The 57,424-nt window shown below is 61.9% G+C and carries 51 protein-coding genes and 1 tRNA gene (1 of these 52 cut by a window edge); 21 read left to right on the forward strand and 31 right to left on the reverse strand.

Annotated features, from left to right (window positions below; genetic code table 11):
• Positions 1–76 precede the first annotated feature (76 nt).
• From ACB031_RS21090 to ACB031_RS21105, 4 genes are all read right to left on the reverse strand, one after another.
• Positions 77–1,357, reverse strand: coding sequence for a sigma 54-interacting transcriptional regulator (locus ACB031_RS21090; RefSeq protein WP_371140188.1), 1,281 nt, complete (start codon positions 1,355–1,357; stop codon positions 77–79).
• The gene (locus tag ACB031_RS21095) at positions 1,354–1,869 is read right to left on the reverse strand and encodes a hypothetical protein (RefSeq protein ID WP_017764803.1); all 516 of its coding nucleotides are present in this window, start codon (positions 1,867–1,869) and stop codon (positions 1,354–1,356) included. The genes ACB031_RS21090 and ACB031_RS21095 overlap by 4 nt, the downstream gene beginning before the upstream one ends.
• Before the next feature lie 8 nt (positions 1,870–1,877).
• Positions 1,878–3,278 (reverse strand): sensor histidine kinase, encoded by a 1,401-nt coding sequence (locus tag ACB031_RS21100; RefSeq protein WP_371140189.1) that lies wholly within the window; start codon positions 3,276–3,278, stop codon positions 1,878–1,880.
• Between the two features lie 97 nt (positions 3,279–3,375).
• Positions 3,376–3,468, reverse strand: coding sequence for a YnhF family membrane protein (locus tag ACB031_RS21105; RefSeq protein WP_005306410.1), 93 nt, complete (start codon positions 3,466–3,468; stop codon positions 3,376–3,378).
• 129 nt (positions 3,469–3,597) lie between these two features.
• Here ACB031_RS21105 and ACB031_RS21110 point away from each other — a divergent pair, with 129 nt between their 5' ends.
• The gene (locus ACB031_RS21110; protein WP_017787108.1) at positions 3,598–4,101 is read left to right on the forward strand and encodes a 2-amino-4-hydroxy-6-hydroxymethyldihydropteridine diphosphokinase; all 504 of its coding nucleotides are present in this window, start codon (positions 3,598–3,600) and stop codon (positions 4,099–4,101) included.
• A gap of 3 nt (positions 4,102–4,104) precedes the next feature.
• Here the strand turns inward: ACB031_RS21110 and ACB031_RS21115 are convergent, their stop codons facing one another.
• Positions 4,105–4,809, reverse strand: coding sequence for an SDR family oxidoreductase (locus ACB031_RS21115; protein ID WP_371140190.1), 705 nt, complete (start codon positions 4,807–4,809; stop codon positions 4,105–4,107).
• A gap of 116 nt (positions 4,810–4,925) precedes the next feature.
• On the opposite strand from ACB031_RS21115, the gene ACB031_RS21120 reads away from it, so the two are divergent.
• Positions 4,926–5,330, forward strand: coding sequence for a CBS domain-containing protein (locus tag ACB031_RS21120; RefSeq protein WP_139431046.1), 405 nt, complete (start codon positions 4,926–4,928; stop codon positions 5,328–5,330).
• Here the strand turns inward: ACB031_RS21120 and ACB031_RS21125 are convergent.
• Complete coding sequence (locus ACB031_RS21125; RefSeq protein ID WP_139724371.1) at positions 5,327–5,863, reverse strand: DUF2301 domain-containing membrane protein; 537 nt, start codon at positions 5,861–5,863, stop codon at positions 5,327–5,329. The genes ACB031_RS21120 and ACB031_RS21125 overlap by 4 nt on opposite strands.
• 86 nt (positions 5,864–5,949) lie before the next feature.
• Here ACB031_RS21125 and ACB031_RS21130 point away from each other — a divergent pair, with 86 nt between their 5' ends.
• Positions 5,950–6,714 carry an ABC transporter substrate-binding protein gene (locus ACB031_RS21130; protein ID WP_054543667.1) on the forward strand — a complete coding sequence of 255 codons (765 nt, stop codon included), beginning with the start codon at positions 5,950–5,952 and terminating at the stop codon, positions 6,712–6,714.
• 102 nt (positions 6,715–6,816) lie between these two features.
• Here ACB031_RS21130 and asnC read toward each other — a convergent pair whose 3' ends face one another.
• Positions 6,817–7,278 (reverse strand): transcriptional regulator AsnC, encoded by a 462-nt coding sequence (gene asnC, locus ACB031_RS21135; protein WP_005306422.1) that lies wholly within the window; start codon positions 7,276–7,278, stop codon positions 6,817–6,819.
• A 153-nt stretch (positions 7,279–7,431) separates the two neighbouring features.
• Between asnC and asnA the strand changes: the two genes are divergently transcribed.
• A complete protein-coding gene (gene asnA / locus ACB031_RS21140) occupies positions 7,432–8,424 on the forward strand; it encodes an aspartate--ammonia ligase (protein WP_139431048.1) in 993 nt (330 codons plus the stop codon).
• 222 nt (positions 8,425–8,646) lie between these two features.
• Here the strand turns inward: asnA and ACB031_RS21145 are convergent, their stop codons facing one another.
• The 4 genes from ACB031_RS21145 to rluD all read right to left on the reverse strand — a co-directional run bounded on the left by ACB031_RS21145 (position 8,647) and on the right by rluD (position 14,117).
• A complete protein-coding gene (locus tag ACB031_RS21145) occupies positions 8,647–9,471 on the reverse strand; it encodes an MBL fold metallo-hydrolase (RefSeq protein ID WP_371140191.1) in 825 nt (274 codons plus the stop codon).
• A 58-nt stretch (positions 9,472–9,529) separates the two neighbouring features.
• Complete coding sequence (clpB, locus tag ACB031_RS21150; protein ID WP_010635822.1) at positions 9,530–12,103, reverse strand: ATP-dependent chaperone ClpB; 2,574 nt, start codon at positions 12,101–12,103, stop codon at positions 9,530–9,532.
• 173 nt (positions 12,104–12,276) lie between these two features.
• A complete protein-coding gene (gene pgeF, locus ACB031_RS21155; protein WP_371140192.1) occupies positions 12,277–13,014 on the reverse strand; it encodes a peptidoglycan editing factor PgeF in 738 nt (245 codons plus the stop codon).
• A 122-nt stretch (positions 13,015–13,136) separates the two neighbouring features.
• Positions 13,137–14,117 (reverse strand): 23S rRNA pseudouridine(1911/1915/1917) synthase RluD, encoded by a 981-nt coding sequence (rluD, locus tag ACB031_RS21160; protein WP_010635820.1) that lies wholly within the window; start codon positions 14,115–14,117, stop codon positions 13,137–13,139.
• 117 nt (positions 14,118–14,234) lie between these two features.
• Here rluD and ACB031_RS21165 point away from each other — a divergent pair, with 117 nt between their 5' ends.
• Positions 14,235–14,990 carry an outer membrane protein assembly factor BamD gene (locus ACB031_RS21165; protein WP_005306434.1) on the forward strand — a complete coding sequence of 252 codons (756 nt, stop codon included), beginning with the start codon at positions 14,235–14,237 and terminating at the stop codon, positions 14,988–14,990.
• Positions 14,991–15,132: 142 nt separating this feature from the next.
• Here ACB031_RS21165 and ACB031_RS21170 read toward each other — a convergent pair whose 3' ends face one another.
• The 7 genes from ACB031_RS21170 to yqhD form a co-directional block, all read right to left on the reverse strand.
• Positions 15,133–16,461, reverse strand: a complete 1,329-nt coding sequence (locus tag ACB031_RS21170; RefSeq protein ID WP_371140193.1) for a CoA-disulfide reductase — start codon at positions 16,459–16,461, stop codon at positions 15,133–15,135.
• A 78-nt stretch (positions 16,462–16,539) separates the two neighbouring features.
• Positions 16,540–17,940, reverse strand: a complete 1,401-nt coding sequence (locus ACB031_RS21175; protein WP_371140194.1) for an L-cystine transporter — start codon at positions 17,938–17,940, stop codon at positions 16,540–16,542.
• A 166-nt stretch (positions 17,941–18,106) separates the two neighbouring features.
• A complete protein-coding gene (locus ACB031_RS21180) occupies positions 18,107–19,414 on the reverse strand; it encodes a serine dehydratase subunit alpha family protein (RefSeq protein WP_042050136.1) in 1,308 nt (435 codons plus the stop codon).
• Positions 19,415–19,729: 315 nt separating this feature from the next.
• Positions 19,730–20,482, reverse strand: coding sequence for an ABC transporter substrate-binding protein (locus ACB031_RS21185; protein WP_017781197.1), 753 nt, complete (start codon positions 20,480–20,482; stop codon positions 19,730–19,732).
• Positions 20,483–20,578: 96 nt separating this feature from the next.
• Positions 20,579–22,063, reverse strand: a complete 1,485-nt coding sequence (gene pntB / locus ACB031_RS21190) for a Re/Si-specific NAD(P)(+) transhydrogenase subunit beta (protein WP_005306445.1) — start codon at positions 22,061–22,063, stop codon at positions 20,579–20,581.
• Between the two features lie 11 nt (positions 22,064–22,074).
• The gene (gene pntA, locus ACB031_RS21195; protein WP_010635814.1) at positions 22,075–23,601 is read right to left on the reverse strand and encodes a Re/Si-specific NAD(P)(+) transhydrogenase subunit alpha; all 1,527 of its coding nucleotides are present in this window, start codon (positions 23,599–23,601) and stop codon (positions 22,075–22,077) included.
• 507 nt (positions 23,602–24,108) lie between these two features.
• Positions 24,109–25,272 (reverse strand): alcohol dehydrogenase, encoded by a 1,164-nt coding sequence (gene yqhD / locus ACB031_RS21200; RefSeq protein WP_017764817.1) that lies wholly within the window; start codon positions 25,270–25,272, stop codon positions 24,109–24,111.
• 145 nt (positions 25,273–25,417) lie between these two features.
• Between yqhD and ACB031_RS21205 the strand changes: the two genes are divergently transcribed.
• Both ACB031_RS21205 and ACB031_RS21210 read left to right on the forward strand, forming a co-directional pair.
• A complete protein-coding gene (locus ACB031_RS21205) occupies positions 25,418–26,320 on the forward strand; it encodes an AraC family transcriptional regulator (protein WP_042050108.1) in 903 nt (300 codons plus the stop codon).
• 17 nt (positions 26,321–26,337) lie between these two features.
• Entirely contained in the window at positions 26,338–26,865 is a 528-nt protein-coding gene (locus tag ACB031_RS21210) for a lipocalin family protein (protein ID WP_368231940.1), read from the forward strand.
• 49 nt (positions 26,866–26,914) lie between these two features.
• Here the strand turns inward: ACB031_RS21210 and ACB031_RS21215 are convergent, their stop codons facing one another.
• Positions 26,915–28,807 (reverse strand): methyl-accepting chemotaxis protein, encoded by a 1,893-nt coding sequence (locus tag ACB031_RS21215; RefSeq protein ID WP_371140195.1) that lies wholly within the window; start codon positions 28,805–28,807, stop codon positions 26,915–26,917.
• A gap of 242 nt (positions 28,808–29,049) precedes the next feature.
• Here ACB031_RS21215 and ACB031_RS21220 point away from each other — a divergent pair, with 242 nt between their 5' ends.
• The gene (locus ACB031_RS21220; RefSeq protein WP_371140196.1) at positions 29,050–29,568 is read left to right on the forward strand and encodes a class IV adenylate cyclase; all 519 of its coding nucleotides are present in this window, start codon (positions 29,050–29,052) and stop codon (positions 29,566–29,568) included.
• Positions 29,569–29,617: 49 nt separating this feature from the next.
• Here ACB031_RS21220 and ACB031_RS21225 read toward each other — a convergent pair whose 3' ends face one another.
• A complete protein-coding gene (locus ACB031_RS21225) occupies positions 29,618–30,988 on the reverse strand; it encodes a phosphatidylserine decarboxylase family protein (RefSeq protein ID WP_017781202.1) in 1,371 nt (456 codons plus the stop codon).
• A 283-nt stretch (positions 30,989–31,271) separates the two neighbouring features.
• Positions 31,272–31,348 (reverse strand) — tRNA-Trp (locus tag ACB031_RS21230).
• Positions 31,349–31,557: 209 nt separating this feature from the next.
• On the opposite strand from ACB031_RS21230, the gene ACB031_RS21235 reads away from it, so the two are divergent.
• From ACB031_RS21235 to ACB031_RS21255, 5 genes are all read left to right on the forward strand, one after another.
• Positions 31,558–32,100, forward strand: a complete 543-nt coding sequence (locus ACB031_RS21235) for a hypothetical protein (RefSeq protein WP_005306461.1) — start codon at positions 31,558–31,560, stop codon at positions 32,098–32,100.
• 99 nt (positions 32,101–32,199) lie between these two features.
• Positions 32,200–32,394: a hypothetical protein gene (locus tag ACB031_RS21240; RefSeq protein ID WP_139431056.1), complete on the forward strand. Its 195-nt coding sequence runs from the start codon at positions 32,200–32,202 to the stop codon at positions 32,392–32,394.
• Positions 32,375–33,295 carry an aspartate carbamoyltransferase gene (pyrB, locus tag ACB031_RS21245; protein WP_005306463.1) on the forward strand — a complete coding sequence of 307 codons (921 nt, stop codon included), beginning with the start codon at positions 32,375–32,377 and terminating at the stop codon, positions 33,293–33,295. Before ACB031_RS21240 ends, pyrB begins: the two co-directional genes overlap by 20 nt.
• A gap of 16 nt (positions 33,296–33,311) precedes the next feature.
• Positions 33,312–33,776 carry an aspartate carbamoyltransferase regulatory subunit gene (gene pyrI, locus ACB031_RS21250; protein WP_005306465.1) on the forward strand — a complete coding sequence of 155 codons (465 nt, stop codon included), beginning with the start codon at positions 33,312–33,314 and terminating at the stop codon, positions 33,774–33,776.
• Between the two features lie 218 nt (positions 33,777–33,994).
• Positions 33,995–34,486: an arginine repressor gene (locus tag ACB031_RS21255; protein ID WP_005306467.1), complete on the forward strand. Its 492-nt coding sequence runs from the start codon at positions 33,995–33,997 to the stop codon at positions 34,484–34,486.
• Between the two features lie 156 nt (positions 34,487–34,642).
• Here ACB031_RS21255 and ACB031_RS21260 read toward each other — a convergent pair whose 3' ends face one another.
• The 4 genes from ACB031_RS21260 to arcA all read right to left on the reverse strand — a co-directional run bounded on the left by ACB031_RS21260 (position 34,643) and on the right by arcA (position 39,466).
• The gene (locus ACB031_RS21260; protein WP_005306469.1) at positions 34,643–36,049 is read right to left on the reverse strand and encodes a YfcC family protein; all 1,407 of its coding nucleotides are present in this window, start codon (positions 36,047–36,049) and stop codon (positions 34,643–34,645) included.
• 123 nt (positions 36,050–36,172) lie between these two features.
• Entirely contained in the window at positions 36,173–37,177 is a 1,005-nt protein-coding gene (gene argF, locus ACB031_RS21265) for an ornithine carbamoyltransferase (protein ID WP_005306471.1), read from the reverse strand.
• A gap of 79 nt (positions 37,178–37,256) precedes the next feature.
• Positions 37,257–38,183, reverse strand: coding sequence for a carbamate kinase (gene arcC, locus ACB031_RS21270; RefSeq protein ID WP_010635806.1), 927 nt, complete (start codon positions 38,181–38,183; stop codon positions 37,257–37,259).
• A 62-nt stretch (positions 38,184–38,245) separates the two neighbouring features.
• On the reverse strand, positions 38,246–39,466 hold the full coding sequence (gene arcA, locus ACB031_RS21275) for an arginine deiminase (RefSeq protein WP_017764826.1): 1,221 nt from the start codon (positions 39,464–39,466) through the stop codon (positions 38,246–38,248).
• A 746-nt stretch (positions 39,467–40,212) separates the two neighbouring features.
• On the opposite strand from arcA, the gene ACB031_RS21280 reads away from it, so the two are divergent.
• The 3 genes from ACB031_RS21280 (at position 40,213) to ACB031_RS21290 (ending at position 41,505) form a co-directional block, all read left to right on the forward strand.
• The gene (locus ACB031_RS21280) at positions 40,213–40,389 is read left to right on the forward strand and encodes a hypothetical protein (RefSeq protein WP_010635804.1); all 177 of its coding nucleotides are present in this window, start codon (positions 40,213–40,215) and stop codon (positions 40,387–40,389) included.
• A 98-nt stretch (positions 40,390–40,487) separates the two neighbouring features.
• Positions 40,488–41,135 (forward strand): AAA family ATPase, encoded by a 648-nt coding sequence (locus ACB031_RS21285; RefSeq protein WP_005306480.1) that lies wholly within the window; start codon positions 40,488–40,490, stop codon positions 41,133–41,135.
• Between the two features lies 1 nt (position 41,136).
• Positions 41,137–41,505 carry a hypothetical protein gene (locus ACB031_RS21290; RefSeq protein WP_005306483.1) on the forward strand — a complete coding sequence of 123 codons (369 nt, stop codon included), beginning with the start codon at positions 41,137–41,139 and terminating at the stop codon, positions 41,503–41,505.
• Between the two features lie 601 nt (positions 41,506–42,106).
• On the opposite strand, the gene ACB031_RS21295 is transcribed toward ACB031_RS21290, so the two are convergent.
• The 6 genes from ACB031_RS21295 to ACB031_RS21320 all read right to left on the reverse strand — a co-directional run bounded on the left by ACB031_RS21295 (position 42,107) and on the right by ACB031_RS21320 (position 52,013).
• The gene (locus ACB031_RS21295) at positions 42,107–43,840 is read right to left on the reverse strand and encodes a methyl-accepting chemotaxis protein (RefSeq protein ID WP_371140197.1); all 1,734 of its coding nucleotides are present in this window, start codon (positions 43,838–43,840) and stop codon (positions 42,107–42,109) included.
• A 51-nt stretch (positions 43,841–43,891) separates the two neighbouring features.
• Complete coding sequence (gene mglC / locus ACB031_RS21300) at positions 43,892–44,902, reverse strand: galactose/methyl galactoside ABC transporter permease MglC (protein ID WP_005306488.1); 1,011 nt, start codon at positions 44,900–44,902, stop codon at positions 43,892–43,894.
• Between the two features lie 16 nt (positions 44,903–44,918).
• Positions 44,919–46,439 (reverse strand): galactose/methyl galactoside ABC transporter ATP-binding protein MglA, encoded by a 1,521-nt coding sequence (mglA, locus tag ACB031_RS21305; protein WP_017781206.1) that lies wholly within the window; start codon positions 46,437–46,439, stop codon positions 44,919–44,921.
• Between the two features lie 52 nt (positions 46,440–46,491).
• On the reverse strand, positions 46,492–47,478 hold the full coding sequence (gene mglB, locus ACB031_RS21310; RefSeq protein WP_017781207.1) for a galactose/glucose ABC transporter substrate-binding protein MglB: 987 nt from the start codon (positions 47,476–47,478) through the stop codon (positions 46,492–46,494).
• A gap of 234 nt (positions 47,479–47,712) precedes the next feature.
• Complete coding sequence (locus ACB031_RS21315; RefSeq protein ID WP_371140198.1) at positions 47,713–50,790, reverse strand: beta-galactosidase; 3,078 nt, start codon at positions 50,788–50,790, stop codon at positions 47,713–47,715.
• A 218-nt stretch (positions 50,791–51,008) separates the two neighbouring features.
• Positions 51,009–52,013, reverse strand: coding sequence for a substrate-binding domain-containing protein (locus ACB031_RS21320; protein WP_371140199.1), 1,005 nt, complete (start codon positions 52,011–52,013; stop codon positions 51,009–51,011).
• A gap of 205 nt (positions 52,014–52,218) precedes the next feature.
• Here ACB031_RS21320 and galE point away from each other — a divergent pair, with 205 nt between their 5' ends.
• The 5 genes from galE to ACB031_RS21345 form a co-directional block, all read left to right on the forward strand.
• Complete coding sequence (gene galE / locus ACB031_RS21325; RefSeq protein ID WP_019839383.1) at positions 52,219–53,232, forward strand: UDP-glucose 4-epimerase GalE; 1,014 nt, start codon at positions 52,219–52,221, stop codon at positions 53,230–53,232.
• 107 nt (positions 53,233–53,339) lie between these two features.
• Positions 53,340–54,386: a UDP-glucose--hexose-1-phosphate uridylyltransferase gene (locus ACB031_RS21330; RefSeq protein ID WP_252603191.1), complete on the forward strand. Its 1,047-nt coding sequence runs from the start codon at positions 53,340–53,342 to the stop codon at positions 54,384–54,386.
• Positions 54,383–55,531, forward strand: a complete 1,149-nt coding sequence (gene galK, locus ACB031_RS21335) for a galactokinase (protein ID WP_268027911.1) — start codon at positions 54,383–54,385, stop codon at positions 55,529–55,531. The genes ACB031_RS21330 and galK overlap by 4 nt, the downstream gene beginning before the upstream one ends.
• A 64-nt stretch (positions 55,532–55,595) precedes the next feature.
• Positions 55,596–56,588 (forward strand): galactose-1-epimerase, encoded by a 993-nt coding sequence (gene galM, locus ACB031_RS21340; RefSeq protein ID WP_371140200.1) that lies wholly within the window; start codon positions 55,596–55,598, stop codon positions 56,586–56,588.
• 98 nt (positions 56,589–56,686) lie between these two features.
• On the forward strand, positions 56,687–57,424 hold the 5' portion of the coding sequence (locus ACB031_RS21345; protein WP_371140201.1) for an aldo/keto reductase. 273 nt of this gene lie beyond the right edge of the window; the window shows 738 of its 1,011 coding nt (coding positions 1–738); its start codon is at positions 56,687–56,689; the stop codon falls past the right edge of the window.

Here is a 57,424-nt window from a genome sequence, read left to right on the forward strand (position 1 = left end):
TGCCCCCCCTATCTTTTACGTTTTTTTTATCACCTTCGGGGGGGCCCCTCCACCCCCCCCCCCGCCCCTCTGTCATTTATCCCTTCGACTTGAAGTTCGCCGCTTCTATACCGTGCCGGTTCAACAGCTTGTAGAAGTCGGTGCGGTTTCTGCCCGCCATGCTGGCCGCCAGGGTGACATTGCCCTCGGTGGTGCGCAGCAGCCGGATCAGATACTCCTTCTCGAACTCGGCCCGCGCCTCGTTGAACGAGGGGATGCCACCACTGCCGCCACTCAGGGCAGACTCCACCATGGCGGCGCCGATCACCGGGCTGCAGCAGAGGCTGGCCAGCTGCTCCACCACGCTGTAGAGCTGGCGTACGTTGCCGGGCCAGGCCGCCGCCGCCAGCAGCGCCAGCGCCTCCGGCGAGAAGCCGAGGGCGGCGCACTCGCCGTGACGGCTGCGATACTCGTCCAGCGCCTGCCTGGCCAGCAAGGGAATATCCTCGCTGCGGGCACTGAGGGGTGGCATTGTGATGTTGGCCACGTTGAGCCGATAGAAGAGATCCTCCCGAAAGCGCCCCTCCTCCATCGCAGCCACCAGATCCTGATGGCTGGAGCTGATGACCCGCACCTCAGGCGTGCCCTGGCCGTACTCCTGCAATACCTGCAGCAGCTTGGCCTGAAGCGACTCAGACAGACCCCCTATCTCGTCGAGAAACAGGGTAGCCCCCTTGGCCTGCTCAAACAGGCCGGACTGGCCATCCTCGCCGAACAGCTGCAGATCCAGCGCCGCCCAGGGCAGCGCGGCACAGTTGATCACATACAGCGGCTGATCACGCCGACTGCTGGCCTGGTGCAGCGCCTGAGTCATCACCCCCTTGCCGGAACCGGAAGGGCCCATGATCAGCACCGGCACCTCCATGGTGGCGATGCTGCTGGCCTGGATCAGCAACTGCTCCATCTGCGGGTTGCGGGTCAGGATCAGCGACTGCCACTCCTGGCGCTGCTTTGGGCGCGTCAGGCTCAGCGCATGCTCTATGGTGGCGAACAGCTCGTCCTTGTCGATGGGCTTGGTCAGAAAACTGAATACCCCGGAGCGGGTCGCCTGAATGGCGTCCGGGATGGTGCCGTGGGCGGTCATGATGATGACCGGCAGCCCCAGCCACTGGGACTGGATCCGCTCGAACAGCGCCAGCCCGTCCATGCCGGCCATGCGCAAGTCGCTCAGCACCAGATCGGCCCGTTGCTGGCGCAGCCGGTCCAGCGCCCCTTCGGCGCTGTCGGCGGTATCCACCTCATAACCCTGGCTGCGCAGACGCATGCTCATCAGCTTGAGCAGGCTGGCATCATCATCAACCAGCAGGATGCGACTCATTTCAGCGCCTCGCCGTTGCCGTTCAGCTTGCGCTGATTGAGCTGTTCATCGATGGCTGAGAGCTGTTCGATCTGGCGGCGCAGACGCTGCACCTCCTGACTCTGATCGTCACGCCGGCTGTCACGGGCCAGCAGCTCCTCGCCGAGGGCAATCCAGCTGCGCAGGAAGGCCTGGGCATCCAGGCCGAGCTCGGGCAGCAGGCTCTTGAGCTTGTCCAGACCGGCTCGCCGACTGGCCACCGATTCGGATGGGTGGGTGTTGACCATGGCCAGGCTGACCCGGCTCTCGAGGTCAGTTGCCCCCTTGAGGCGCTGGCGCTCCTGGGCCCGTTGCTGGGCATGGCTGGCCAGCAGCCAGTCCGAGTATTGCAGGCGCACCTGCATCTCCTTGTTGGCAAACTCCATCCGCTTGGCGAGGGCGAGATCCGGCGACGCCGCTGGGTCACGCGCTGGCAGCAGGGAACAGCCTGTGAGCAGGCTCATCATCAATACCGGAACAACACATTGTTTCATCTTGGGCTTCACTTCAACGTCAACCGGAAACAGACATCCGCCTGTTCATCTTCAACCAATACCAACTCGCCGCCAAGGCTCATCGCCGATTCCCGGGCGATGGAGAGCCCCATTCCGGAGCCTTTCAGCAAGCCCTGGCGCACAATACTGCCCTGCTCGAAGGGTTCGAAGATCCGCTCCCGTTCGGCCACGGGAATGGCGGGCCCCTCGTTGGCCACCTCCAGCCAGCTGCAGTTGTCATCCTGCCCGGCGCGGATCCAGATCTGCCCTCCCTTGGCGCCGTAGCTGACCGCATTGGAGAACAGATTATCGAGGATCAGCCGCAAGCGATATGGCTCAGCTTTCAGCGTGATCGGATCGGTCGGCAAGTGTACACTGATTTGTTTGGATTCCAGCGCCAGCCGGTATTCTGCAGATAATTCTGACAGCAGGGGCGCCAGCGCCACCGGCGTCAAAGTGAACACCTCCTGCTGGCTGAGCCGGTTGAAATCGAGCAGCCGCTCAATAAGGGTCTGCAGACGCCGGCTGTTCTCCTCCAGCATCTGGCAGATCTCCTGCTGATCCTGGGTGAGCGGCCCTACAAGCTGCTCGGAGAGCAGATCCGCCCCCTCCCGCAGCACCGCCAGCGGGGTCTTCAGCTCGTGGGAAACGTGGCGCAGGAACTGGTATTTCTGCTGCTCCAGCTCCTTCAGTTTGTCGTGCAGCCAGCCGATCCGCTCCCCCAGCAGCACCAGTTCGGCCGGCCCGTCCACCGGCCGCTTGTCCGGCTCCACACCGGCCCCCAGACTCAAGATCCGCGACTCAATCTGACGCACGGGGTGGATGATCAGGTAGGTAAACAGCAAGACCAGCAGCAGGCTGAGCACCGCCACGAAGCCGCTGACCCACCAGATCTCGGTCATCAGGGCGGCGATGGTGGCCCGCACCTTGCTGACGTGATCGTCTACCTGACTGCGAGTGATGATCTCGAGCTGCTGGTTGGCCTCGTTGAACTCGTCAAACTTGGGGCTGTTGGATTCGGCCTTGGCACGTGCGAGATCCTGCAGGCTGTCGAGCCAGACGAGGGCCTGCTCGATGCCGCCATAGGCCTCGGCGTCAGGAATGGAACTCTGGTGGGCGGCCAGCTGGTCGCGGTAGCTCGCCAGCTGCTGCTGGTAACTGGTCAGGATGCGCTCATCCCCGAGCACCGCATAACGGCGCAGGGTGCGCTCAAGATCGATGGCCTGGGTGGTCAGCAGAGTGGCCCGGCGGGTATCGCGCACCGCCCGCTCCAGCTCATCGCTGGTCAACTGGCTGAGGTGGTCGAGGGCCTGGCTGTCATGCCAGATCATGCCGCCCAGCGGCATCAACACCAGGACGAACCCCATCAATACCACTTGCAGCAGGGAGCGTGGGCGTACCTTGGTCATCTTGTGCGGTCTCACTTCATCTGGGGTGGGTCAGCATATCCGCACTCCCCCAAAAAGCAAAACCGGCCAGAAGGCCGGTTCATGCTCTCTTCCGGGGTCACGCCAGACCCACGGATACCACACAGATAATCAGGATCATGGCCAACGCACCCGAGGCGGTCAGCAGTGCCCATTTCAGTTCCACACTCATGCAAATCTCCTTTCTTGCCAAGATGATAGAGCCTGATCACAACAGACGAACAGATGTTAATGCATAGTTAAGCCGATAACCGTGAGCTGTGTAAGAATTTCAGATGAGCCCTATCAAAGGACTGATGACATGTTCTATCTGTGTAGCATAGGGTCGAATCTTGACCCCCACCAGCATGTCGGCCAGGCGGTTGCCGAGCTGCTTGCCCACTTTGGCCGCCTGCGGCTCAGTTCAGTGATCCAGACCAAGCCGGTCGGCATGCATTCAAGCCATGACTTTCTCAATTGCCTGTTCGTCGCCGAGAGCGAGCTGGCCCAGCCCCGACTCAAGGCACACTTCGTCGCCATGGAGCTGGCCCACGGCCGGGATCGCAGCGATCCGCACTGCAAGGTGCGGGACCGTCCGCTGGACATCGACATCCTGGCCAGCAGCGAGGACGACGACTTCTCCGCCGCCCAAGTTGACGCCTATCTCGACGAGCTGTTGGCAGAACTCTACGGCAAAGGAGAGGTGCACGACCCCAAGGTGACCCTGCCGCTGCACACCCGGCTGATGGCGGGCAAGGTGATCGAGGAGGGGCAGGTCGGCCTGGCCCCCGTCGCCCTGCAGCGCGACATGGCCATCCCCTGTTGATGGCTAGATGACGGCCAGACTGCGGCCACCATCCACCCGGATGCTGGCCCCGGTCATGTAGTCGTTCTGCATCAGCAACTGCACCGCCTGCCAGATGGGCGCCAGCCCCCCTTCCCGCGCCAGCGGCGTCTTCGCCAGCACCTGTTCACGCCACGCATCCCCATGCTCGTCGAGAAACAGAATGGGGCCAGGCTCTATGGTGTTGACCCGGATGGCCGGCGCCAGCTCGCGGGCAAAGCTCATGGCGAGCGAATGGGCCCCCACCTTGGTGGCCACATAGCTGGCAAACTGGGGCGCCGGAGCGTGGATATAGATGTCGGTGATGTGGATGATGCTGGCGTTGGGATGGCGTGCCAGCTGAGGGGCCAGCCCCCGGTTGAGCTGGAAGGGGGCCGCCATGTGCACCCGGTAGAATTGATCAAACTGGGCCAGCTGGGCCGCCGGCTCGCTCGCCTGCGGTTCAAAGGCCGAGGCGTTGTGGATCACCAGCGCCAGATCCGGCTGGGAGGCCAGCACCTCGATGAGCCGGCCCACCTCTTGCTCCCGGTTGAAGTCGGCCTGCACCAGCGTCACCCCTAGCGCCCGCAACCGTGCCAGCTCCGGTCGCTCGCTGCGATAGCTGCCGGTTACCTGCCAGCCTGCCGCCACCAGCTGTTCACACAGATAGAAACCGAGCCGACGGCCACATCCTGTCACCAATGCACGCATAATCCCTCCTCTCTTATCCGCAGGAATGCCTATCGATCCCCACGGCACAAGCCATTGGCCGTTGCCGCCATCCGGCGGGCATAGTGGCCCCATCATCACCTTACGGAGCCACTTCCATGTTGCAGATCCGCGATCACATGAGCCGTCTGACCCACTCCCTCACCCCGCAGCTCGGCCTGGCCGAGGCGCTGGACCGACTGCATGACGCCGGCCTGAGCGGCCTGCCGGTGCTGGACCCGCAGCAGCGGCTGATCGGGTTTCTCTCCGAGCAGGATTGCATCCCGAGCCTGCTCACCGGCAGCTATCACTGCGATACCCGCACCCGGGTGGAAGACCTGATGAACCGAACCCCGCTCTCGGTCAGCCCGGACGACAGCATACTGGAGCTGGCCCGCCAGATGACCGAGGCCAAACCCAAGGTCTATCCGGTGCTGGAGGGCAATAGGGTAATAGGCATCATCAGCCGCCGGCAGGTGATGCAGGCCCTCAACGCACAGATGAAGGCCTGCCTGCCCACCTAAATCTGGTAACGCCCCTTGTCGCCGATATCGAAGTGCAGGGGCATCCGCCATTTTGCCAGCGCGAGCAGAGTGAGCAGCGCGCCACACACCAGCGCCACCAGGGCGGCGGCCCAGCCGATGCCGGTCAGCTCCAGCAGCCACAACAGGGGTAGCAGCAGGGGCACCGCCCTGATCCCCGGAATGGCGAAGCAGAACTGCTCCTTGAAGGCCAGCCCCGCCAGCATGGCTAGGGCCGCCCCCAGCACCAGCACATCCGGCGCCCCGCTCGCACTGAGCAACAGGGCGCCCCAGCCCAGCCCCTGCAGCAAGAAGCGAATGCGCTTGTCATAGACATGCAGGCACAGGCCGCATACCCCGCTGGCCACGGCCAGCGCCGTCAGCCACTGTGCCGGCGTCAAAAAATCCTGCCCGATCAGCAAGCTTGCCCCTCGACACAGCAGCAGCAAGGCTGCCAGACTCAAGCCCAGGCGATAGAGGCAGACCGACAGCCTGTCGATGCCGTCCAGCTCGCTTTCAATTTCAGGGTTTGCCATATACAGTCGCCTCTACGAATCAGGGGCAACCCAATATACTGGTATCAGGTGCCAAATAATCTTCAAATGGGTTCAGGAGAGGTAGTTTGCGTGTAATCCACCTGCTTTGGCTACTGTTCCCGCTCAGCCCCTTTGCCAGGGAGCTGATCGTCTGTGGCACGATGGAACCCCCGCTCAAATACCTCGATGCCGCTCAGCAGCCCAGAGGGCTCGATGTCGACATCGTCACCGCCATCTTCGGCAGACTCAAGATCCCCATCAAGATCGAGCTGGCCGATTCCGGTGCCCGTCTCACCCGCAACGCAGAGACCGGTGTTTGCGATGTGGTGATGACCCACTCCTACAAGGCGGAGCGGGAACGCTACCTCATCTACCCCCAGCAGGCCCATATCCGCCACAGCTGGCACTTTTTCGTGCGCAAGGCCGATCTGCTGAAGATCCGCTACGAGACGCTGGCCGACCTCAAACCCTGGCGCATCGGAGTGACCAAGGATTTCTCCTATACCCCCGAGCTGGCCGCCGCCCTCACCGATCCCTCCTATCACTTCCAGGAGATCACCATGAACCAGCTGCAGCTGCGCAAGCTGCTGGCCGGACGGATCGATACGGTCCCCATGCCGCTGGTCACCGCCTTCGCCCAGATCAGGGAGGAGGGACTGGAGGGCAAGCTCGACTACCTGCCCAAACCGCTCAAGAGCAGTCCCTACTTCAACACCTGGGCCCGCGCCCGCGCCGACCAGAATACCCCGGCCCAGATGGCGGCCTACGACGCCGAGCTGCTGCGCATGAAACGCGATGGCCGGCTCAAGGCCCTCTACGAAAAGTACGGCATCCCCTATATCGAACCCTGATCGGCCGGTCAGGGCTTCATATCCCGCAGGATTGGACTCTGCAACCAAAGCAAGGTCTCACATGGAAGAAGGATCTCTACGCTCCCCCTCATACCGCCAGACTCAAGGCTTCACATCCCGCAGGATCGGGTTCTGCAGCGAGATCAGCGTCTCGGTGGACTGTATCTCGTCGATGGTCTGGATCTTGTGGATCAGCACGGTCTGCAACTCGTCGATGGAGCGGGTCATCACCTTCATGAAAATGCTGTAGTGGCCCGTGGTGTAGTAAGCCTCCACCACCTCGTCCAGCGCCTGCAGCTTGGCCAGCGCCGACGGGTAATCCTTGGCGCTCTTCAGGTTGATGCCGATGAAGCAGCAGACGTCGTAGCCCAGTTTCTTGGGGTTCACCTGCACCCGCGTACCCTCGATGATGCCCGCCTGCTTCATCTTCTCCACCCGCACATGGATGGTGCCCGGGCTGACCAGCAGTTGTTTGGCCAGCTCGGCGTAAGGCAGCCGTGCATTCTCCATCAGGGCGGTGAGGATGGCCTGATCGAGATTATCGATCCGATAATTTTCCGGCACTTTTTTGCACTCCCTTTGATGATTCATCATTAATCACCAGTGTATTTTGAAGAAAAAAATACACAAAGCCTATTTCTATTATCGAATATTGAATTTAGTTGGCGATCTGTTGAAGAATCCTCACATCCAACGGGTTCAAGACAGGTATTCAGCATGAAACAGCACTACATTCGCAGCCAGCAACAGATCAGCTTCGTCAAAGAGATGTTCTCCCGCCAACTCGCCCAGCAACTGGGTCTGATGGAGGTACAAGCCCCCATCCTGAGCCGGGTCGGTGATGGCACTCAAGACAACCTCTCTGGCCACGAGAATGCGGTGCAGGTCAAGGTGAAGACTCTGCCGCAGCACAGCTACGAAGTGGTGCACTCACTGGCCAAATGGAAGCGCCAGACCCTGGGCCGCTTCGGCTTCGGTCCGGGCGAAGGCATCTACACCCACATGAAGGCACTGCGTCCGGACGAGGATCGCCTCACCCCCATCCACTCCGTCTACGTGGATCAGTGGGACTGGGAGAAGGTAATGCCGAGCGAGCGCCGCGATCTGGCCTACCTGCAGGAGACGGTGCGTGGCATCTGGGCCGCCATCAAGGCCACCGAGCGCGCGGTTTGTGCCGAACATGAGCTGACCCCCTTCCTGCCGGCCGAAATCCAGTTCGTGCACAGCGAAGAGCTGCTGACCCGCTACCCGGAACTCGATGCCAAGGGGCGCGAGCGCGCCATCGCCAAGGAGCTGGGTGCCGTGTTCCTGATCGGTATCGGCGGCGCCCTCTCCCACGGTGAGCGCCACGACGTGCGCGCCCCGGACTACGACGACTGGAGCAGCCACAGCGAGCTGGGTCTGGCAGGTCTGAACGGTGACATCCTGGTGTGGAACCCGGTGCTGCAGGACAGCTTCGAGATCTCCTCCATGGGGATCCGCGTCGACGCCGAGGCGCTGCGCCGCCAGCTCGCCATCACCGGTGACGAAGATCGCCTGCAGTACGACTGGCACCAGGATCTGCTGGCAGCGCGGATGCCGCAAACCATCGGCGGCGGCATCGGCCAATCCCGTCTGGCCATGCTGCTGCTGCAAAAAGAGCACATAGGTCAGGTCCAGGTCGGCGTCTGGCCGGCCGAGATGAAGGCCGCCGTGCAAGGCATGCTGTAACGCATGCTGTAACGAATGAAGGCCAGGCCGGCGCGATCGCCGCCGGCATGGCGACAGGCAAGTGGCCATCGGGGTTGAGCGAGCGCAACCCCGGCAGGCTGTAAGAGGCAAGACCGGCAGCGGCCTTGCTTCGCCATCGGGGCTTGCCCCTGCGACCCGCTCAACCCACGTCAGGTCGCTTCACTACATTCCTCCCGGCAATCTTCGGATTGCCGTTTTTTTTTACGCCGAAAACCGGTATTCGAAACCGGCTCCGATCTGGCACTGGCGCGGCAGATCCGCTTTCCTGCTGCCGGTGCAGTGGCAGGCAAACAGTTTCTCCACCGCCTCCTCCTGCAGATAGGCGCCAAGCGCCGCCGCCCGCTGCGGACCGGAAAACTTCAGGTGCAGGCCGCCGATGACGGCGTGGATCCGCTCATCGCCACACACCTCCCTGGCCCGTTCGATGATGTTCTCGGTCCCGGCGTGACCACAGCCGATAAAGACGATGAGCCCCTGTTCGCTCTTGTAGGCCAGCGCGGAATCGTCGCTGATAAGGTCTTTTTCCACCCGTCCGTCCCGCATGATGTAGCCAAGCAGCGAGGGGGCGGCCCGCTCGCGCCACGCTATGCTGCCGAGGAACACCAGACGATCCGAGAGCCACACCGGCTCGGCCGAGCAGTGGGAGAGCAAGCCTCTGGCCGCCAGCGACTCCCGTTCCAGCACTCCCGACAGGCGATAGAGGTTGCGCCGCCAGAAGGGAAGCGGCAGGAAGTAGCCCCGCTCGCAGAACACGTCCGGGCAGGCGATGAGAGGAATGGGCGTCGGATAGACGGGCAGCGAGCCTACCCCGCCCACATGGTCGTAATGACCGTGAGAGAGCACCACATGGGTGAGCGAGGCGAGATCGATCCCCATCACGGCGGCGTTGTGGCGCAGCGCCCGGCCACGGCCGCTGTCGAACAGCACCCTGAGGCCGTCGCACTCCAGCAGCAGCGACAGCCCCTTCTCGGGCAGACAGCCAGGCAGATGGACATCGTCATCCACCAGTACGGAAAAGGTGAGCATGCAATTACCCCTCAAAAAAAACGCAGGCTCGGGGCCTGCGTTTTTATCTGCGATCCAGTTATTGGGTCATGGTGAGGCCGTTGCTGTCGGCCCCCAGCAGCAGTTTCTTGCCCGGAACGATGCGGCCGGAAAGCAGCGCCTGCGCCAGCGGGTTCTCCACCTTGTGCTGGATCGCCCGCTTGAGAGGACGCGCCCCGTAGACGGGGTCGAACCCGGCATGCACCAGCTTGTTCAGCAGTGCTTCGCTCACCTCCACCTCGTAGCCCTGGGCCTCCAACCGGCTCATCAGGCTCTTGAGCTGGATGCGGGCGATGGACTTGATGTGCTCCTCGCCAAGCGGGTGGAACACCACTGTCTCGTCGATCCGGTTGATGAACTCCGGCCGGAAACTGCGTGCCAGCACCTCCATCAACATGGCTTTCATCTCGTCGTAATCCTTCTCGGAGTGGTGCTCCTGAATCAGATCCGACCCCAGGTTGGAGGTCATGATGACCACGGTGTTACGGAAGTCCACGGTACGACCCTGACCATCGGTCAGCCGGCCGTCATCCAGCACCTGCAGCAGGATGTTGAACACATCGGGGTGGGCCTTCTCCACCTCGTCCAGCAGGATCACCGAGTAGGGGCGACGGCGCACCGCCTCGGTCAGATAACCGCCTTCTTCATACCCCACGTAGCCGGGAGGCGCCCCCACCAGACGGGCCACGCTGTGTTTCTCCATGAACTCGGACATGTCGATCCGCACCATGGCGTCCTGGGTATCGAACAGGAACTCGGCCAGCGCCTTGCACAACTCGGTCTTGCCCACCCCAGTGGGCCCCAAGAACAGGAAGGAGCCGATGGGGCGGTTCGGGTCTGATAGACCTGCGCGGGAGCGACGAATGGCGTTGGAGACCGCTTCGACCGCCTCCTCCTGGCCGATCACCCGACTGTGCAGCTGATCTTCCATCCGCAGCAGCTTCTCGCGCTCCCCTTCCAGCATGCGGGCCACCGGAATACCGGTCCAGCGTGCCAGCACGTCTGCGATCTCCACGTCGGTGACCCGGTTGCGCAGCAGGCTGGTCTCCTGCATCTCGGCCTGGGTGGCGAGATCCAGCTGTTTCTCCAGTTCCGGAATGCGGCCGTACTGCAGCTCGGACATGCGGCCCAAGTCCCCTGCGCGGCGCGCCACGTCGAGATCCTGACGGGCCTGTTCCAGCGCCGCCTTGATGTGCTGGGTGCCAGCGAGGGCGGCCTTCTCTGCCTTCCACACCTCTTCCAGCTCATTGTATTCCCGATCTTTTTCACCGATCTCCTGGTTGATCAGCTCGAGCCGTTTGCGGCTGGCGTCGTCATCCTCCTTCATCAGCGCCTGCTGCTCCAGCTTCAGCTGGATGATGCGCCGCTCGAGCCGGTCGAGGGACTCGGGCTTGGAGTCGATCTGCAGCCGGATGCTGGCCGCCGCCTCGTCGATGAGGTCGATGGCCTTGTCCGGCAGCTGACGATCTGCGATGTAGCGGTGCGACAGCTGGGCCGCCGCCACGATGGCGGGGTCGGTGATCTGCACGTGGTGGTGCAGCTCGTAGCGCTCCTTCAGGCCGCGCAGGATGGCGATGGTATCCTCCACGCTCGGCTCTTCCACCAGCACCTTCTGGAAGCGGCGCTCCAGCGCGGCATCCTTCTCGATGAACTGGCGATATTCATCGAGCGTGGTGGCCCCGACACAGTGCAGTTCGCCCCGCGCCAGCGCAGGTTTGAGCATGTTGCCCGCGTCCATGGCCCCCTCGCCCTTGCCGGCGCCGACCATGGTGTGCAGCTCGTCGATGAAGAGGATGACGTTGCCCTCCTCCTTGGCTAGGTCGTTCAGCACCGCCTTGAGCCGTTCCTCGAACTCGCCGCGATACTTGGCACCGGCCACCAGGGCCCCCATGTCCAAGGAGAGCACCCGCTTGTTCTTGAGCCCCTCCGGCACCTCGCCGTTGATGATGCGCTGGGCCAGCCCCTCGACGATGGCGGTCTTGCCGACGCCGGGGGCACCGATCAGCACAGGGTTGTTCTTGGTGCGGCGTTGCAGCACCTGGATGGTGCGGCGAATTTCGTCATCCCGGCCGATCACCGGGTCGAGCTTGCCGATCTCGGCCCGCTCGGTCAGATCGATGGTGTACTTCTCCAGCGCCTGGCGATTCTCCTCGGCGTTGGCATCCTCCACCTTCTTGCCGCCACGCACCTTGTCGATGGCCGCTTCGAGTTTCTCCTTGGTCAGCCCCTGGGCACGCAGCAGTTCGCCCAGCGTCCCCTTCTCGTCGAGGGCCGCCAGCACGAACAGTTCGGAGGAGATGAACTGATCCTTGCGCTGCTGGGCCAGCTTGTCGCAGACGTTGAGCAGCCGGCCGAGGCCGTTGGAGAGCTGCACGTCCCCCTCCACGCCGCTGACACGCGGCAGGCGGTCGAGCTCTTCGCCCAGACGCGAACGCAGGGCATTGATGTCCAGCCCGGTCAGGGTCAGCAACGGGCGAATGGAGCCGCCATCCTGGTTGACCAGGGCGGTCATCAGGTGAACGGGTTCAATGAATTGGTGGTCACGACCCAGCGCAAGAGACTGGGCATCGGAAATAGCAATCTGGAATTTGCTGGTCAGGCGATCGAGGCGCATTGCACTCCCCCTTCAAACAGGCAGACGCCGCTTGCGCGGCAAACAACATAACTTTCTGAGATGAAAGATGAGGCCCGTACGGACTATTTCAAGGGGTGGGGCTGGTTATTTTTTCTGCAGATGCAGGCGTGAGGGGATCACGGCCCCTTGGCAAACAAGGGGCCGCTCAGTGTTTATTCGGCCAGCCAGATGATGGAGGCCATGCGGCCGGTCTGGCCGTCGCGACGATAAGAGTAAAACTGCTCGCTGTCGCTGAAGGTGCAGTGCTCGCCACCATATACGGCGGTGACGCCGGCGCGGGCGAGGCGCAGGCGGGCCAGCTGGTAGATATCCGCCAGCCACTTGCCCTCGTTGGGCGAAGGGACGAAGGCAGCCGCCGCCTCGGCCTGCTCGGCCATAAATGCCTCGCGCACCTCACCACCCACCTCGAAGGCCTGCGGGCCGATGGCCGGGCCAAGCCAGGCCAGGATCTCGTCCGGCTCGCAGCCCATGGCGGCGATGCTCGCCTCCAGCACGCCCCCCTGCAGCCCGCGCCAGCCGGCGTGAGCGGCGGCCACCACGGTGCCGGCCCGATCGCAGAACAGCACAGGCAGGCAGTCGGCAGTCATCACGATGCAGGCCTGCCCCGCGTCTCGGGCGCAGGCGGCATCCGCATCCGGCGCGCAGCCATAGTCGCTGCTGACGGGATGCACCGCGGTGCCGTGCACCTGATTGAGCCAGTTGAGAGTGCCGGGGATGGAGGACGCCTGCTGCAGTCGGGCCCGGTTGGCCTCGACCCTGGCCGGTTCGTCCCCCACGTGGGCCCCCAGGTTGAGGCCGGCAAAGACCCCCTCGCTGACGCCGCCGTCACGGGTGGTCGACAGGGCTCTGACCCTGGCCGGGGCCGGCCAGTCGGGTTCGATCCATTTCATCTGTGGCTCCTTTCGTTCATATGAAAACGGGGCCCCTTGGCTGCAACCAGTCAAGGGGCCCCGTTTCGAGTCATGCAGGGCGGGTTACGGCAGGAATCGTCGCAAGCGCGCCCTCTTTATTATCAGTTCCAGACCAGATCGTCCGGATTGGCCAGGGTATCGGCCCGCAGCACTTCCATCAGATCCAGCATGTCCTGCGGCGTCGGCGAGTGCCACTGCATCACCTCACCGGTGATGGGGTGAGCCAGCTGCAGCATGGTGGCGTGCAGCGCCTGGCGATGGAAGTTGCGCAGGGCTTCGGTCAGCTCGGGGATGGCGTTGCGCAGCGGACGCAGACGACCGCCGTAGGCCGGATCACCCACCAGCGGGTGCTTGATGTGGGCCATGTGCACACGGATCTGGTGGGTACGACCGGTTTCCAGCCGCAACCGCAGCCGGGTGTGACCGCGGAACTTCTCGTGCACCCGGTAGTGGGTCACGGAAGGACGGCCATTGGGCACCACGGCCATGTGGGTGCGCTGGGTCGGGTGACGGCCGATGGGAGCATCGACGGTGCCGCCGGCGGTCATGTGACCGATGGCGATCGCTTCGTACTCACGGGTGATCTGGCGCGCCTGCAGCGCTTCCACCAGATGGGTCTGGGCCGGCACTGTCTTGGCGACCACCATCAGACCCGTGGTGTCTTTATCCAGACGGTGCACGATACCGGCGCGGGGCACTTCGGCGATGTCCGGGTAGCGGTGCAGCAGGGCGTTGAGGATGGTGCCATCGGGCGTACCGGCGCCCGGGTGAACCACCAGACCGGCCGGCTTGTCGATCACCAGAATGTGTTCATCTTCGTAAACGATGTTGAGCTCGATATCCTGCGCATCGAAGCGGGTGTCATCTTCCAGCTCGACATCCACATGTACCTTCTGCCCGGCCAGCACCTTCTCGCGCGGGGTATTGGCAACCTGACCATCCAGGGTCACTCTGTCCTGTAAAATCCACTCCTTGATGCGGGTGCGGGAGTAGTCTGGAAACAATTCGGCCAGGGCCTGGTCGAGTCGCTGCCCGAATTGGTGATCCTGGAATTCGCCTGTCAGTTCAATATGCTGGCTCATGTATGGTCTCTTGAGCGGGGGGTATCAATTCGAAATAATCCGGGTATTCTAGCTTTTCTTTTAGCCAAGCATAACGGATACTTTGCCAATTTCGTGGAAATGGACCGGATGTTGTTGATGGGAAAGAAGTCTCACCTGCTGATGTCACTCGCCTTGGTCGCTACCTTGATCACAGGCTGTTCCAGCACCAAACCCAAGGTACCGGACGAACCGCCGGAGACCCTGTACCAGAAAGCACGCGTCAAGCTGGATGCCGGTAACTACCTGAATGCTATCGAGTTACTGGAAGCGCTGGATTCTCGCTATCCTTTCGGTGCCTACTCCAACCAGGTTCAGCTCGACCTCATTTACGCCTACTACAAGCAGGATGACACTGCCCAGGCGATCGCCAATATCGACCGTTTTATCCGCCTCAACCCGGCGCATAAAAATATCGATTACGTCTTCTATATGCGCGGTCTGACCAACATGGCCGGCGATTACAACTTCTTCCAGGACTTCCTGGGCATAGATCGGGACGACAAAGACCCCTCCTATGCCCGTCAGGCCTTCCAGGATTTCAAGACCCTGTTGCAGAACTACCCCAACAGCGTCTACGCCGCCGATGCCCGTGCCCGCATGATCGGTCTGAAGAACCGGCTCGCCCGCTACGACCTGAGCGTGGCCGAGTACTATGTGAAGCGTGATGCGCTGATCGCCGCCGCCAACCGGGCCAAGCTGATCGTCGAGACCTACCCCGACACGGCCGAAACCGAGAAGGCGCTGGAGATCATGATCAACTCCTACGACACCCTGAAGATGCCGACCCTGGCCCAGCACGCCCGCGAAGTGCTGGCCAAGAACTACCCGGACAATCGTCTCGGTCGCAGCTGATCGCTTGCCGCACAATGAAAAACCGGAGCCTTGGCTCCGGTTTTTTTATGGGCGCTGTTCATGAACGACATGCCCCTTTACCACCCCGTGCCGGCGGCATGGGGAAAGACGGCGCACATCAGCCACGCCGTCATGCCTTGTATTACTTGGCAACGTTGCCCGCCACGTTGAGCACATCCCAGGTGCGGGAGAAGGGCGGCGCGTAGGCAAAGTCCAGCATGCCGAGCTGCTCCGTGGTCACCCCCATGGTGATGGCGACCGCCAGCGCATCGATGCGGTGCACCGCCCCCTTGCGCCCGAGGATCTGCCCCCCCAGCAGCCGCTTGCTGCCCGCCTCGTAGACCAGCTTGACGTGGATGTCGGACTGACCCGGGCAGTAGTTGGTGTGGCACTTGTCCTTGATCACCACGGTGCGATAGTCGATCCCCATCACCTTGGCTTCCTGCTCGGAGAGGCCGGTACGGCCCGCCTCCAGCCCCAGCACCTTGAGTGCCGCAGAGCCGAGGGTGCCCGGGAATTCCTGCTCGGCGCCCGCCAGGTTCTCGCCCACCATGCGCCCCAGCTTGTTGGCGATGGTAGCGAGCGGCACATAGACCTGCTGCTGCTTCACGCCGTGCCAGACGCTGGCACAGTCACCGGCCGACCAGACGTTGGCCAGCGAGCTGCGCCCCTGCCGGTTCACCTTGATGGCACCGTTGCCGAGCCGCTCGATGCCGGTATCGGCCAGGAACTCGGTATTGGGTTTGACCCCGGTGCAGACCACCACTATATCGGCCTCGTACTCGCCATGGCTGGTGCGCACGCCGGTCACCCGGCCCTCTCCCAACAGGGCTTCGACCCGCTCGCCGAGATGGAGGGAGACTCCCTGCTCACGCAGCTCGGTCTCGATATGCTGGGTGATCTCGCTGTCGAACGCCTCCGGGATGACCCGCTCCGCCAGCTCGATCAGGCGCACCTCCTTGCCCTGATGGACCAGCGCCTCGACCACCTCCAGCCCGATAAAGCCGGAGCCGATCACCAGGGCTCGGCGGTTGGCCTTTTCCTGCACGGCGGCCTTGAGGGCCAGCCCATCGGCCATCCGGCGCAGGCCGAATACCCCTTCCTGCTGCAGGCCTGGGATGGGCGGCATCACTTCGCGGGCGCCGGTGGCGATCATCAGCCGATCGTAGCGATCGGTGAAGGTGTCGCCGTTATGTTCGACCTTCAGCGTCTGAGCATTGGCATCCAGGCTCAGCACCCGGTGGCCGGTCTTGACCTCGATCCCCTTGGCGGCGAACTGCGCCGGGGTGAACTCGGCCATGTAGCCGGGCTCCTGAAACTCGTCGCCAACGAAATAGGGCAGACCGCAGGCGCCGAAGGAGATCACCTCGGACGCCTCATACACCACTATCTCAGCCTCTTTGGCCAGTCGGCGCGCCTTGGCGGCCGCACTCATGCCGGCGGCTTCGCCACCGATGATCACGATTCTCATACTTGCTCCTGTCAATGACGCAGGGAGGGCATGCCCTCCCTGTGGTTGATGGCGGAAGGGATCCCCTCCCGCGGCGGATCAGATGGTGGACTCTTCGCCGTCCAGACAGACTTCCTGCTCGCTGTTGAACACCGCCATGTCGGTCTCCCCCAGCAGACGGCTGGTGACGGTACCGGCGGTGATGGAGCCGGAGACGTTCAACGCGGTACGGCCCATGTCGATCAGCGGCTCGATGGAGATGAGCAGACCGGCCAGCGCCACCGGAAAGTCCAGCGCGGAGAGCACGATCAGGGCGGCGAAGGTGGCGCCGCCACCAATGCCGGCCACCCCGAAGGAGCTGACGGTGATGATGGCGATCAGGGTCATGATGAAGGCCGGATCCATGGGGTTGACCCCCACGGTCGGCGCAATCATGACCGCCAGCATGGCCGGATAGATGCCGGCGCAGCCGTTCTGGCCGATGGTCGAACCGAACGAGGCGGCGAAGTTGGCGATCCCCTCCGGAATGCCGAGCGCCTTGGTCTGGGTCTGCACGTTCATCGGGATGGAACCCGCACTGGTGCGGGAGGTGAAGGCAAAGGCCAGCACCGGCATGATCTTCTTCAGGAAGCGGGCCGGGTTGATGCCCACCAGCGCCACCAGCAGCAGGTGCACGGCGAACATGATGGCGATGGCACCGTAGGAGGCCAGCACGAAGTTGAGCAGGTTGATGATGTCGGCGTAGTTGGAGCCGGACACCACCTTGGTCATCAGCGCCAGCACGCCGTAGGGGGTGAGGCGCAGCACCAGGGTCACCATCCGCATCACGATGACGTGAGCCACCTGCATGAAGTGGCCGAAACTCACGAAGATCTCCGGCTTCTTGCGGGCGATACCGGTGGCGGAGAGGCCGATGAAGATGGAGAAGATCACCACGGCGATGGTGGAGGTCTTGCGCGCCCCCGTCATATCGAGGAAGGGGTTGGCCGGGATGAACTCCAGCACCATCTTGGCAAAGGACATGCTCTCGACGCTGCCGAGGGTGGTCTGCAGGGCCGCCCCGCGGGCGGTTTCGGCGGCGCCGGCGGTGAGCCCCTCGGCGGTCAGGCCGAACAGGTTGGACATCAGGATGCCCGCCCCGGCGGCGATCATGGTGGTGAAGATCAGCACGCCAATGGTCATGGCGCTGATCTTGCCAAGGGCGGTGCCACCGTTGAGCTTGAGGATGGCCCCAATGATGGAGACCATGATGAGCGGGATGATGATCATCTGCAGCAGCTTCACGTAGCCGCTGCCGACGATATCCAGGTAGTCGCCGGTCTGCACCAGCACGTCGGAACCGGCCCCGTAGAGCAGCTGCAGGGCGGCGCCGAACAGGATGCCCAGCCCCAGCCCCGAGAAGACCCGGCGGGTGAAGCTGACGTGGGTCTGCTGCAACCGATAGAGAAACAGCAGCAACATGGCCAGGATGGCCAGATTACCTATAACGCTAAGAGTCATGACGATATTCCCCAAAATGATCGGGCCAGGCCCGAAGTGTGCGGACGAGTGCCCTGTACGCACTCCTCCCTGAAACCTGCCGCGTCGTGGCGGCGTGCCCCCCGGTGTGGCCGGGGTGGCGTCAGCTGGCAGAAAAACGGAGGGTGGCCTGCGCCACCCTCTTGCATCACTCGGCCTTGCCTTGTTGCTTGGCCCGCATGATGTTGATGATCTCGATATCGGTATCCAGCATCCCCTGCTTGGAGAGGCGGCCCAGGTTGGCGATGGTCTGATCCACGTCGTCGGAGACGATGCCTTCGCTCTGGGGGACCCGCAGATTGTTGATGGCCATCAGCGAGGATTTCACCGCCGCCGAGGTCGAGGTAGAGACCTTCATGGAACAGGCGCTGCCGGCACCGTCGCAGATGATACCGGAAACGTCGCCAATCATGTTGTTGATGCAGTGACTAATTTGCTCGAACTGACCGCCCAGCAGCCAGGTGATGGCGGCCCCCGCCCCCATGGCGGCGGTGCTGGCGGCACAGAGGGCCGACAGCTTGTTCTGGTAGGTCTTGATGTAGATGGCGACCAGGTGGCTCATCACCAGCGCCCGGGTCAGCTGCTCGTCGCTCGCCTGCAGGAAGCGGGCGGCGGCGACCACCGGCATGGTCGCGGCAATGCCCTGGTTGCCGGAGCCTGAATTGGACATGGCGGGCAGCATGGCACCATCCATCCGCGCGTCGGAGGCGGCGGAAGAGAGGCGCATGGCCAGGGTCATCAGGTCATCGGAGAGCAGCTTGCGCTCCACCTGCTCGGTGAGGATCTTGCCGATGCGCAGGCCATACCCCTGCAGCCCTTCGTCCGCCAGCGCCTGGTTCATGGTGGCCGCCTCGCGGATGAAGTCGATCTCGGCCAGCGGCACCTGCAGGGCGAACTCCACGATCTCGCGCAGGGTCATGGCGGGCTTGCTGGCAGGCGCGGCCTGGATCTGCACGCCGGGGGCGCTGTCCTGCGCCATCAGCACCTCGCCATCGCGCTCCATCAGGATGATGCGGGTGTGGTCGGTACAGATCACCACCCGGGCGCTGTGGCCCTCTACCTCTGCCAGCACCTCGGCGTAGAGCACGTCCGGCACATCCTTCACGTCCACCTTGATGGCGGACAGCAGCGCCTTGGCGGCTTCAACCTGATCCGGCGTGAGGGTCTTGAGCACCTCCAGCCCGGCATCCGGGTTGCCGCCGGTGATGCCGACGGCGGCCGCCACCGGCAGCCCTATCATGCCGGTGCCCGGCACCCCGACCCCCATGCCGTTCTTGAACAGGTTGCCGCTGACCCAGACGCTGACGCGGGTCGGCACCTGCCCCAGCAGCTTGCGGCAGTTGGCCGCCGCCAGCGCCACCGACATGGGCTCGGTGCAGCCAAGGGCCGGCACCACTTCACGCTTGAGCAGGGTAATAAAGTCGGTCCATTGTGCGTTCATTGCGATGTGTCTCATGTTCATGGTGCCCGCATGGGGGCGTGTATTGTGCAGTCCGGCCCGCCGTGCAACGGCGGAGCGACATATAACCAGTATGGCGGGAGATGCCGGGCTGGCGGCAGCCGAATGAGGGCCGCGCCTATGATCGGAGCCGCTGTGGCGCTGGGCAATCCGATCAACTTTTGGTAACTCTAAAGCAATAGGACTCAAATAAAATTGAGCCGACTCGCTTTTTGCGCAGGCATTATGCCCCACTGGCGGTGAAGTGCCACAAAATGTGAACAGGCGCACAACAGGGTGATAGCGGCCCGGTACCGCCGGTTCAAGACGGGGTCAGAGCCCGTAGCGGGTCAGCAGGGCCTGATACTCGGGGGTCTGCTTGAAGGCCTTGAGGGCGAGGGAGAACTGATAGGCCAGCCGTTCGTTGCCGGGCCTGTGGGTAAAGGCGAGAAAGTTGCGGTTGCTCTCGGTCACCATCTTTTCGCTGTGACCTACCTGATCCTGCAGACCCTGCCCCTTGAGCAGGTAACGGCCCACTATCTGGTTCATCACCACCGCATCCAGCCGGCCGGCCATCATCAGGTGCAGCTGCTTGATCATGTTGCTCTCCCCGGTCATGGGCACCCGGGTGAACAGGGCCGAGGTCAGGAAGGGCTCGCCATAGGCGTAATCTGCCTGGGTGCCGATACGCAGCCCCTTGAGGCTCTCCAGGCTCTGATAGTCGACAGGCTTGCTGAAGGGGAAGAAGATCACTTCGCCGCTCTGGGAGAGGGGTTCATCCGGATAGTGCAGCCACTCCAGCCGCCGCTCCTCGAAGAAGACGTCGACCACGGCATCGCCGCGCTGGAACCTGGCCTCCTGCAGCACCCGCTTCCAGGGCAGCACCTTGACCGTGGTCTGGTAGCCCATCCGTTTGAGCACGGTGCGGGCCAGCTCAAGATCGGCACCACCCAGACTGCCGTCGTCGAGGCGCATCACATAAGGCGGCCACAGTTCGGTGAGCAGAGTCAGGGTCGGCGGCTCGGCGGCCTGCACCAGGCTCCCCCACCAGAGACAAAACAGGATCCATCCTTTCCGCCACACCATGCCGCGCTCTCCCTCTGTGCATTGGCTGAGGATATACCAAAAAGTAAGTAATAAAAAAGGAGGCCGCAGCCTCCTTTTTGCTTTCCTCTCCGGCGCTTACAGCGCTTTCAGGATGGCCTCGACGCTGGCCTTGGCATCGCCGAACAGCATCTGGGTGTTCTCTTTGAAGAACAGCGGGTTCTGCACACCGGCATAGCCAGTGTTCATGGAACGCTTGAAGCCGATGACGTTCTGCGCCTTCCACACTTCCAGCACCGGCATGCCGGCGATGGGGCTGCCCGGATCTTCCATGGCAGCCGGGTTGACGGTGTCGTTGGCACCGATCACCAGCACGGTATCGGTATCGCTGAAGTCTTCGTTGATCTCGTCCATTTCCAGCACGATGTCGTACGGGACTTTCGCTTCCGCCAGCAGCACGTTCATGTGGCCAGGCAGACGACCGGCAACCGGGTGGATACCGAAGCGCACCTTGACGCCGCGATCACGCAGCTTCTGGGTGATCTCGGCCACCGGATACTGGGCCTGCGCCACCGCCATGCCGTAGCCCGGGGTGATGATGACGGAGCTGGAGTTTTTCAGCAGCTCGGCCACGTCTTCGGCACTGGTCTCGCGGTATTCGCCCATCTCCTGGTCGGCCGTGGAGGCCACACCGTCGGAGCCGAAGCCACCGGCGATCACGGAGATGAAGGAGCGGTTCATCGCCTTGCACATGATGTAGGAGAGGATCGCACCGGAAGAACCCACCAGGGCACCGGTGACGATCAGCAGGTCGTTGGAGAGCATGAAGCCCGCCGCCGCTGCCGCCCAACCGGAGTAGGAGTTCAGCATGGAGACCACCACCGGCATGTCGGCGCCGCCGATGGAGGCAACCAGGTGCCAGCCGAAGGCGAAGGCGATCAGGGTCATCACCAGCAGGGCGAAGGTGGAGCCACCGGCGTTGACGAAGTGGATCATCAGCGCGATGGAGACCACCACGGCCAGCAGGTTCAGCTTGTGGCGGTGCGGCAGCATCAGCGGCTTGGAAGAGATCAGGCCACGCAGCTTGCCGAACGCCACCACGGAACCGGTGAAGGTCACCGCACCGATGAAGACGCCCAGGAACACTTCCACCAGGTGGATGTTCAGCATGGCGCCGGTCAGGTGCTCGACCTGGGCGACGCTGTTGGCCTGTTCGAAGGCGGCGCGGGCCGCAGCCAGAGTGGCATCCAGGTTGGAACCGACAGAGACCACCACTTCAGCCGGAGCAGACGGGTGCAGATCGATGAAGCTGTTGAAGCCCACCAGCACGGCCGCCATACCCACGAAGCTGTGCAGCACGGCCACCAGCTCGGGCATTTCGGTCATCTCGACCTTGAGCGCCAGACGCACGCCGATGGCACCGCCGATCACCATGGCCAGGATGATCCAGTGAACGCCACTGGTTTCCGGGTTGAATACGGTGGCGAGCAGGGCGATGGCCATACCCGCGATACCGAACAGGTTGCCATGTTTGGCCGTCTCTTGCTTCGACAGTCCCGCGAGACTGAGGATGAAGAGCACGGCGGCAACGATATAGGATGCTGTTACCAGTCCTTGAGACACGTTAAACCCCCTTAATCCTTACGGAACATCTTCAGCATGCGCTGAGTGACGGTGAAGCCGCCGAAGATGTTGATACTGGCAATCAGCACGGCGATGAAGGCCAATGCGGTGACCAGGGTCGACCCTTGCCCAATCTGCAGCAGGGCACCGACCACGATAATGCCGGAGATGGCATTGGTGACCGACATCAGCGGCGTGTGCAGGGCGTGAGAGACGTTCCACACCACGTAGTAACCGACCACACAGGCCAGGATGAATACGGTGAAGTGAGAGAGGAACGCGGCAGGCGCCACGGCAGCAACCCAGCCGAAGGCGGCGATGCCGAGGGCACCGAACACGAACTTCTTGTTGGAGGGTTTGGCCTCTTCTTTCTTGGCAGCCGGTTTGGCGGCGGCCGGCTTCTGCGGGGCGGCAGAGACGGAGATGGCGGGCGGCGGGAAGGTCACTTCACCGGCCTGGATCACCGTCATGTTGCGCTGCACCACGTCTTCGAAGTCGATGGCGACGTTGCCGTCCTTCTCCTTGCACATCAGCTTCATCAGGTTGACCAGGTTGGTACCGTAGAGCTGGGAGGATTGGGCAGGCAGACGACCCGGCAGATCGGTGTAACCGATCACCTTGACGCCGTTGTCGGTGACATGCAGTTCACCCGATACCGTGTATTCGCAGTTGCCGCCAGCCTGGGCAGCCATGTCCACGATGACGGAACCCGGCTTCATGCTGTCCACCATCTCTTTGGTGATCAGCTTGGGTGCCGGCTTGCCCGGGATCAGGGCGGTGGTGATGATGATGTCCACTTCCTTGGCCTGCTGGGCAAACAGCGCCATCTCGGCCGCGATGAACTCTTCGCTCATGACCTTGGCATAACCATCGGAGGAGGAACCATCCTCGCCGCCGAAGTCGAGCTTGAGGAATTCGCCACCCATGGACTCGATCTGCTCGGCCACTTCCAGACGGGTATCGAACGCACGCACGATGGCACCGAGGGAACCGGCAGTACCGATGGCGGCCAGACCGGCGACACCGGCACCGATCACCAGCACCTTGGCGGGCGGCACTTTACCGGCGGCGGTGATCTGGCCGGTGAAGAAGCGACCAAACTGGTGCGCGGCTTCAACGACGGCGCGATAGCCACCGATGTTGGCCATGGAGGAGAGGGCATCGAGGGACTGGGCACGGGAGATCCGCGGCACCATGTCCATCGCCATCACATTGATGTTGCGCTCGGACAGCTTTTTGACCAGCTCAGGGTTCTGGGCGGGCCAGATGAAGCTCACCAGAGTGGCACCATCTTTAATTTGTGCGATCTCGGCATCGGTCGGCGCATTGACCTTGAAGATGAGGTCGGCTTGCCAGACGCTCGGCACCACGCTGGCACCGGCAGCCTCGAAGGCGGCATCATCGAAGCTGGCCAGCAGGCCGGCACCGGCCTCGATAGCGACCTCGAAGCCGAGCTTTTTCAGCTGCTCAACGGTGGCCGGGGTCGCTGCGACCCGGGTCTCACCGGCGAGACTCTCTCTCGGTATTCCAATCTGCATGACTATTCCCTGATGGTTAATAAACAATCGCTGCCCAGTGTCGCATTTCTGGCGAAACAAGACATGACCAAAGTGCAGGTCACGGGCCCTTTGTTATGAAAATCAGTAGGCTTTACCTCAACCTCCTGTCATGGTCAGGCCCCCGCTTTTCAGGCGCGAAGGTGATTAGTATCAAATTTTGGAGTTTTATTACAACCGCAGTCCCGGCAGCGCGCGTACAGAATTCAGCCCGTCCCGGACCATGATTTAAAAAAACAAACCAAATTAGCGACTTATACCAGTAAAAAGCGCTGGAAAAAGTGATCCAACCAGTCAAAAAAAATGTTTTACCGGCCCTCTATCTTAGCGCTTTTTGTTCTTACGAAATCCGCACGGATCACAGATATCAGGCCGAAAACGAAAAAAGTAACTGTTTTGTAACAGACAAGGGGCCGTCTACCCGCCAAATAGGCGGATCCGGCCCCTGTTATTTAATCGTTTCGATGGTGACTGACCGGTGTGCCCGGCTTACCAGGCCGCCTCATAAATATGCTGGCTCTGCACCAGGTCGATATCGCCGTGCTCGCCGATGGCGGTCATGCCGTGTTCCGCCAGCTTGCCGAGCAGGGTATCAATTCCTGCGTCCGCCACGCCGTAATCCCGCAGCCGGGTCTTGATCCCCATCCGCTCGAAGAAGTCGCGGGTGGCGGCGATGGCGCCGTCGATGCGTTCAGCCTCGCTGCCACTGCGCAGATCCCACACCCGCTCGGCGTATTGCAGCAGCTTGGCGTGTTTCTGCTGGCGCTTGGCCTGCAGCAGGGCCGGCAGCACCACTGCCAGGGTCTGGGCGTGGTCGAGGCCGTGCAGGGCGGTGATCTCGTGGCCCAGCATGTGGGTGGCCCAGTCCTGCGGTACACCGGCTCCGATCAGGCCGTTCAGCGCCAGGGTGGCACTCCACATGATGTTGGCGCGCACCTCGTAGTTTTCCGGCTCCACCAGTGCCTTGGGGCCCTCTTCCAGCAGGGTCAGCAGCAGGCCCTCGGCGAAGCGATCCTGCACCTTGGCGTTGACCGGGTAGGTGAGGTACTGCTCCAGGATGTGCACGAAGGCATCCACCACCCCGTTGGCCACCTGACGGGCCGGCAGGGTGTAGGTGAGCACCGGGTCGAGCACGGCGAAGCGCGGCATCACGAACGGCGAGAAGAAGTGCACCTTGTCGCCGGTGCTGCGACGGGTCACCACGGCGCCCATGTTCATCTCGGAACCGGTGGCCGGCAGGGTCAGCACGGCGCCGAGCGGGATGGCGGAGCGCACTTCATTGCCCACGGTCTCGAGGATGTGCCAGGGATCCCGGGCCGGATCGTAGTGGGCGGCCGCGGCGATGAACTTGGTGCCGTCCAGCACGGAGCCGCCGCCGACGGCCAGCAGGAAGTCGACCCGCTCGGCGCGGGCCAGCTCGACCGCCCCCATCAGGGTCTCGTAGGTGGGGTTGGGCTCGATGCCGCCGAATTCAAACAGGGTCATGCCGGCCAGTTCGCTGCGGATCTGGGCCAGCAGGCCGCTGCGCACCACGCTGCCGCCACCGTAGGTGATGAGGATGCGGGCGTCGTGTGGCAGTTGGGCACGCAGCTGGGCGACCTGGCCCTTGCCGAACAGGATCTTGGTCGGGGTATGCAGGGTGAAGTTGTTCATCGACATTGCCTTTTTAGTCTCTGGCGGCCAGGCCGCAAAAATGTGATTGCATTTTTCTCCAGACAACCAATACCATCAAGACAACATCCTGCTCGTTCTTTGCCTATTTCTACAAAGCAGCCAGAACAGACTCCAAGAGCATCCCATGCAGACACGCTACACCGACCTCGCCGCCAAGCTGGCTCACCACGTCACCGCTCCCGGCATCACTCCCTCGCCGGTGGATCAGGTGAGCCTCATCTACACCACCGAATACCACGGCCGCACCCCGGTGCTCTACCAGCCGCGGATGATAGTGATCCTGCAGGGACACAAGGTGGGCTATCTGGCGGACCAGGTGTTTCGCTACGACCCCAACCACTACCTGCTGATGACCCTGCCGCTGCCCTGCGAGTGCGAGTGCTTCGCCTCCCCCGAGCAGCCCCTCATCGGCTTCTCCCTCGAGATCAACCTGGTGACCCTGCAGGAGCTGCTGCTGGAGCTGGGGGATGCCCTGCCCGCTCCCGCTCCGCAAAAGAGCGGCGTGCACTCTGTGCCCCTGTCGGAGGCCATGTTCTGCGCCGCCGAGCGACTGATCGATCTGATGGACAAACCCCACCACGCCCGGGTGCTGGGGCCGCAGACGGTGCGGGAGATGCTGTTCTACGCCCTGCACGAGGGGGGCGGCCCGGCGCTGCAGGCGCTCGCCAACCGCCACAACCATGTGGGCCAGATCGCCCGGGTGCTGCGTATGATAGAGCAGCGTTTCGCCGACAACCTGACCATGGAGGAGCTGGCGCGGGAGGTGAACATGAGCGTCTCCGCGTTCCACCACCACTTCAAGGCGGTCACCGCCACCTCGCCGTTGCAGTACATCAAGTCGTTTCGCCTCCACAAGGCGCGGATGATGATGCTGCACGACGGCATCAAGGCGGGCACCGCGGCGGCTAGGGTCGGCTACGAGAGCAACTCCCAGTTCAGCCGGGAGTACAAGCGCTTCTTCGGCAGCACGCCGACGGATCAGGCCTCCCGCTTCCGGGAAGGCCAGCTGCGCATCATAGAGGGATAACCAGAGAGGAATTGTTCATGCGTACACTGCTTTGCCTGCTGACCGCCTGCCTGCTGACGGCCTGTACCGGCCTCGCCTACGGCATCCGCCCCGTTACCGGCTTCCAGCTCGACCGCTACCTCGGCACCTGGTACGAGATAGCCCGCCTCGACCATAGCTTTGAGCGCGGACTGGAGCAGGTGAGCGCCACCTACAGCCTGCGCGACGACGGCGGGGTCAGGGTGCTCAATCGCGGCAAGCAGAGTGACGGCAGCTGGCGCGAGGCAGAGGGCAAGGCCTACTTCGTCGACAAACCGGACGAGGCACGGCTCAAGGTGAGCTTCTTCGGCCCCTTCTACGGCGGCTACAACGTCATCGAACTGGATCCCGATTACCAGCTCTCGCTGGTAACCAGCTACAACCACGACTATCTCTGGATCCTCGCCCGCTCACCCAATCCGCCCAAAGCCAACGTGGATGCGCTGATCGCCAAGGCCAAGGGGCTGGGCTTTGCCACCGATCAGCTGATCTGGGTCACGCAGACCCCTGAGCCTGTCGTGAAATAAGCAAGGGCAGCCCGTGGGCTGCCCTTTGTCATGGAAGATTGTCTGAGGATCAGAGCCGGAAGCGGCCAATCTCCTGCTCCAGCCGCTCGGTCAGCCCCTTCAGCTCGGCCGCCTGCGCTGCCTCCTGATTGGCCTGCTCGGCCAGCTCCTGGGAGACGTGGCGGATGTTCTCGGTGTTGCGGCTGATCTCGCTGGTGACCGAGGTCTGCTCTTCGGCCGCCGCCGCAATCTGAGTCGCCATGTCGCTGATGGAACCGATCGCCTCGTTGATCCGCGCCAGGCTCTGGTTGGCGGACTCCGCATCCTCCACGCTGGTCCCCGCCAGCTGGCGGCTGGTCTCCATGCCGCCCACCGCCCGGCGGGTGGTCTGCTGCAGGGTCTCGATCATCTGCTGGATCTCGTCGGTGGAGTCGTGGGTGCGGCGCGACAGTACCCGCACCTCGTCAGCCACCACCGCAAAGCCGCGACCCTGCTCGCCGGCCCGCGCCGCCTCGATGGCGGCGTTGAGCGCCAGCAGGTTGGTCTGCTCGGCGATGCCGCTGATGGTGGCCAGGATGCCGCTGATCTTCTGGGCATGGGCATCCAGCTCCACAATGATCTGGCTGGCGTCGGCCACTTCGTCTGCCAGCCCGGTGATGCTGCGCTGGCTCTGGCCGACCTGCGACTGGCCGGATACCGCCAGCTTGACCGCGTCGCCCGAGGTGGTGGCGGCAAACTCGGCGTTGCCGGCGATCTCCTGGGTAGCGGAGGCCATCTCGGTCACCGCGGTCGCCACCATGACGATCTCGTCCTGCTGCTGGCGCACCCGCTGGCTGCGGGACTGGGCGCCAGCCGCCTGGGCGCGAGACTGGGCCGCCAGCTCTACGGTGACATCGCGCAGCCGGCTGACGATACCGTGCAGCCGCGCCACGAACTGGTTGAAGCTCTCCGCCAGCTGACCCACCTCGTCCTTGCTGCGGGTGTTGATGTGCACCGTGAGGTCCCCCTCGCCGTGGGCGATGTCGTGCAGCGCGCCGGCGACCCGACCCAGATCGGCAAACAGATACTTGAACATGGCGGTGAGCAGGGCGCTGAACACCAGCATCAGCACCAGGGTCAGCCCCACCAGCTGCCACAGCAGGGAGGCGAGCGGTGCCTCCAGCACGTCGCGACACATCACCATGGCCAGCAGCCAGTCGGTGCCCGCCACCGGCTGCACCGCCAGCAGCACGTCGCGCCCGTCCAGGGTGGCGGCGTGCAGCTCGTTGTTCTCGCGGCCCCACTGCTGGAAGGTGGCTGCCGACAGGTCGGGGGAGAGCTCGCCAATCTGCTTGAGCGCCAGCTCCTTGTTGGGGTGGCCGACGATGAGGCCGCTGCTGTCGAGCAGCATGGCGTATCCATCCCCCTGTACCTGCATCGCCAACACCTCGTCGATCAGCTTGTCGAGCGCCAGGTTGGCCCCCACGGCGCCGACCAGCTCGCCCTGATGACGTACCGGCTCGGAGAGGGTGACCACCAGCTTCTGCATGGTGACGCTGACATAGGGGGCGGTGACGATGAGCTGCCCCGCCTTCACCGCGTCCTGATACCAGGGGCGCTCGCGCGGGTCATAGTTGCCGGTATTGAGGGAGGGGTCCTGGCGGGTCATCACCCCCTGGGTGGAACCAAAGTAGGTGAGTCCGAAGCCACCCGAGGTGTAGGCCTGCTTCAGGTGGGGCACCAGCTCGGCCTGCGGGTTGTCGGCGATCAGGTTCACCAGCGCGTGCACCGTGTTCTTGCGATCCGCCATCCAGTCGCCTATGGCGACCGAGTAGGCGTGGCCATAGTTGACCGCCTCGCTCTGGATGGCGCTCATGGTGCGGGATTTGAGGGTGTGAAAGGCAACGATGCCGAGCAGTGAGGCCATCAGCAGCACCACCCCCAGACTGGTGGCCAGCAGCTTGCCGCGCAACGAAAGTGTCATGACTACGGATCCTTGTTGTTGTGACGGGCCAGGGAGAGACCCTTGTTTAATCAAGGCTATCGGCCACATGCTGAACAGACTTTAGTGAATCCTGTCGATTTATCATGACTCGGCAACAGGTTGTGCCACAGCTCACGAAAAACCACCCACTCTTCGGCCGATATCCGTCTCGACAAATGGCTATGCAGGGACGCAATCCGTGCTAGGTTGGACTCCTTCAACCCCTGATGGATAACCCTGCCATGCCCCGAAATATCGAGATAAAAGCCAGGATAGAGCGGATAGATGACCTGCTCCCCAAGGCACTCGCCATCGCCGATCAGGGCCCCGTCGAGATCGAGCAGGATGACACCTTCTTTCGCTGTGACGCCGGTCGTCTGAAGCTGCGAACCTTTTCTCCCTCGGCCGGCGAGCTCATCTTCTACCGCCGCGCCGATCAGCAAGGCCCCAAGGAGAGCTTCTATCAGCTGACCCCGACACATGAACCGGATCGCCTGCGGGAGACCCTCAGCCTGGCCTGGGGCCAGATCGGCAGGGTGCAGAAGAAGCGCACCCTGTTGCTGCTCGGCAGAACCCGGATCCACCTAGATCGGGTGCAGGGGCTCGGCCACTTCCTCGAACTGGAGGTGGTGCTGGAGGAGGACGAGCCGCTTGAGGCGGGGATGCAGGAAGCCAACGACATCATGGCACTGCTTGGGGTAGAGCCCTCCCGGCTGATAGAAGGCGCCTACCTGGATCTGCTTCTCCGGCAGCAGGCCTGAATGCAACAAGGCCGCCCGCAGGCGGCCTCCCATACTCAGCCCGGCAGAGCTACTTGACCCGGGCGATGGCGGTATTGAGCCGCATATTGGTCGCATCCAGCCCTGGGGTCTGGCCATGGAAGTCAAACTCCAGCCTGACGCCGGGGCGAAACAGCAGACAGTGGGTGGAGCCGCCGAAGTGGAACATGCCGAGCTGATCCCCCTTCTTCACCCTGTCCCCCGCCTGCACCGTGATCTCGCAGCTCGACACCTCGGCCATCCCCACCGGTACCACGCACATCAGGCCGATTTTGGGGTTGTCCGCCTCGATGAAGATGAGTGCCCGGGTCGCCACCGAGGTGAGGAACGGCTGGGAGTTGTTGGGGGCGCTGGGATCCGCCCCCTGCGGGTCAGCAAAGCCTTCGAACTGGTTCTCCAGATAGTAGGTGCCGTTGACGACGCGCACCTTGCGGATGGTGCCGCTCACCGGGCTGTGCCAGCGGTGGTAGCTGAGCGCGCTGAGGAAGGCCTGATAGACGGTGCCGCCCTCGAAACGGGGGGCCAGATCGTCAAAATCGAGCATGTTCTCCAGCGAATAGGGCTGCCCCTTGAGCCAGAACTGATCGCTGCGGCTCACCTCCTTGCGCACCTGCAGCGGCGCCGACTCGCAGGCGTTGACGATGACATTGTCATCCGTTGGCGCCGAGACCGGCCGCACCCCGGCCCGAAAACGCCGGGTGAAGAAGTCATCCCAGCAGCCGAAGCCGTGGTAATCGGCCGCCGGCTCGCACTCGAAGATCTGCTCGAAACTGCCCGGAGTGGGGTTGGGCCCCTCCCCGACCGCTTCGTTCGCCACCTGCACCATCTCGGCCTTGGCTGCCTTGCCGAGCCAGGGCACCACCAGGGTCTCGCGATCCAGCCTGCTTACCGGCTCGGTCAGCACATAGCGGGAAGCCGGGCTTTGCAGGAACTGGGCCCAGTAGTCGAGGATCTTCTTGAACTGCTGATTGACCAGAGCATTGGCAAAAAACTGGTAGCCGGAGCGAGTGGCCATGGGCCAGTCGAGCAGGGCATTGATGGGAAAGCCGATGAGGCCGGACGGTTCCTGGCTGGGGATGTCCTGATAGGCCTCGGGGGCCGTGGTCATGATGCCGTTGAGCAGACCGAGGAACTCCTCGAACGAACGCACCTCAGGCTGACCGAGCGGGGTCTGGTGCTTGTGGCGCCAGGCCTCCTTGAACATGGCCTCGGCCTGGGCATGCAGCGCCGGGTCGGCATTGACCAGATCCCGCAGCTCGGCGATGGGGGGGACCAGCGCTCTCGGCTGCTGGTTCACGTAGTGCTTGATCCGCCGGATCCAGCGCTCGACATGGGCCCCATCCTGGGGGATCCAGCCGCCGGGTCGGGACTTGTTCAATCGGGTTTCCACTGCCTTGTTCATGGTTCGCTCTCCTCAGCTGATGTTCACGCCCACAATCCACGGCTTGAGCATTGAGTGCCGGCATGCCAGGGCACCGACCCTGTTATGTAGCACAGGGGGCCCGGCAGCACGATTGCCAGAAACGACAGGGCAGAGTGGCGCAATAGCGACTAGCGGTTGGGAGATGCGGGTATGGGGAGAGCAACCAGGCCAGGAGAGCAGGCAGCACAGGGGGATGTGCAAAAGGAGAGTGGCAGGCCCGGAAAAGCGAAAAGCCAGCTCAATGAGCTGGCTTTTCTGAAAATGGCAGGGGCGGCAGGACTCGAACCCGCAACCATCGGTTTTGGAGACCGCTGTTCTACCAATTGGAACTACGCCCCTGCAACAAACGAGGCGTAGTATACAAAGCGGGTTTCAAAGGTAAAGGCTTTTTTCTCACTTTCGGTGCGATTGCGCAAAGGACGAGCAGATCCCGCCAATTTATGCAGCTCCAATGGGTAACCTGCTGTATTTACAGCCTTGTTTGGGTAGGAAACTGACCACAATAGGGGTAGGGTTATGCTTGGGGCCAGGCAAGAAGGGGGCTGCACATGCTCAATTACCGGTTACTGCAACAACTTGCACCGCTCAACTTCAGGGATGAAAGCAAAACCGAGACGCTGCCCGACTATCTGGCGCGGGTCGCCCCGCTGGTGCCCTTCATTCCCGAAAATGTGCTCATCCAGTGGATTTATCGCCATTGGCGCGGTTTTGAGTCCAACTGGAGCTTTATCGATCTCGCCCGCCATCAGTTCGAGTGCGAGAGCTGGCCCACCGCCCGGATCATCGACCAGATAGACTCCCGCCATATGGAGGTGATCGAACGCTGGGGCGAGATGTTGCGCAGCAACCGCTACGTGCGCAGCTCCTGGCTCGGGGAGAGGATGTTGCGTGAAGGGAGTTGGCCAGAACCCATCATAGTGCTGGCATCGACGGCAGGGGACAGCTACCCGAACGGACAACCCCTGCCCCACCCCTACTGTCTGCTGGAAGGGCACCACAGGCTCGGCTATCTGCGCGCCATGGTGCATGATGACGAGCCACTGCAGCCCCAGCATCAGGTGTGGGTTTGCCGGCCTGTTCGCAGCACTTAAACGTTTTTCCGTGCAAATCTTGCCTTTGAAATAAATTTTTGACAATTCAAAATGCGACTCTATAATCTGTCCGGTTTGAAAAAAGGTCAGGACAGGACGATGCAGTTTTTGATGAAAAAAACAGCCTTGCAGACGGGTGGAGCGCACCAGAGCGGCCCCGTTGTTTCCGGTTCCCGACCCACAGATCCCCAATTGTTTTCAAAAAAAGCCCCTGTTTCAGGGGCTTTTTTTTGTGCCCGAAAAACCTTCATTGATGTCAAAGGGAATGCAGACGATGACCAATCCACTCTATAAGAAACATGTCATCTCCATCACGGACCTGACCCGGTCTGAAATGGAACTGGTAGTCTCAACCGCACAACGGTTGAAGGCCGAGCCCGACACCCGCTTGCTGAAAGACAAGCTGGTCGCCAGCTGCTTCTTCGAAGCCTCTACCCGCACCCGCCTCTCCTTCGAGACCGCGGTGCAGCGCCTGGGTGGCAACATCATCGGCTTCGCCGACGGTGGCAACACCAGTGCCAAGAAGGGTGAAACCCTGGCCGACTCCATCAAGATCATCGGCTCCTACACGGATGCGGTGGTGATGCGTCATCCGAAAGAGGGGGCGGCCCGCCTCGCCTCCGAATTCTCCCGCGTGCCGGTCATCAACGGCGGCGACGGCTCCAACCAGCATCCGACCCAGACCCTGCTCGACCTCTTCTCCATCCGTGAGACCCAGGGCAAACTGGACGGCCTCAACGTCGCCTTCGTCGGCGACCTCAAGTACGGCCGCACCGTGCACTCCCTGGCCCAGGCCCTCAGCCTGTTCAACTGCCGCTTCTTCTTCATCTCGCCGGAAGCGCTGGCGATGCCGGACTACATCTGCGAAGAGCTGGAAGAGAAGGGCATCCAGTTCAGCGTGCATGAAACCATGGAAGAGGTGATGCCTGAGCTCGACATCCTCTACATGACCCGGGTCCAGAAAGAGCGCTTCGACGAGACCGAGTACAAGCACATGGCCGCCAAGTTCGTGCTGGAACTGGCCACCCTGGAAGGGGCCAAGCCCACCATGAAGATCCTGCATCCCCTGCCCCGCGTCGACGAGATCGACGTCGCGGTCGACAAGACGCCCCACGCCTACTACTTCCAGCAGGCGGAGAACGGGGTCTATGCGCGCCAGGCACTGCTGGCTCTGGTACTGAACGAAACTGTCTAACGGAAAGGGGAACATCATGTCTGACAAGAACCAACTGCAAGTCGAAGCCATCCGTCACGGCTCCGTCATCGACCACGTCCCCGCCGGCCAGGGCATCAAGATCCTCAAGCTGTTCCAGCTGGTAGAGACCCAGGAGCGGATCACCGTCGGCTTCAACCTCAAATCCGGCGCCCTCGGCAAAAAGGATCTCATCAAGATCGAGAACACCCGCCTGACCGAGCAACAGGCCAACCAGCTGGCGCTGTTCGCCCCCAAGGCGACCGTCAACATCATCGAAGACTTCGCCGTGGTGAAGAAGCACCAGCTCAAGCTGCCGGAGTTCATCGCCGGGGTGTTCCACTGTCCCAACTCCAACTGCATCTCCCACAACGAGCCGGTGGAGAGCTACTTCCGGGTGCGCGAGGTGAAAGGCGCGGTACGGATGAAGTGCAAATACTGCGAGAAGTCCTTCACCCAGGACATCGTCAGCGAACGCTACTGAGAACCAGACTCAAAAAGATATCCAGGTGGGCCCCAAGGGGCCCATTTTTGACCCCTGTCACATCACCAAATAACCAGTTGGTTATAATTTGCCATCCAAAGAGAGCTATTCCCGCTCATTTCCTGCCAGTGCATTGATTGCCAGTATTTTTTGCTGATATTCAGCAAATGCGGCAGATATCGAGCGTTTACCGTCGGTCATCATCAAAGGAATTCGCCGTGGTCAAGACCCTCAGCCGTCCCGTTGCCCAAGAGCCCGATCTGGCCCAGCTGGATGCCTGTCGCCAGATCATCGGCCAGCACTGCTACAGCACCCAGGAAGAGATCCGCCGCGAGCTGTCGGAGCGCGGCTTTGCCGACATCAGCCAGTCCACCATCTCCCGCCTGCTGCGCCGTCTCGGCGTCGCCAAGGCGCAAAATGCCAACGGCAAGAAGGTCTACACCCTGGTGGACGAACAGCTGGAACCCGCCGGCAGTACCCGCTCCATTCACGATATGGTGCGCGCCGTGGTGCACAACCAGCAGATGGTGTTGATCCATACCACGCCAGGGGCCGCCACCGTGGTGGCCCGCCTGCTGGATCGCAATGCCAATCCCGAGATCATGGGGGCCGTCGCCGGCAACGACGTGGTGTTGGTCGCCCCGCGCCACATCAGCCGCACCCGTCAGGCCCACGCCGCCGTGGTGCGCACCCTGGAGCAGGCGCGCTAGCCCTCCCCCAATGTAGCAAGGCGACCCAGGGTCGCCTTTTTGTTGTCTGCCAATCGGCTTTTTATCCCATCCGTGCGCTGTCTGGGCCCGCCTCGTGGTCGGCCATAAAAAACGGGAGCCAGTGGCTCCCGTTTTTGCAGCTATGTCTGTCGGTGTTTATGCCAGCACGGCACCCAGGCTCAGGCAGACCACGATCAGCACGGTCAGCAGGCCGAGCAGCGGGGCTACCCATTTCAGCCAACGTACATAGGGAACCTTGGCGATGGCCAGGCCACCCATGACCACGGCGGAGGTCGGGGTCACCAGGTTCACCAGACCGGAGGCGGACTGGTAAGCGGTGACCACCAGCTCGCGACCCACGTTGGCGAAGTCGGCCAGCGGCGCCATGATCGGCATGGTCAGCACGGCCAGGCCGGAGGAGGACGGCACCAGGAAGGAGAGCACCACTTCCAGCACGAACATCACGTTGATGAACACTACTGTGGAGAGGCCGGTCACTATCCCTTCCGCGCTGTGCAGTATGGTGTGGGTGATCATGCCGTTGTCCATCACCACCACGATACCGCGGGCAATACCGATGATCAGGGCCACGCCGAGCAGGTCGCGGGCACCGTCGATGAAGTTGGAGGTCAGCTCCTCTTCACTCATGCGGGAGATGACACCGACTATGATGGCGGCAGCCAGGAAGACACCGGAGATCTGCGCCATCCACCAGCCCAGCACGGCTACCCCGTAGATCATCACGGCGAAGGCGGCGACGAAGATGCCCAGCACGATCTTGCGGGTCAGGGTGAACTCCAGCATCTGGTCGCTCTTGTTGCCGAGGAAGTGGGCACGGTTCTCTTCCCACTTGTCAGCCACCAGGGATTTGCTGGGGTCACTGCGCACCATCTTGGCGTAGCGCATCACATAGGCCACGCACAGCAGCCAGCCGGCCACCAGCATGGCGACGCGCAGCCAGATACCGTCGGTGAAGGAGATACCGGCGGCGTTGGCAGCGATCACGGTGGCAAACGGGTTGATGGTGGAACCCAGAGTACCGATACCGGCCCCCAGCAGTACGGTGGCGGCGGCGACGACCGGGTCGAAGCGGGCGGCCATCATCACAGGCACCAGCAGGGTGTAGAACGGCAGGGACTCTTCCGCCATGCCGTAGATGGTGCCCCCTGCGGCGAACAGCGCCATCAGGATCGGGATCATCCACTCTTCACGGCCGCGCAGGCGGTCGGTCACCCGTTCGATACCGGCATCGATGGCGCCGGTCTTGGTCACTATGCCAAGAAAACCACCGATGATCAGGATGAAGAGGGAGACGTCGATGGCGCCTGCCTCGTAGGTGTCATGGTTGTAGAGACCATCGATCGGCGCCAGCAGCACGTCGACGATCCCCTGGGGATTGCCCTCTACCAGCTTGTAGGTACCGGCCACCGGCACTTCCTTGCCGAGGGCTTCGTTCATGGTCATTTCGTATTTGCCGGCCGGCACTATCCAGCTCAGGGCGGCCACCAGGGCGATCAGCACGAACAGTATCGTGTAGGCTGACGGGAACTTGAATTTGGTCATGGTCCAGCTTCCTTCTGTGGGTGTGGTATCCATGCAGGCTGCGGGTCGTAGGGTTGGAGGTATTATGCCGCTGTCACATGGTCGAAAAGCCGGGGGTCGCCCCCCGGCACCACTACTGCGACCTTAGTCGCCCAGCGTAGCAACCATCACTGCCTTGATGGTGTGCATCCGGTTTTCGGCCTCGTCGAACACGATGCTGTGCTCGGATTCGAACACGTCCTCGGTCACTTCCAGGCCTTTCATGCCGTATTTGTCAGCCACTTCCTTGCCCATGGTGGTCTCGTCGTTGTGGAACGCCGGCAGGCAGTGCATGAACTTCACATCCGGGTTCTTGGTGGCGTTGATGACGTCCATGTTGACCTGATACGGGGTCATCAGTTTAACGCGCTGATCCCAGGCTTCTTTCGCTTCACCCATGGAAACCCAGACGTCGGTGTAGAGGAAGTCGGTACCCAGCACACCCTCTTTCACATCTTCGGTCAGGGTGATGCGTGCGCCTGTCTCTTCGGCGATCAGTCGGCACTTGGCAACCAGCTCTTCTTCCGGCCAGAAGGCTTTCGGCGCGACCAGGCGGATGTCCATGCCCATCTTGGCGGCACCGACCATCAGGGAGTTACCCATGTTGTTGCGGGCGTCACCCAGGTAGGCGAACTTGATTTGATCCAGGCGTTTGCCCTTGCCGTGCTCCAGCATGGTCATGAAGTCGGCCAAGATCTGGGTCGGGTGGAATTCGTTGGTCAGGCCGTTCCAGACCGGGACGCCGGCGTGGGCACCCAGCTCTTCGACGATCTCCTGGCCATAGCCACGGTATTCGATGCCGTCATACATGCGGCCCAGTACCCGGGCGGTGTCTTTCATGGACTCCTTGTGGCCGATCTGGGAACCGCTCGGGCCGAGGTAGGAGACCTGAGCGCCCTGGTCGAAGGCCGCCACTTCAAACGCACAACGGGTACGGGTAGAGGTCTTCTCGAAGATCAGGGCGATGTTCTTGCCGGTCAGGTGTTTGCGCTCATAGCCACCGTATTTGGCTTTCTTCAGGTCGATGGCCAGATCGATCATGTATTGGATTTCGCGCGGGGTGAAGTCCAGCAGTTTCAGGAAGTTACGGTTACGCAGATTAAAAGCCATGATGAGTTCTCTCTATATTTGTTTCAGACCAATTCAGGCAGTAGTGTTGACTACGCATTCTCAGTACATATGTCGGTAATTACGCATTCACGGTACGGGTGGCGACGATATTGGTGCCGGCTTCGCCCTTGAGGATGGCCAGGCCATCGTCCAGTGCACCTATGCCGACCATGCCGCCGGTTGCCTTGACGAATTCACAGGAGGCTTCGACCTTGGGCCCCATGGAGCCTGCGTCGAACTTGACCCCGGCCAGCTCGTCCGGGCTGGTGATCCGCAGCGGACGCTGGGTCGGTTTGCCCCAGTCCAGGTAGACGGCATCGGCATCGGTCAGGATCAGCAGGGCGTCGGCCTTGATCTGCTTGGCCAGGTAGGCGGCAGACATGTCCTTGTCGATGACGGCTTCGATGCCAGTCAGGCTCTGGCCATCCCAGGTCACCGGGATGCCGCCACCACCGGTACAGATGATGAGGTGGCCCTGGGCGATCAGGGTTTCGATGGCGTCACCTTCCACGATGCGCTGGGGCAGCGGAGACGGCACCACGCGGCGGAAGAATTTGCCGTCAGCCTTCACCACCCACTGCTTCTCTGCAGCCAGGGCGCGGGCCTCAGCCTCTTCGTAGACGGGACCGATGAATTTGGTCGGATTGACGAAGGCCGGATCTTGCGGGTCAACCTGCACCTGGGTCAGCAGGGCGGTGACGTTGCGGCTCGGCATCAGGTTCTTCAATTCCTGGATCAGCATGTAGCCGATCATGCCCTGGGACTCGGCACCCAGCACATCCAGCGGATAGGGGGATACCTTGGTGTAGGCACTGTTCTGCAGAGCCAGCAGGCCGACTTGCGGGCCGTTGCCATGCACCAGCACCACGTTGTACTCCTGAGCGATCAGGGCGATGGTCTTGGCGGCGGTGGCGATGTTCTTGCGCTGGATATCTGCTTCGAGCGGCTCGCCACGACGGAGCAGAGCATTGCCACCCAGGGCGACGACGACAGTTGGTTTTTTCATGAGTGTTACTCTCGAGTTTGGTGCTGTGTGGCGCCAGTCTCTGCCGGCGCCACGCCGTCTTGTTAGATGCCGTCGCGTTCCATCGGGCAGCTCATGCAGCGGGCGCCGCCGCGGCCACGTCCCAGCTCTTCACCCGGGATGGGCAGCACTGTGATGCCGGCCTTGTCGTACTTCTCGTTGGTGTAGGTATTGCGCTCGTAACCCACCACCACGCCAGGGCGTACGGTCAGCACGTTGTTGGCATCATTCCACTGCTCGCGCTCGGCCTCGAAGGTGTCGCCACCTGTGGTGATGAGCTTGAGCTGATCGACACCCAGTGCCTTCTCGATGGCGGTGACGAAGTAACCCTCTTCCTTGATGTTCATGCCGGTGGCACCGCCCGGAGTCAGGCTCCAGCAGTTCACATCCTTGCGGATGACTTCCGGATAGACGGAGAAGGTGTCTATGTCCATGTGGGTCATGACGGTATCCAGGTGCATGCAGCTGCGGTGTTTCGGCAGTTGCATGGCGATGACCTGTTTGGCCTGGCCGTGCTTGAACAGGCCGCGAGCCAGGTGCTCGACCCCTTGCGGTGTGGTGCGCTCGGACATGCCGATGAGCACGGCGCCACGACCGATGACCAGTACGTCACCCCCTTCGATGGTGGAATTGTCGTAGTCGCGATCCTCATCACCGAAGTACTTGATGAAGTCCTGACCGGCAAACTGCGGGTGCCAGCGATAGATGGCCTTCACGTGATTGGTTTCGCGACGGCGGGCCGGTTTGGCCATCGGGTTGATGGAGACGCCGCCATAGACCCAGCAGGAGGTGTCACGGGTAAAGAGGTGGTTGGGCAGCGGTTCGATGATGAAGTCGGTCGGTGCGTGCATGCCCACTACCATGTTGACGCCGCTGTAGGGCATCTCGGAGTAGGTCAGGCCACCGGAGAGAATGCGGGCCAGCTCGCGGTGTGGCATGTCAGCCAGGAAGCAGCGTACGTCGTTGGCAAAAGAAGTGCCGAGGCGATAGTCGGAGACCTGATGTTGAAGCAGCCAGGTTTTGGCTTCCGGCACGTCCAGGGTTTCCGCCAGCAGATTGGTCAGCAGGAAAACTTCGACATTCTGATCGCGCAGTACCTGAGCGAATTTGTCGTGCTCCTGACCGGCACGTTCAACGGACAGGACGTCATCGAACAACAGATCCTGGCAGTTGGAAGGAGTCAGACGCTTCAGACTGAGGTTGGGGCGGTGCAACATGACACGGCGCAATTGGCCAACTTCAGAACCTACATAAAATTTGCTCATGATTATATTCCGTCTAGCAGTGGTCCCTGCGAGTGATTGAATAGATTCCTTCTATTCATGCTCGTGGCTAAGGCGGGATATTCTTTATGTAGGGTAATCGGCTTGTGTTCTATCCTGCCCTTGCCTTTCGAGACCGAGGTTAGACCTGCCAATCACGATAAACTTAGACATTGATCACATTCACCCAGAACTGAATAAATTCACGGTTTATTCTTTGATAGGGGTAACAGAACTGACAATCTCCCATTCACCTCTCCCGTTTAAATACGCACTTTCTTCGGCGCATATTTCATGTTTTACCTTATTTCATTCACGCCAAATATCTACAAAGGGATAAACTCAAAAACAAAAAACCTTTAATTTCATTAAGATAAAAACACAACCAACACAGAATGAATTTTATATGCAGATATTTGAATTTTCCGCGCTATTTACGAGGTGCTCGCAGCAAATAAAAAGTCACGGCCAGGCTCCGCGCTGAATAATCTGTTTGTTGTTCCAGATCATGGCATCGCGTCTGTTCCGCTTGCCGGGCCAGATTACAGGCAGTGTTGCCTCTTCACCTCTTATATGGATATGCACGAATTGCGCATCTTGGTCGGCCAATTTTCAACTGGCCGGCGCAGGGGCTTTTTCAAACTTTTTTCATTAGTTGAATTTATTTCAGCAGCTTGCGTCACAAGCCGGCTCGGCTTAACTCAGAAAGTGATCAGGATCACACCTGTTATGTCACCAAGGAGATAGCCATGAAGATGAAGTCACTGCTGCTGCTTTCCACTCTGCTGCTGCCCATGACCCCGGCACTGGTCCATGCGGAGGGTGCCCCTGCCATGCCATTGGTGGTGTGCCATGTCGATCAGGCCCCCCAGATGCTGGTGCCCGCCTATGTGTGTCAGTGGCATGGCGGCAGCCAGCATTACTGAGCGAAACCCCGGGAGGAGGTCTTCTCCTCCTGGCTTGTCATGGCCCAACCCCCTCCTATACTCAATGCAGCTGTTTTTCATAGGGATAGGAGACGGTCATGATCCTGCTGGTCGGTGGTGAGAAAGGAGGGAGCGGCAAGAGTTGTCTGGCCCAGAATCTGGCGGTCTACCTCAGAACCCAGTTTCACGGCGAAGTACTGTTGGTGGACTGCGATCCGCAGCGCACCACCTCGGACTGGATCCAGGAGCGCAACGACAATCCGGATCTGCCCCAGATAAACTGCGTCCAGCTCTACGGCAACATCCGCAACGATCTGCTCAGCCTGAAGAACCGCTATGACTACCTGATCGTCGACTGTGGCGGCCAGGACAACCGGGCACTGCGTTCCACCATGGCCGTCGCCACCCATGCCCTGATCCCGCTGCGTCCCAAGCGCCGCGATCTCAAGACTCTGCCGCACATGGAAGACCTCATCACCACTTGCAAGATGGTCAACCCGACCTTGCGGGCTGCCGTGGTACTGACCCAATGCCCTGCCCTGCCCAACCAGGCGAAGCGGATACTGGAAGCCAAGGAGGTCTGCTCTTCCTTCGGTGTCGACGTGCTCAATTCCATCACTTATGGCCGCAACGTCTACGACGACAGCGAGGAGAAGGGATTGTCGGTGATGGAGATAGAGCCGGATGGCAAGTCTGCCGAAGAGATCCGCGCCATCGCCAAGGAGTTTCTGGAGCTGGGGGTATGAGATGGGACTTGCCGACCTGAAGAAGAAACACAATCTGCATCACCAGAAGAAGTTCACCATAGACGAGTTCATCGAGGACGCGGATTTTTATGCCAAGGGCAAGCCCAAGGTCGTCAGCCTGGAGCTGACTCTGCATCGGGACGAGGCTCTGACCGCACTCGCCTTCATCGAGAGCGGTGAACATCTCAAACCCAGCTTCAAGAAAGCCACCTTCTCGCTCAGCACCACGGCCATCGATGAGCTTGGCAACCTGACCCAGCAGGACGGCATGAACAAATCTCTGCTGCTGCGGTTGTTTACCCACTACTTCTCCTCCCTGAGCCCGGAAGAACGCCAGACCATCTATGAGCGGCTGCAGGCACACAACTGACGCTATCTCCCTCCAGCCAAGCTTCGTTGCCGGCAGGCTCTTATCTGCTCGCCTCCCCCTTTCTGAATCCCAGTTGAACAAGGTGTAAGACATTCGCCATATCGGATGTAGGTAAAGCGCCAGAAAAGATCCCGCGATAGTCGGAAGATAAGATCGTAAAACATGAACAAAAAACACCTATACCAATGAAATTAAAGGATAAATATTGAAACAAGTTTCCTTCGTAACGAGATGCGTAAAAACGTTTTTCACTCTACCGTTGTCCCGCTCCCTGAAATCCTTATAGTTACTCCTGCACGGACGCAATGAAGTCGGTCAGGAAGACTGGCTGCCAGGGTTGGGCAAATGGACTCACCACAGGATGTGGTAAAGGACACCTCCCAGGACGGAGAAAGTGCGACGAGAACGGATGACTCGTCAGGCCATGATGGCTAAAGGACACCCCAAAGGATTGGGAAGGGGAAACCTAAAGGAAGAGGTATAGTCAGGGATTGCAGGGAGCAACTTCGTTCAAGGATATGAGCGATAAGACTATCGGGGGCGACGCAAGTCGCCCCCATCTTTTTTGGCCATTTTTACCCCGGCCTACCTTTCTATCTGCTCATTCCAGCCGGAAGTGCCCCACAATCTCCCGCAGCCTGTCATAGGTCTGCTGCATCGAGCCGGCACTGGCCACCGTCGCCTCGCCGTTGTGGGTCAGCTGGCGGATCACCTCGGCAATGGCGCTCATGTTGCGATTGATCTCCTCGGCTACCGCGCTCTGCTGCTCCGCAGCCGTGGCGATATGGCTGATGAGATCGTTGATCTCCACTACCTCGCCCGCCATCAGATCCAGTGACTCGTTGACCCGAGTGGTGTTCTCGGCGGCGCCCTGACAACTCTGCTTGGTATTGCTCATGGCATTCACCACGGTCCGGGTCCCCTGCTGCAGGCTGGCCAGCATGGTCTGGATCTCCGCCGTACTCTGCTGGGTACGGGCGGCGAGTGAACGCACCTCGTCAGCCACCACCGCGAAACCGCGCCCCTGCTCGCCGGCGCGGGCGGCCTCTATGGCAGCATTGAGGGCCAGCAGATTGGTCTGCTCGGCTATGCTGCCGATGACCCCGAGCACCGAGCCAATCTGCTGCACATCCTGCTGCATCGCCTCGATGGAGCGGGCGGTGGTTTCCACCTCATCTACCAGCGCCATCACGCTGGCCATGGCCTGATCGACCACCTGACGGGACTGGCTCGCCAGTTGCTGGCTCTGGCCGGTGAGCTGGGCCGTGCTGGCCGCGCTCTCCGAGACGGAGACCGCGGTGCGACTCATCTCGTTGATGGCGGTCACCACCTGCTCGGTCTCCCGCACATGATCCGCCAGCAGGGACTGGGCAGCACCGGTCTGGCTGGCCAATCCGGCAATGCCGCTATTGAGCTGGCCGCTGGCCTGGCGTACCTCGTTCATCATCTCCTGCAGCCGCTCGATGAAGCGGTTGATACCGGCCGAGATCTGACCGAGGTCATCCTTGCTGGTCACCGCCAGTCGGCGGGTCAGATCGCCGCTACCGCGAGAGAGCTCCAGCACCAGGTCCCGCAGCGAGAGTATCGGGCGATAGGCCACATTGAGCGCCAGCACGGCGAGCACCATCACCACCACGGCCACCCCGAGCAGCGCCATGATGATCTGGCCGTTGAGTGCCTGGGTCATGGTGCGGATGTAATCGAGATCTATATAGCCGGTCAGGGTCCAGCTGCTGCCGCGAATATCCAGCGAATTGGGGCGAGCCTCACTCTCTCCCTGCGGCTTGCTGCTGTAGAGCACATTGCCCTGACCATCGGCCAGGGAGAAGTAGCGCCCCTCGCCACTGACGCTGGCCAGCAGGTTCTTGAACTCGCTCATATCGAGGTAATAAAGGTAGGCAGAGTCGGCACCGCGCGGCACCAGAATCGAGATGACGGGCCTGCCGTCCACCTGCTGCAGCGGGCTGACGGTGATCTGGTTGTTGGCGGCAGGGATAAGCTTGCGCAGCGCGTCAACCTTGGCCGTATCGTTGATGACACCGCCCACGTCGAACGCCATGTCGCCAATCACCTTGACGATGTTGTGAAAGCCGGTCTCTTCCAGCGTCTTCTTGACGTTGGTTACCCCGAAGTTGAGGTTGGCTGCCAGCAGGATTTTCTGATTGATGTCGCTGGCCAGCTTCTCTTTGACCAGAGTGATCTGTTCGTTGATGTTCTTGGTCGCCTGAGTGCGGATGTAGGCGCTGATGAAGTGATTGACGCTGAACCAGGCGGTGCCGATGGTGACCAGGATGGCCAGCAGCAACAGGACGTAAATCTTGACCTTGAATGGCATGGGATCCCTCCAGAAGAGAGGGCCGGCACTGCCAGCCCTCCCTGCCAATCGTTATTTCTTCTTGGCGTACTTCATAGAGTCCAGTGCCACCGCCAGAATGATGATGCCGCCCTTGATGATGAACTGCCAGTAAGGGCTGACGCCGATATAGGTCAAACCATAGTTGATCAGCGTGAAGATGAGCACGCCGGTGATCACCCCTGCAACCGTACCCACGCCACCCGCAAACGACACCCCTCCCACCACGCAGGCGGCGATAGCATCGAGCTCGTACATGAAGCCCAGGTTGTTGGTGGCACTGCCGATCCGGCCCGCTTCCAGCATGCCGCCGAAGGCGTAGAAGACCCCCGCCAGCGCATAGATCATCACCAGATTGACCGCCACGTTGACACCGGAGACCTTGGCCGCTTCCGGGTTGCCGCCGATGGCGAAGATGTTCTTGCCAAAGCGGGTCTTGTTCCACAGTACCCAGACGAACACGCTGGCGATGGCGGCGTAGAAGGTCAGATAGGATAGCTTGAAGCCACCCAGCTTGATGAACCCCTGCGCGAAGCTGGAGAAACGGGGGTCAAAACCGGCCACCGGCGAAGCCCCTACCGAGTCAAAGTAGAGGGAGTTGATGCCGTAGACGATGATCATGGTGCCCAGGGTGGTAATGAACGGGGTTACGTTCAGATAGGCCACGATGAGGCCGTTGACCAGGCCAATCAGGGCCCCCACCGCGCACACCAGCAGGATCACCACCGGGATGGGTACCTCGCCCAGACTGGGGAACACCTTGTTGACGTTGGTCAGCGCCTGCAGCATGGTCGCCGCGATGAGCGCCGCCAAGCCGACCTGACGACCGGCCGACAGATCCGTACCCTGGGTGATGATGATGCCAGCCACCCCGAGCGCGATAATGACCCGCACCGAAGACTGGGTCAGGATGTTGCTGAAGTTGGTGAGACTCAGGAAGGAGGGTTCCTTGATCACGATGATCATGAGCAGCACCAGCAGCACCACGTAGATGCCGTTCTCCTTGAGCGCCCGCATCAGATTGAAATTTTTAGCCGACTCCATAAATGTCTTCCTGTCTCTAGAGGTACAGAGATGCCAGGCGCAGTATCTCGCTCTGGTCAGTTTCTTTGGTATTGACGATCCCGGCGACCCGGCCATTGCTCATCACCATGATGCGATCCGTGATGCCGAGCAGTTCGGGCATTTCCGACGAGATGATGATGATGCCCTTGTCCTTCTTCGCCAGCTCCAGGATGAGCTGGTAGATCTCGAACTTGGCCCCCACGTCGATGCCGCGGGTCGGTTCGTCCAGCATCAGGATCTCCGGCTGGGTCAGCAGCCAGCGGCCGATGATCACCTTCTGCTGGTTGCCCCCCGAGAGGGAGCCGATCTGGGTCTGCTGGGTCGGCGTCTTGACCCGCATGGAGTCGATGACCCACTGGGTGTCGCTCTTCATCTTGTTGTCGCTGAGCAGTCCCATGGAGCCCTTGTAGTTGTCCATGTTGGCGATCAGGGAGTTGAAGGCGATGTCGAGGCGCGAATAGATGCCGGTGGAGCGACGCTCCTCGGTCACCAGTGCAAAACCGTTGCGGATCGCCTCGTGGGCGTTGTGGTTGGCCACCTCTTTGCCGTGCAGCTTGATGGACCCCTCGCTGCGGTCGCGAATGCCGAACAGGGTCTCGACGATGTCGGTGCGCTTGGCCCCCACCAACCCGGCCACCCCGAGGATCTCCCCCTTGTGCAGGTTGAAGGTGATGTCCTGGATGGAGGGCTGGTTTTTCGCCGTCAGGTGCTCGACCTCGAGGATCACCTCTTTCGGCTGGTTGGTCTTCTCCGGGAAACGCTGGGTGAGCTCGCGACCGACCATCATGCCGATGATCTGATCCATGGTCATGCCCTTGAGCGGCTGGGTCGCCACCCACTGGCCATCCCGCAATATGGTGATCTCGTCACAGAGCTGGAAGATCTCTTCCATCTTGTGTGAGATGTAGACGATGCCGCAGCCCTTCTCCTTGAGCTTGTTGATGATCTTGAAGAGGTGGCTCACCTCTTTCTCGGTCAGCGAGGAGGTGGGTTCGTCCATGATGACGATCTTGGCATCGTAGGAGAACGCCTTGGCGATCTCGATCATCTGCATCTGGGAGACGGAGAGGGTACCGACCTTGACCCGCGGGTCTATGTCGATGTCCAGCTCGTCGAAGATATGCTTGGTGTCCTGATACATCTTGCCGTGGTCGACGAACAATCCCTTGGTGGGATAGCGGCCGAGCCACATGTTGTCCATCACGGAGCGCTGCAATACCAGGTTCAGCTCCTGATGCACCATGGAGACACCATTCTCCAGCGCCTCCTTGGAGGAGGTGAAGTTGATCTCCTGCCCCTTGAAGAAGATCTTGCCCTCATCCTTCTCGTAAATGCCGAACAAGCACTTGAGCAGTGTCGATTTCCCTGCCCCGTTCTCGCCCATCAACGCATGCACAGAATGAGGACGGACCCGTAAATTGACATTATCGAGTGCCTTAACGCCAGGAAAGCTCTTACTGACGCCAATCATCTCCAACAGCCATTCTGATTGTTGCTGTGTTGTCATATCAGCCATCACATCTGGTTGAAAAAAGGGCAAGGGATCTCCCTTGCCCTGGAGGAGGGAATTATTCGAATTTGGACAGGTTGTCTGCGTCTACGCCAACGTAGGGAACACGCACGACCTTGTTGACGATGTTCCAGCTGGTGCCTTCACCGGCCGGTTTGCCTTCGGCCAGGTTCTTGGTCAGCTCGTAGGTCGCCTTGGCCTGGTTGGCGGCATCGTTCAGCACGGTACCGGCCATGGCGCCGCTTTTGACCAGCGCCAGCGCTTCAGGCAGTGCATCCACGCCGAACACCGGGATGGCGGTCTTGCCCTGGGCCTTCAGCGACTCCACGGCACCCATCGCCATGCCATCGTTGTTGGCAATGACCACTTCGATCTTGTTGGCGTTCGGGCCGGAGATCCAGGCGTCCATCTTGTCCTTGGCCATGGCGGTATCCCACATACCAGTATCCATGTGCAGCTGCTCGGTCTTGATGCCGCCATCGTTCAGGGTCTTGATGACGTAGGTGGTACGGGCTTCGGCATCCGGGTGACCCGGCTCGCCCTTCAGCAGCACGTACTGGATGACGCCATCCTTGTTCAGATCCCAAGCCGGGTTGGCTTTCCAGTGCTTGGCGATCAGCTGACCCTGGATGATGCCAGACTCCTTGGAATCGGTACCCACGTAGTAGGCCTTGTCATAGCTGGCCAGATCGGCGGCATTAGGCTCCTTGTTGTAGAACACCACGGGCACATCCTCGCCACGGGCTTTCTCGATCACGACCGGGGCCGCTGCCGGGTCAACCAGGTTGATGGCCAGCGCCTTCACCCCCTTGGCCAGCAGCACGTCGATCTGGTCGTTCTGCTTGGACTGGTCATTCTGGGAGTCGTTCATCAGCAGCTCCACCCCCGGGTTGGCCGCCGCTTCCTTCTCGATTGCCTTGCGCACTACCGCCATGAAGTTGTCGTCGTATTTGTAGACGGTCACCCCGATGCGGGTTTCGGCATGGGCGGTGGCTCCTGCCATCAGGCTCATCAGTACGGCGGCAATGGTCGTGATCTTTTTCATTGTTATGCTCCGATCTCTCTATCTGTTTTTGTAGGGAATGCTGTACACCAAGTGAACTGGCGCCAGCCTAATGTAATCAGTTTGTTGTATGTCGTTCTGTGATCATGACAACAAAATGAAAACGTTTACACTCTGTTACATAGCAATAAATCAATTAAAAATCATATGGTTATAATTAACTGGTAACATTGCGGCTCTGAACGGGACTCTTTCTTGTTAAGCAATCGCTCAGGTTCAGCGTAGAACACAGTTCCAATAGTAGCTGCCTGGTTGCAGCCAATATTCCGGCCGTACGCTCTGGCTCCAGGAGTCATCACCCCCAATCCCCATATGAAAACCATCCAGACAGAGATGGAGCCCGCCTGCGGCCACCAGATCGGTCTGGTGACGAGCCTGGGCCAGCTGCTGCTGGCTGAAACGGCTCAGACTGAAATGAAACAGTCCCTCGACCTCGATGGAGCCGAATCGCAGCTGACGGGTGTCACAGTGCAGCCCGTTGTCGGTCGGGAACACATACGCGGTGTGCAGCGCATCGAGCGACGACTGCCAGCAACCGAGGTCGGCAGCCAGCAGGCGATCCGGATAGTTCTCGTGCGGACCACGCCCCAGCCAGCTCACCTCCTCCCCTGCCGCCAGCACCTCGTCGGCCAGCCAGAGCAGGGCGCCGATGCGCGGCAGGGAGGGCATCTCGGCTGCCACATGCACCTCGATGGCGAGGTGCATGGCCCCATCCTGATCGAAGGAGTGGCGCCAGCAAGTCAGCAGCTTGAGCGCCTCGCCGACGAAGTAGCCGTGGCGTACCGTCACAACCCCTTGGTCAGGGCTCACTACCAGCTCGAGACAGCGGTGCTGCAACTCATTGAGCCCGGCCGCCTGCCAGCGGGCGATCCAGGCGTTGGGATCGGCGTGGTCCGCCTCGCTGGTGCCGATGTCGTTGTCGAGCGGCGCCCGATAGAAGTGATCGGCGATGGCCTCTTTCAGTTGCTCGCGCCCCAGCTTGCACCAGCTGTGGACGCGGCCGCTGGCCTTGTCCAGCTGCCACTCGCTATTGGCCGCCCGGATCTGCCAGCTATCCGCCAGCTCGATGAAGGTAGCCGGTGTACGGGCGGCAGGCAGCGCCAATGGCGCGGGCAACATGCATTGCTGGCGCGCCACCTCGTGACCGGCCGCTGACCAGGGCGTGGCAGCGGGCTGCACGATGGCGAGATCCAGCCAGGCGAGCGCCCCCGGCGCAAAGGCCGGCAACTGCTCCAGCAGGGTCAGCGTCACACTCTCCTGCGGCGCCAGGGTGAGTGGGCATTCACCCTGGCTCACCACCACGCCGTCTTCGCACAATCGCCACTGCAGAGTTTCGTTGTCCGTCTCGCGAAACAGGTATTCGCTGCGGATCTCGACCGTCAGCGGCTGGCGGTGTTGCAAGGTCAGCACGAAGGGCTGTTGGGCCCGCTTGGCCTCGAACAGCGACGGATGGGGGGTGCGGTCGGGGAACAGCAGACCGTTGCAGCAGAACTGGCGATCATTCGGGGTATCGCCGAAATCACCGCCATAGGCCCAGAAGTGGCGGCCGTCATCGGTCAGCTTGTCCAGCCCCTGATCGACCCAATCCCAGACGAAGCCACCCTGCAACCGAGGATGATCGCGAAATGCCTGCCAGTAGTGGACATAGCCCCCCAGGCTGTTGCCCATGGCGTGGGCGTATTCACACAGGATCAGCGGGCGGGTCTCCCCCGGCAGGCCGATCCACTTGGCCAGCGCCCACTTGGGCACCGCCGGGAAAGGTTGATCCTGATGGGGGCGGGCATACATGGGGCAAATGATGTCGGTGGCCGGCGTACCGGCCCCGCCCCCTTCGTATTGCACCGGACGGCTCGGATCCGCCCGCTTGACCCAGCCATACATGGCATCGTGGGCCGGGCCGTAACCCGACTCGTTGCCAAGGGACCAGATGATGATGCTGGGGTGATTGAAGTCGCGAGCCACCATGCGGGTCACCCGCTCCAGGAAGGTGTTGCTCCAGGCGGGATCCCGCGCCAGCCGCCCCATGGGGGTCATGCCGTGGGTCTCCAGGTTCGCCTCGTCCACCACATAGAGACCGAGCCGGTCGCACAGCCGATAAAGCTCGGGGTGATTGGGGTAGTGAGAGCAGCGCACCGCGTTGAAGTTGTGCCGCTTCATCAACAGCAGATCCTGCTCGATGGCCGCAGGGGTCACCACGTGCCCCGTTGCGGGGTGGTGCTCGTGCCGGTTGGCGCCACGGATCAGCAGCGGCTGACCATTGACCCGCAGCAGGCCGCCACGGATCTCCACCGCCCGAAAGCCCACGTCACAGGCTTCGCTCTCGATGGGTTCCCCCTGCTCGTCCAGCAGGGTCAGGGTGAGGCGATAAAGGTGGGGGGTCTCGGCGCTCCATTTGCGCGGGGTCGCGACCTCGAGCCAGCACTCGGCACGATCGTCATACGCCCCTTTCTCGTCAATGGCTTGCGTGCCGATTTGCTGGCACAGGGTCGCCACCCGCTCGCCGCCGTCATAGAGGCTGATCTCCACCGACAGGCCGGTCCCATTGGCTACCTGCAATGCGATCTTGAGGCGGGCGTCCCGGTAGCAGGCATCGAGCTCGGGCGTTACCCGGATATCCATCAGATGACGAGCCGGTTTGTGCAGCAGGCTGACGGAGCGGAAAATGCCGCTCATGCGCCACATGTCCTGATCTTCCAGATAGGAGCCGTCGGACCAGCGCAGCACCAGCACTGCCAGCCGGTTGTCGCCGGCCTGCAGGAAGGGGGTCAGATCGAACTCGGCGGGCAGCCGGCTGTCCTGGGAGTAACCGACCCAGCGACCGTTGCAGAAGAGGTGAAAAGCGCTGTCCACCCCGTCGAAGATGATCCGGGTCTGGCCGCTGGTGAGCCAGTCGGTCGGCACGCTGAACTCGCGGGAGTAGCAGCCGGTAGGATTCTCTGCCGGCACCCGCGGTGGATCGCACGGGAAGGGATACTTGATGTTGGTGTAGATGGGCACGTCGGTCACAGGCCGCAACCCTGGGTAGGCCGCATCCAGCTGCCAGTTGCCTGGCACCTGGATGGGACAGGCATCCGGCAGATCCTGCGCCAGCCACTGCTCCGGCACCCGCTCGGGCGCCGCGAAGAAGGAGAAACGCCACTCCCCATCCAGCAGGGTGCGCGATGGCGAGGCGTGATCATCCCGCGCCGCGGCTTCGTTGCGCCAGCTGAACAAGGGGGTATGGGCGGGCAACCGATTCACTGCGGTAATCGCCTGAGTCTGCCAGTCCTGACGGGCCACTATCTCCCTGAGCATTCGTCTCTCTCCCTGCATGAACGCCGAAAACGTATGCAGTGTAGGGGAGATTTGCCCAGTGATCGGCGATCCCGCTCACACAGATGTAAACGATTACACTGAATTTGTTAAGTAAAACAGGGTAAAAATGCGCTAAATGCAGGTAAAAGACCAAGGCTCCGGATCGAGCGCCTCAAAAGCGGCGATCCGGAGCGATAAACGGAGGTAAATGAAAGGGATCAGCTTCGAACGGGCGCCACCGAGTGGCGATTGATCAGGGTCGGGGTGTAAATGCGGCTCTGTACCACCTCGCTTTCGCCCGCAGCCAGCTGCAGGGCCAGCTTGGCCGCCTGGGCTGCCATCAGTTCAACCGGGTAGCGCATGGTGGAGAGCTTGGGGCGCAGGTATCTGGCATAGATGATGTCATCGAAGCCCACCACCGACACCTCCTCCGGCACCTTGAGGCCGTTGTCCGCCAGCACCGAGATGGCACCCGCCGCCATGGCATCGTTGTAGGCCACCACGGCCGTGATGGGCAGCCCCTTGGCCAGCAGGTTGAGCATGGCCCGCTCGCCGCCCTCCTCGTTGGGCATGCCGCTCTCCACCAGCTCGGGGTCGGCGCGCACGCCCGCCTCGGCCAGCGCATCCTGATAGCCCTGCAGCCGCAGGATGGCATCCTCGATGGCGTGATCGGAGCTCAGGAAGGCGATGTGACGGTGGCCCAGCTCCAGCAGATGCCGGGTCGCCGTGGCAGCCCCCTGCCGGTTGTTGAGGGCGATGCAGCGCCCCTTGAGTGCCGGGATGTCGCGGTTGATCAGCACCATGCCGGGCACCCGCAGCGCATAGTCGATCAGCTCCTCGTCGCTCAGCGCCTTGCTGTGCACCACCAGCGCCTCGCAGCGCTTGCCGATCAGCAGCTCGATGGATTCGCGCTCCTGCCGTGCCGTGTGAAAACCATTACCCATCAACAGGTGCAGCCCCTGTTCCACCGCCACCGCGGCGACCCCCTTGACCAGGGCGCCGAAGAAGGGATCCGCCACATCGCCCACCAGCACTCCCATGGTGTCGCAGGTCTGGCTGACCAGCGCCCGTGCGTTGGCATTGGGGGTGTAGCCCAGTTCGGCCATGGCTTTCAACACCATCTCGCGGGAGGCGGCGCTGGCCTTGGGTGAGTTGTTCATCACCCGTGAAACCGTTGCCACCGATACGTTGGCCAAACGGGCGACATCCTTGATGGTACTCATGCTGTTTTCACTTTTTTCACGGTTCGGGACTAGGCCATTATACCGAGCAATGTCACTGATAACAGGGGGAAAAGCCATATTGCTGAAATGATGACCATCAAAACAAGTGTAATCGTTTACACATATTTGTTAGCCAGTTCACAGTTTGCCCGCCAGCCCCTCGGCTAGACTCCTTCACAGGCTTTTTTTGAGCGTGGAGATGAGGATGAAAGTACTGGTCACCGGCGGCTGCGGTTACATCGGCAGCCACACCTGCCTGGCACTGCAGGCGGCCGGCATGGAGCCCGTGGTGGTGGACAACCTCTGCAACAGCAAGGCCGGCGTGCTGGCCCGCATCGCCGCCATCAGCGGGCGCGAGCCCCGCTTCTATCGGGGGGACATCCGTGACCCGCTCCTGCTGGATCGCATCTTCAGCGAGCAAAGGATCGATGCCGTGATCCACTTCGCCGCCCTCAAGGCGGTCGGCGAGTCCACCCGCATCCCCCTCGACTACTACGAGAACAACCTGAGCGGCACCCTGGTATTGCTGCAGGCGATGAAGCGGGCCGGCGTCCACAACCTGGTGTTCAGCTCGTCGGCCACCGTCTACGGTGACCCGGCCAGTACACCCATCCGGGAGGATTTCCCGCGCAGCGCCACCAACCCCTACGGCCGATCCAAGCTGATCATCGAAGAGATCCTCGAGGATCTGCAGCGGGCCGAGCCGCACTGGAGCATGACCCTGCTGCGCTACTTCAACCCGGTCGGCGCCCACGAGTCGGGCACAATGGGGGAAGATCCCCAGGGGATCCCCAACAACCTGATGCCGTTTTTGACCCAGGTCGCCATCGGTCGGCGCGACTGCCTCTCGGTCTTTGGTAACGATTACCCCACCGTCGACGGTACAGGTGTGCGTGACTACATCCACGTGATGGATCTGGCCGAAGGGCACGTCAAGGCGCTGCAGCACTGCGCCAGCAAGGGTGGCGTGCACGTCTACAACCTGGGCACGGGCCAGGGCCAGAGCGTGCTGCAGATGGTGGCGGCGTTCGAGGCGGCCAGTGGTCGCCCCTTGCCCTATCGCATCGAGCCAAGACGCCCGGGCGACATCGCCGAATGCTGGGCCGATCCCGCCAGGGCCGAGCGCGAGCTGGGCTGGCGTGCCCGACGGGATCTGGCCGCCATGTGCGCCGACAGCTGGCGCTGGCAATCCGCCAACCCGCAGGGGTATGAGGCGTGATGTCCGTTTTGCCCCCTTCTCCCGTTGTGGGAGAGGGGCCACAGATGAGAGGCACACTCGCCCTCATCCCTGCCCGCAGTTTCTTTTATTGAGCTTGAGGAGTGATGATGTTCAACCCGGTTGATCACCCCCACCGTCGTTTCAACCCGCTGACCGGCCAATACGTGCTGGTCTCCCCTCACAGGGCCAAGCGCCCCTGGCAGGGTCAGGTCGAGAAGGTGAGCCAGGCGCCGAGCCAGGCCCATGACCCCGACTGCTTCCTCTGTGCCGGCAACAAGCGCGTCACCGGCGACCAGAATCCCGACTATCGGGATACCTTCGTGTTTACCAACGACTTCGCCGCCCTGATGCAGGACACCCCGGCCGCCAGTGGCGAGCAGGATCCCCTGCTCAAGCTGGAAGCCGCCCGCGGCACCAGCCGGGTCATCTGCTTCTCGCCGGATCACGGCAAGACATTGCCCGAGCTGCCTCTGCCCGCCATCGAGCAGGTGATCACCACCTGGATGGAGCAGGTGACCGAGCTGTCGGCCCAGTGGGAGTGGGTGCAGGTGTTTGAAAACAAGGGCGCCGTCATGGGCTGCTCCAACCCGCATCCCCACGGTCAGCTGTGGGGAAGCGACTTCCTGCCCAACGAGATTGCCCGCGAAGAGCAGCACCAGCGCGACTGGCTGGCGGAGCACGGCCGCCCGCTGCTGGTCGACTACGTGGAGCGGGAGCTGCAGGATCGCACCCGCATCGTGGTGGAGACCGAACACTGGCTGGCGGTAGTGCCCTTCTGGGCGGCCTGGCCGTTCGAAACCCTGCTGCTGCCCAAGCGCCATGTCCCCTCTCTGCTCGACCTCACACCCGAGCTGCAGCAGGATCTGGCCATCGCGCTCAAGGAGCTCACCAGCCGCTACGACAACCTGTTCGAGTGCAGCTTTCCCTACTCCATGGGCTGGCACTTTGCGCCGCCCCGCTCCGACTGCCCAGAGGCGTGGCAACTGCATGCCCACTTCTATCCGCCCCTGCTACGCTCCGCCACGGTGCGCAAATTCATGGTGGGCTTCGAGATGCTGGCCGAAACCCAGCGCGACCTTACCCCGGAGCAAGCGGCGGAGCGCCTGCGTACCCTTTCCCCCGTTCATTACAAAGCCAATGAGGTGACCCCATGACCCCGAGCCAGCGCGTCAGCGCCGTCTTTGCCGAGCAGTTTGAGCAACAACCCGACCTGCTGGTGCGGGCCCCCGGCCGTGTCAACCTCATCGGCGAGCACACCGACTACAACGACGGCTTCGTGCTGCCCTGCGCCATCGACTACGAGACCTGCGTCGCCATCGGCCTGCGCGATGACAGCCTGGTGCACGTGGTCGCCGCCGACTACGGCAACCAGCGCGACCTGTTCGATCTCGGCCAACCCATCAATCATCATGCCGACCAGCGCTGGAGCGACTACATCCGCGGGGTGGTGAAGTACCTGCAGGAGCGCGGCTATCCCCTGCGCGGCCTCAATCTGGTGGTCTCCGGCAACGTGCCGCAGGGGGCCGGCCTCTCCTCTTCCGCCTCGCTGGAGGTGGCCATCGGCCAGGCCTTCAAGGAGGCGCTGGGGCTCGCCATCACGCAGGCCGAGATTGCCCTCAACGGCCAGCAGGCGGAGAACCAGTTCGTCGGCTGCAACTGCGGCATCATGGACCAGATGATCTCCGCCAGCGGCAAACAGGATCACGCCCTGCTGCTCGACTGCCGTTCGCTGGAAACCCGGCTCATCCCCATGCCCACCGATCTGGCGGTGCTGATCGTCAACTCCAACGTCCGTCGCGGCCTGGTGGACAGCGAATACAACACCCGTCGTCAGCAGTGCGAAGCAGCCGCCCGTCACTACGGGGTAAAGGCGCTGCGCGATCTCGATCTGGCGGCGCTGGAAGCGGGCAAGACCGGGCTGGATGAGGTCTGCTATCGCCGCGCCCGTCACGTGGTAGGTGACAACAGCCGCACCCTGGCCGCCGCCGATGCGCTGGCGCAGGGGGATCTGGTACGCCTCGGCGTGCTGATGGCCGACTCGCACGCCGCCATGCGCGATGACTTCGAAATCACCGTGCCCGCCATCGACGGTCTGGTGGAGATCATCAAGGCCAGGATCGGCACCGAGGGCGGCGTGCGGATGACCGGTGGCGGCTTCGGTGGCTGCGTGGTCGCCCTGCTGCGCCCAGAGAAGGTGGCCGAGGTGATCGCAGCGGTCGATGCAGAGTACCCGGCCCGCTTCGGCCTCAAGGCCGACAGCTACGTCTGCCGCGCCAGCGCGGGGGCGGGAAAACTATGAGCCCATTTATGATGCAGGCCGACGGCCATGTCTGCCGGATCGGCAACGCCGGTGCAGGCAAACTATGAGCGATGCCATGATCCCGTTCGAGCTGGAAAACGAGGAGGGGCTGCGCCTGCGCGGCCTCGACTTTGGGGCCACCCTCACCTCCCTCACCCTGCCGGTGGCGGGTGGGCGCCGTGAAGTGCTGCTGGGCTGCGCCGATGAGGCCTATCCCGCTCAACAGGTGTGGCTGGGGGCGGTGGCGGGACGCTTTGCCAACCGCATCGGCAACGCCGAGCTGTTGCGCGACGCCCAGCGCTGGCCGCTGGATGCCAACCAGCCCCCCCACTGCCTGCACGGCGGACGGGCGGGGTTTCATCGCCAGCACTGGCAGGTCAAAGAGCGGGAGGCGGACCGGGTCAGGCTGGCGCTGATCTCCCGGGCGGGGGATCAGGGCTTTCCCGGCAACCTGCGGGTCACACTGGAGTACCGGCTGGAGCAGTGCGATCTGGTGGTGGATTTCGTCGCCAGCACGGATGCATCGACCCCGGTCAGCCTCACCAGCCACACCTACTTCAATCTCGATGACAACCCGGACGGTGGCGATGTGCGCGACCACCTCATCCGCCTCAATGCCGACCGTTTCCTGCCCACCGACCCAAGCGGGCTACCACTTGCGATCGCACCGGTGGAGGGGCCGTTCGATCTGCGCCACGAGCGCCTGATCGGACAAGATTGGCTGAGCCATCCCCAGCAGCAACAGGCCAAGGGTTATGACCACGCCTTTGTGCTCAACGGGCCGACCGCCGAGTGGGCGGCGCGGGTGGTCTCGGGGGATCGTCAGCTGGCCATGGAGGTCTACACCAACCAGCCCTCGCTGCAGTTCTACAGCGGCAACTGGTTGGCCAATACGCCGGCACGCGATGGCCAACTCCATCAAGATCACGCCGGCTTCTGTCTGGAGGCCCAGCAGTTGCCGGACAGCCCCAACCGGCCCGAGCTGGGGGATCCCTGGCTGTTGCCGGGGCAGACCTATCGCCACCAGACCCGTTACCGCTTTATCGCCACCAGCTGACCCCGGCCCCCTCTTCTCCCACCCAGACATGCCGAGCGAAGAGGGACCGGGGTCACCCCTCGCCTCTGCTCGCAAACAAGTCCACGCAAGGAGTCGTTATGGATGATCACTACCTCGCCGCCCCCGACCGTTACCAGCGCCAGCCCTACCGACCCGCCGGTCGTCACGGCCTGCGCCTGCCCGGCATAGCTCTCGGCCTCTGGCACAACTTCGGCGCCGAGAGCGATCCCGCCACCGCGAAAGCCATGGTGCACCAGGCGTTCGATCTGGGTATCACCCACTTCGATCTGGCCAATAACTACGGGCCGCCGCCGGGGTCGGCCGAGCAAACCTTCGGCAAGCTGCTCAAGGGGAGCCTGGCCCCCTATCGGGACGAGCTCATCATCGCCAGCAAGGCGGGATACATCATGTGGGATGGCCCTTACGGTGACGGCGGCAGCGCCAAATACCTGTTTGCCAGCCTGCACCAGAGCCTGCGCCGGCTCGGTCTCGACTATGTGGACATCTTCTATCACCACAGGCCGGACCCGCGCACCCCGCTGGAGGAGACCTGTCAGGCGCTGGCCCTGATGGTGCGTCAGGGCAAGGCGCTCTACATCGGCCTCTCCAACTACCCGGCCCCGCTCGCCGCACAGGCCGCCGCCCGGCTGGCGGAGCTGGGCACCCCCTGTCTGGTCAATCAGCTCAAATACTCCCTGTTCCAGCGCGATATTGAAGCCGAAACCCTGCCGGTCTGCCGCGAGCACGGTATGGGGGTGGTCGCCTTCTCCCCGCTGGCCGGCGGGCTGCTGAGCGATCGCTACCTGGCTGGCATTCCGGCGGATTCGCGCGCCGCC

Origin of the sequence: Aeromonas sp. S8(2024) (assembly GCF_041403085.1) — a bacterium.
Classification (GTDB): domain Bacteria; phylum Pseudomonadota; class Gammaproteobacteria; order Enterobacterales; family Aeromonadaceae; genus Aeromonas; species Aeromonas dhakensis.

Bases quoted from the DNA above. Each gene is read 5' to 3' on its own strand.
- ACB031_RS21175 (WP_371140194.1), bottom strand. From the start codon at position 17,940: ATGACTCTTAGCGTTATAGGTAATCTGGCCATCCTGGCCATGTTGCTG.
- argF (WP_005306471.1), bottom strand. From the start codon at position 37,177: ATGGCTTTTAATCTGCGTAACCGTAACTTCCTGAAACTGCTGGACTTC.
- ACB031_RS21120 (WP_139431046.1), top strand. From the start codon at position 4,926: ATGTTGCAGATCCGCGATCACATGAGCCGTCTGACCCACTCCCTCACC.
- ACB031_RS21125 (WP_139724371.1), bottom strand. From the start codon at position 5,863: ATGGCAAACCCTGAAATTGAAAGCGAGCTGGACGGCATCGACAGGCTG.
- ACB031_RS21220 (WP_371140196.1), top strand. From the start codon at position 29,050: ATGCCCCGAAATATCGAGATAAAAGCCAGGATAGAGCGGATAGATGAC.
- ACB031_RS21165 (WP_005306434.1), top strand. From the start codon at position 14,235: ATGGGAAAGAAGTCTCACCTGCTGATGTCACTCGCCTTGGTCGCTACC.
- galK (WP_268027911.1), top strand. From the start codon at position 54,383: ATGACCCCGAGCCAGCGCGTCAGCGCCGTCTTTGCCGAGCAGTTTGAG.
- ACB031_RS21095 (WP_017764803.1), bottom strand. From the start codon at position 1,869: ATGAAACAATGTGTTGTTCCGGTATTGATGATGAGCCTGCTCACAGGC.
- ACB031_RS21100 (WP_371140189.1), bottom strand. From the start codon at position 3,278: ATGACCAAGGTACGCCCACGCTCCCTGCTGCAAGTGGTATTGATGGGG.
- pgeF (WP_371140192.1), bottom strand. From the start codon at position 13,014: ATGAAATGGATCGAACCCGACTGGCCGGCCCCGGCCAGGGTCAGAGCC.
- yqhD (WP_017764817.1), bottom strand. From the start codon at position 25,272: ATGAACAACTTCACCCTGCATACCCCGACCAAGATCCTGTTCGGCAAG.
- ACB031_RS21315 (WP_371140198.1), bottom strand. From the start codon at position 50,790: ATGCTCAGGGAGATAGTGGCCCGTCAGGACTGGCAGACTCAGGCGATT.
- ACB031_RS21180 (WP_042050136.1), bottom strand. From the start codon at position 19,414: ATGAGACACATCGCAATGAACGCACAATGGACCGACTTTATTACCCTG.
- ACB031_RS21210 (WP_368231940.1), top strand. From the start codon at position 26,338: ATGCGTACACTGCTTTGCCTGCTGACCGCCTGCCTGCTGACGGCCTGT.
- mglB (WP_017781207.1), bottom strand. From the start codon at position 47,478: ATGAAAAAGATCACGACCATTGCCGCCGTACTGATGAGCCTGATGGCA.
- pyrB (WP_005306463.1), top strand. From the start codon at position 32,375: ATGACCAATCCACTCTATAAGAAACATGTCATCTCCATCACGGACCTG.
- galE (WP_019839383.1), top strand. From the start codon at position 52,219: ATGAAAGTACTGGTCACCGGCGGCTGCGGTTACATCGGCAGCCACACC.
- ACB031_RS21290 (WP_005306483.1), top strand. From the start codon at position 41,137: ATGGGACTTGCCGACCTGAAGAAGAAACACAATCTGCATCACCAGAAG.
- ACB031_RS21235 (WP_005306461.1), top strand. From the start codon at position 31,558: ATGCTCAATTACCGGTTACTGCAACAACTTGCACCGCTCAACTTCAGG.
- ACB031_RS21225 (WP_017781202.1), bottom strand. From the start codon at position 30,988: ATGAACAAGGCAGTGGAAACCCGATTGAACAAGTCCCGACCCGGCGGC.
- ACB031_RS21170 (WP_371140193.1), bottom strand. From the start codon at position 16,461: ATGAGAATCGTGATCATCGGTGGCGAAGCCGCCGGCATGAGTGCGGCC.
- ACB031_RS21215 (WP_371140195.1), bottom strand. From the start codon at position 28,807: ATGACACTTTCGTTGCGCGGCAAGCTGCTGGCCACCAGTCTGGGGGTG.
- ACB031_RS21240 (WP_139431056.1), top strand. From the start codon at position 32,200: ATGCAGTTTTTGATGAAAAAAACAGCCTTGCAGACGGGTGGAGCGCAC.
- mglC (WP_005306488.1), bottom strand. From the start codon at position 44,902: ATGGAGTCGGCTAAAAATTTCAATCTGATGCGGGCGCTCAAGGAGAAC.
- ACB031_RS21115 (WP_371140190.1), bottom strand. From the start codon at position 4,809: ATGCGTGCATTGGTGACAGGATGTGGCCGTCGGCTCGGTTTCTATCTG.
- arcC (WP_010635806.1), bottom strand. From the start codon at position 38,183: ATGAAAAAACCAACTGTCGTCGTCGCCCTGGGTGGCAATGCTCTGCTC.
- asnA (WP_139431048.1), top strand. From the start codon at position 7,432: ATGAAACAGCACTACATTCGCAGCCAGCAACAGATCAGCTTCGTCAAA.
- ACB031_RS21260 (WP_005306469.1), bottom strand. From the start codon at position 36,049: ATGACCAAATTCAAGTTCCCGTCAGCCTACACGATACTGTTCGTGCTG.
- rluD (WP_010635820.1), bottom strand. From the start codon at position 14,117: ATGAGCCAGCATATTGAACTGACAGGCGAATTCCAGGATCACCAATTC.
- clpB (WP_010635822.1), bottom strand. From the start codon at position 12,103: ATGCGCCTCGATCGCCTGACCAGCAAATTCCAGATTGCTATTTCCGAT.
- ACB031_RS21295 (WP_371140197.1), bottom strand. From the start codon at position 43,840: ATGCCATTCAAGGTCAAGATTTACGTCCTGTTGCTGCTGGCCATCCTG.
- galM (WP_371140200.1), top strand. From the start codon at position 55,596: ATGAGCGATGCCATGATCCCGTTCGAGCTGGAAAACGAGGAGGGGCTG.
- arcA (WP_017764826.1), bottom strand. From the start codon at position 39,466: ATGAGCAAATTTTATGTAGGTTCTGAAGTTGGCCAATTGCGCCGTGTC.
- pntA (WP_010635814.1), bottom strand. From the start codon at position 23,601: ATGCAGATTGGAATACCGAGAGAGAGTCTCGCCGGTGAGACCCGGGTC.
- ACB031_RS21105 (WP_005306410.1), bottom strand. From the start codon at position 3,468: ATGAGTGTGGAACTGAAATGGGCACTGCTGACCGCCTCGGGTGCGTTG.
- ACB031_RS21110 (WP_017787108.1), top strand. From the start codon at position 3,598: ATGTTCTATCTGTGTAGCATAGGGTCGAATCTTGACCCCCACCAGCAT.
- ACB031_RS21185 (WP_017781197.1), bottom strand. From the start codon at position 20,482: ATGGTGTGGCGGAAAGGATGGATCCTGTTTTGTCTCTGGTGGGGGAGC.
- ACB031_RS21330 (WP_252603191.1), top strand. From the start codon at position 53,340: ATGTTCAACCCGGTTGATCACCCCCACCGTCGTTTCAACCCGCTGACC.
- ACB031_RS21090 (WP_371140188.1), bottom strand. From the start codon at position 1,357: ATGAGTCGCATCCTGCTGGTTGATGATGATGCCAGCCTGCTCAAGCTG.
- ACB031_RS21145 (WP_371140191.1), bottom strand. From the start codon at position 9,471: ATGCTCACCTTTTCCGTACTGGTGGATGACGATGTCCATCTGCCTGGC.
- ACB031_RS21285 (WP_005306480.1), top strand. From the start codon at position 40,488: ATGATCCTGCTGGTCGGTGGTGAGAAAGGAGGGAGCGGCAAGAGTTGT.
- mglA (WP_017781206.1), bottom strand. From the start codon at position 46,439: ATGGCTGATATGACAACACAGCAACAATCAGAATGGCTGTTGGAGATG.
- pyrI (WP_005306465.1), top strand. From the start codon at position 33,312: ATGTCTGACAAGAACCAACTGCAAGTCGAAGCCATCCGTCACGGCTCC.
- ACB031_RS21280 (WP_010635804.1), top strand. From the start codon at position 40,213: ATGAAGATGAAGTCACTGCTGCTGCTTTCCACTCTGCTGCTGCCCATG.
- ACB031_RS21320 (WP_371140199.1), bottom strand. From the start codon at position 52,013: ATGAGTACCATCAAGGATGTCGCCCGTTTGGCCAACGTATCGGTGGCA.
- ACB031_RS21205 (WP_042050108.1), top strand. From the start codon at position 25,418: ATGCAGACACGCTACACCGACCTCGCCGCCAAGCTGGCTCACCACGTC.